The organism is Paraburkholderia sp. J10-1 (genome assembly GCF_905220165.1).
Taxonomy (GTDB): Bacteria; Pseudomonadota; Gammaproteobacteria; order Burkholderiales; family Burkholderiaceae; genus Paraburkholderia.
Genome location: NZ_CAJMYW010000006.1, coordinates 392,053 through 448,252, shown reverse-complemented (window position 1 = coordinate 448,252; position 56,200 = coordinate 392,053). Strand labels below are relative to the sequence as shown.

Annotated in this window: 46 protein-coding genes (1 of these 46 cut by a window edge); 38 read left to right on the top strand and 8 right to left on the bottom strand. The window is 62.9% G+C overall.

Translation table 11 applies throughout. The features are described from left to right. Positions 1–399 (bottom strand): pyridoxal-phosphate dependent enzyme (locus U5A65_RS21655; RefSeq protein WP_321947305.1); only part of this gene is annotated, 399 nt, incomplete at its 3' end. A 633-nt stretch (positions 400–1,032) separates the two neighbouring features. Here U5A65_RS21655 and U5A65_RS21650 point away from each other — a divergent pair. The 18 genes from U5A65_RS21650 to U5A65_RS21565 all read left to right on the top strand — a co-directional run bounded on the left by U5A65_RS21650 (position 1,033) and on the right by U5A65_RS21565 (position 23,635). After that, entirely contained in the window at positions 1,033–5,079 is a 4,047-nt protein-coding gene (locus U5A65_RS21650) for an FAD/FMN-binding oxidoreductase (protein WP_321935000.1), read from the top strand. 41 nt (positions 5,080–5,120) lie between these two features. Further along, entirely contained in the window at positions 5,121–5,546 is a 426-nt protein-coding gene (locus tag U5A65_RS21645) for an HIT family protein (protein WP_321913665.1), read from the top strand. A 51-nt stretch (positions 5,547–5,597) separates the two neighbouring features. Further along, positions 5,598–6,011: a DUF971 domain-containing protein gene (locus tag U5A65_RS21640; RefSeq protein WP_321913666.1), complete on the top strand. Its 414-nt coding sequence runs from the start codon at positions 5,598–5,600 to the stop codon at positions 6,009–6,011. Between the two features lie 90 nt (positions 6,012–6,101). Then, positions 6,102–6,833 (top strand): bifunctional demethylmenaquinone methyltransferase/2-methoxy-6-polyprenyl-1,4-benzoquinol methylase UbiE, encoded by a 732-nt coding sequence (ubiE, locus tag U5A65_RS21635; protein ID WP_158758634.1) that lies wholly within the window; start codon positions 6,102–6,104, stop codon positions 6,831–6,833. Between the two features lie 36 nt (positions 6,834–6,869). Further along, positions 6,870–7,895, top strand: a complete 1,026-nt coding sequence (locus tag U5A65_RS21630) for a Tim44 domain-containing protein (protein ID WP_321947303.1) — start codon at positions 6,870–6,872, stop codon at positions 7,893–7,895. A gap of 184 nt (positions 7,896–8,079) precedes the next feature. Next, on the top strand, positions 8,080–8,715 hold the full coding sequence (locus U5A65_RS21625; RefSeq protein WP_321913823.1) for an SCP2 domain-containing protein: 636 nt from the start codon (positions 8,080–8,082) through the stop codon (positions 8,713–8,715). A gap of 18 nt (positions 8,716–8,733) precedes the next feature. Continuing rightward, positions 8,734–10,311: a ubiquinone biosynthesis regulatory protein kinase UbiB gene (gene ubiB / locus U5A65_RS21620; protein ID WP_321913668.1), complete on the top strand. Its 1,578-nt coding sequence runs from the start codon at positions 8,734–8,736 to the stop codon at positions 10,309–10,311. 27 nt (positions 10,312–10,338) lie between these two features. After that, positions 10,339–10,989, top strand: coding sequence for a methyltransferase domain-containing protein (locus tag U5A65_RS21615; RefSeq protein ID WP_321947300.1), 651 nt, complete (start codon positions 10,339–10,341; stop codon positions 10,987–10,989). A gap of 219 nt (positions 10,990–11,208) precedes the next feature. Further along, entirely contained in the window at positions 11,209–11,580 is a 372-nt protein-coding gene (locus U5A65_RS21610) for an FmdB family zinc ribbon protein (protein WP_321913670.1), read from the top strand. 97 nt (positions 11,581–11,677) lie between these two features. Beyond that, positions 11,678–12,319 (top strand): DUF502 domain-containing protein, encoded by a 642-nt coding sequence (locus U5A65_RS21605; protein WP_110384393.1) that lies wholly within the window; start codon positions 11,678–11,680, stop codon positions 12,317–12,319. A gap of 64 nt (positions 12,320–12,383) precedes the next feature. Continuing rightward, positions 12,384–14,189: an aspartate--tRNA ligase gene (gene aspS, locus U5A65_RS21600; protein ID WP_321913671.1), complete on the top strand. Its 1,806-nt coding sequence runs from the start codon at positions 12,384–12,386 to the stop codon at positions 14,187–14,189. Positions 14,190–14,338: 149 nt separating this feature from the next. Beyond that, complete coding sequence (gene nudB, locus U5A65_RS21595) at positions 14,339–14,815, top strand: dihydroneopterin triphosphate diphosphatase (RefSeq protein ID WP_321913672.1); 477 nt, start codon at positions 14,339–14,341, stop codon at positions 14,813–14,815. A 7-nt stretch (positions 14,816–14,822) separates the two neighbouring features. After that, positions 14,823–16,211, top strand: coding sequence for a phospholipase D-like domain-containing protein (locus U5A65_RS21590; RefSeq protein WP_415765335.1), 1,389 nt, complete (start codon positions 14,823–14,825; stop codon positions 16,209–16,211). 246 nt (positions 16,212–16,457) lie between these two features. After that, positions 16,458–17,057 carry a TetR/AcrR family transcriptional regulator gene (locus tag U5A65_RS21585; protein WP_233882901.1) on the top strand — a complete coding sequence of 200 codons (600 nt, stop codon included), beginning with the start codon at positions 16,458–16,460 and terminating at the stop codon, positions 17,055–17,057. Between the two features lie 69 nt (positions 17,058–17,126). Beyond that, the gene (locus U5A65_RS21580) at positions 17,127–18,914 is read left to right on the top strand and encodes an acyl-CoA dehydrogenase C-terminal domain-containing protein (RefSeq protein WP_321947299.1); all 1,788 of its coding nucleotides are present in this window, start codon (positions 17,127–17,129) and stop codon (positions 18,912–18,914) included. Positions 18,915–19,055: 141 nt separating this feature from the next. Next, positions 19,056–21,497, top strand: coding sequence for a 3-hydroxyacyl-CoA dehydrogenase/enoyl-CoA hydratase family protein (locus U5A65_RS21575; protein ID WP_321947297.1), 2,442 nt, complete (start codon positions 19,056–19,058; stop codon positions 21,495–21,497). A 34-nt stretch (positions 21,498–21,531) separates the two neighbouring features. Beyond that, positions 21,532–22,731, top strand: coding sequence for an acetyl-CoA C-acyltransferase (locus tag U5A65_RS21570; RefSeq protein ID WP_321913675.1), 1,200 nt, complete (start codon positions 21,532–21,534; stop codon positions 22,729–22,731). 133 nt (positions 22,732–22,864) lie between these two features. Continuing rightward, positions 22,865–23,635, top strand: a complete 771-nt coding sequence (locus tag U5A65_RS21565; RefSeq protein WP_321947295.1) for an enoyl-CoA hydratase — start codon at positions 22,865–22,867, stop codon at positions 23,633–23,635. Between the two features lie 25 nt (positions 23,636–23,660). Here U5A65_RS21565 and fdhD read toward each other — a convergent pair whose 3' ends face one another. After that, positions 23,661–24,518, bottom strand: coding sequence for a formate dehydrogenase accessory sulfurtransferase FdhD (gene fdhD / locus U5A65_RS21560; RefSeq protein ID WP_321935008.1), 858 nt, complete (start codon positions 24,516–24,518; stop codon positions 23,661–23,663). Between the two features lie 149 nt (positions 24,519–24,667). Here fdhD and U5A65_RS21555 point away from each other — a divergent pair, with 149 nt between their 5' ends. Further along, complete coding sequence (locus U5A65_RS21555; RefSeq protein WP_321913678.1) at positions 24,668–25,150, top strand: nitrate reductase associated protein; 483 nt, start codon at positions 24,668–24,670, stop codon at positions 25,148–25,150. A gap of 287 nt (positions 25,151–25,437) precedes the next feature. Beyond that, complete coding sequence (locus U5A65_RS21550; RefSeq protein WP_321947293.1) at positions 25,438–29,004, top strand: EAL domain-containing protein; 3,567 nt, start codon at positions 25,438–25,440, stop codon at positions 29,002–29,004. Positions 29,005–29,031: 27 nt separating this feature from the next. Here U5A65_RS21550 and U5A65_RS21545 read toward each other — a convergent pair whose 3' ends face one another. Then, a complete protein-coding gene (locus U5A65_RS21545) occupies positions 29,032–29,427 on the bottom strand; it encodes an acyl-CoA thioesterase (RefSeq protein WP_158758619.1) in 396 nt (131 codons plus the stop codon). A 301-nt stretch (positions 29,428–29,728) separates the two neighbouring features. On the opposite strand from U5A65_RS21545, the gene U5A65_RS21540 reads away from it, so the two are divergent. Then, entirely contained in the window at positions 29,729–31,627 is a 1,899-nt protein-coding gene (locus U5A65_RS21540) for an ABC transporter ATP-binding protein/permease (RefSeq protein ID WP_321947292.1), read from the top strand. 30 nt (positions 31,628–31,657) lie between these two features. Here the strand turns inward: U5A65_RS21540 and murU are convergent, their stop codons facing one another. The 3 genes from murU to U5A65_RS21525 all read right to left on the bottom strand — a co-directional run bounded on the left by murU (position 31,658) and on the right by U5A65_RS21525 (position 33,821). Then, entirely contained in the window at positions 31,658–32,368 is a 711-nt protein-coding gene (gene murU / locus U5A65_RS21535; RefSeq protein ID WP_321947317.1) for an N-acetylmuramate alpha-1-phosphate uridylyltransferase MurU, read from the bottom strand. 62 nt (positions 32,369–32,430) lie between these two features. Next, positions 32,431–33,504, bottom strand: coding sequence for an aminoglycoside phosphotransferase family protein (locus tag U5A65_RS21530; protein ID WP_321947291.1), 1,074 nt, complete (start codon positions 33,502–33,504; stop codon positions 32,431–32,433). 17 nt (positions 33,505–33,521) lie between these two features. Further along, entirely contained in the window at positions 33,522–33,821 is a 300-nt protein-coding gene (locus U5A65_RS21525) for a hypothetical protein (protein WP_321947318.1), read from the bottom strand. On the opposite strand from U5A65_RS21525, the gene U5A65_RS21520 reads away from it, so the two are divergent. The 4 genes from U5A65_RS21520 to rsmA all read left to right on the top strand — a co-directional run bounded on the left by U5A65_RS21520 (position 33,751) and on the right by rsmA (position 39,492). Then, complete coding sequence (locus tag U5A65_RS21520; RefSeq protein ID WP_321935012.1) at positions 33,751–36,135, top strand: LPS-assembly protein LptD; 2,385 nt, start codon at positions 33,751–33,753, stop codon at positions 36,133–36,135. The genes U5A65_RS21525 and U5A65_RS21520 overlap by 71 nt on opposite strands. Positions 36,136–36,236: 101 nt before the next feature. Beyond that, positions 36,237–37,604, top strand: coding sequence for a peptidylprolyl isomerase (locus tag U5A65_RS21515; protein ID WP_321947289.1), 1,368 nt, complete (start codon positions 36,237–36,239; stop codon positions 37,602–37,604). A 22-nt stretch (positions 37,605–37,626) separates the two neighbouring features. Next, positions 37,627–38,649 (top strand): 4-hydroxythreonine-4-phosphate dehydrogenase PdxA, encoded by a 1,023-nt coding sequence (pdxA, locus tag U5A65_RS21510; RefSeq protein ID WP_321913684.1) that lies wholly within the window; start codon positions 37,627–37,629, stop codon positions 38,647–38,649. A gap of 15 nt (positions 38,650–38,664) precedes the next feature. Further along, the gene (rsmA, locus tag U5A65_RS21505) at positions 38,665–39,492 is read left to right on the top strand and encodes a 16S rRNA (adenine(1518)-N(6)/adenine(1519)-N(6))-dimethyltransferase RsmA (RefSeq protein ID WP_233882891.1); all 828 of its coding nucleotides are present in this window, start codon (positions 38,665–38,667) and stop codon (positions 39,490–39,492) included. 66 nt (positions 39,493–39,558) lie between these two features. On the opposite strand, the gene panE is transcribed toward rsmA, so the two are convergent. Beyond that, a complete protein-coding gene (gene panE, locus U5A65_RS21500) occupies positions 39,559–40,509 on the bottom strand; it encodes a 2-dehydropantoate 2-reductase (RefSeq protein WP_321947287.1) in 951 nt (316 codons plus the stop codon). A 155-nt stretch (positions 40,510–40,664) separates the two neighbouring features. On the opposite strand from panE, the gene gloA reads away from it, so the two are divergent. From gloA to U5A65_RS21435, 13 genes are all read left to right on the top strand, one after another. After that, on the top strand, positions 40,665–41,051 hold the full coding sequence (gene gloA / locus U5A65_RS21495; protein WP_321913686.1) for a lactoylglutathione lyase: 387 nt from the start codon (positions 40,665–40,667) through the stop codon (positions 41,049–41,051). Positions 41,052–41,831: 780 nt separating this feature from the next. Continuing rightward, positions 41,832–43,184: an undecaprenyl-phosphate glucose phosphotransferase gene (locus U5A65_RS21490; protein WP_321935014.1), complete on the top strand. Its 1,353-nt coding sequence runs from the start codon at positions 41,832–41,834 to the stop codon at positions 43,182–43,184. 98 nt (positions 43,185–43,282) lie between these two features. After that, positions 43,283–44,467, top strand: a complete 1,185-nt coding sequence (locus U5A65_RS21485) for a polysaccharide biosynthesis/export family protein (RefSeq protein ID WP_415765328.1) — start codon at positions 43,283–43,285, stop codon at positions 44,465–44,467. Further along, positions 44,464–44,907, top strand: coding sequence for a low molecular weight protein-tyrosine-phosphatase (locus U5A65_RS21480; protein ID WP_321935016.1), 444 nt, complete (start codon positions 44,464–44,466; stop codon positions 44,905–44,907). The genes U5A65_RS21485 and U5A65_RS21480 overlap by 4 nt, the downstream gene beginning before the upstream one ends. A 3-nt stretch (positions 44,908–44,910) precedes the next feature. Then, the gene (locus U5A65_RS21475; protein WP_321947284.1) at positions 44,911–47,121 is read left to right on the top strand and encodes a polysaccharide biosynthesis tyrosine autokinase; all 2,211 of its coding nucleotides are present in this window, start codon (positions 44,911–44,913) and stop codon (positions 47,119–47,121) included. A 50-nt stretch (positions 47,122–47,171) separates the two neighbouring features. Then, positions 47,172–48,320 carry a non-hydrolyzing UDP-N-acetylglucosamine 2-epimerase gene (wecB, locus tag U5A65_RS21470; protein WP_321947282.1) on the top strand — a complete coding sequence of 383 codons (1,149 nt, stop codon included), beginning with the start codon at positions 47,172–47,174 and terminating at the stop codon, positions 48,318–48,320. A gap of 28 nt (positions 48,321–48,348) precedes the next feature. Then, positions 48,349–49,593 (top strand): UDP-N-acetyl-D-mannosamine dehydrogenase, encoded by a 1,245-nt coding sequence (gene wecC / locus U5A65_RS21465; protein WP_321947280.1) that lies wholly within the window; start codon positions 48,349–48,351, stop codon positions 49,591–49,593. A gap of 31 nt (positions 49,594–49,624) precedes the next feature. After that, a complete protein-coding gene (locus U5A65_RS21460; protein WP_321947278.1) occupies positions 49,625–51,010 on the top strand; it encodes a lipopolysaccharide biosynthesis protein in 1,386 nt (461 codons plus the stop codon). Next, positions 50,914–52,131, top strand: coding sequence for a glycosyltransferase (locus U5A65_RS21455; RefSeq protein WP_321947276.1), 1,218 nt, complete (start codon positions 50,914–50,916; stop codon positions 52,129–52,131). The genes U5A65_RS21460 and U5A65_RS21455 overlap by 97 nt, the downstream gene beginning before the upstream one ends. Further along, positions 52,128–53,390: a VpsF family polysaccharide biosynthesis protein gene (locus U5A65_RS21450; RefSeq protein ID WP_321947274.1), complete on the top strand. Its 1,263-nt coding sequence runs from the start codon at positions 52,128–52,130 to the stop codon at positions 53,388–53,390. Before U5A65_RS21455 ends, U5A65_RS21450 begins: the two co-directional genes overlap by 4 nt. Beyond that, on the top strand, positions 53,387–54,496 hold the full coding sequence (locus U5A65_RS21445; RefSeq protein ID WP_321947272.1) for a glycosyltransferase family 4 protein: 1,110 nt from the start codon (positions 53,387–53,389) through the stop codon (positions 54,494–54,496). The genes U5A65_RS21450 and U5A65_RS21445 overlap by 4 nt, the downstream gene beginning before the upstream one ends. 70 nt (positions 54,497–54,566) lie before the next feature. Next, the gene (locus tag U5A65_RS21440) at positions 54,567–55,319 is read left to right on the top strand and encodes a WecB/TagA/CpsF family glycosyltransferase (protein WP_321947270.1); all 753 of its coding nucleotides are present in this window, start codon (positions 54,567–54,569) and stop codon (positions 55,317–55,319) included. Between the two features lie 7 nt (positions 55,320–55,326). Continuing rightward, complete coding sequence (locus tag U5A65_RS21435; protein ID WP_321947268.1) at positions 55,327–56,100, top strand: heparin lyase I family protein; 774 nt, start codon at positions 55,327–55,329, stop codon at positions 56,098–56,100. 48 nt (positions 56,101–56,148) lie between these two features. On the opposite strand, the gene U5A65_RS21430 is transcribed toward U5A65_RS21435, so the two are convergent. Beyond that, a protein-coding gene (locus U5A65_RS21430) for a serine O-acetyltransferase (protein ID WP_321947266.1) crosses the window boundary here: on the bottom strand, positions 56,149–56,200 show its final stretch. The gene runs 359 nt beyond the window's last position; 52 of the gene's 411 nt are visible here — the last part of the coding sequence; its start codon lies off the right edge, out of view; the stop codon is at positions 56,149–56,151.

The window sequence follows — 56,200 nt, the reverse complement described above, 5'->3', positions numbered from 1 at the left end:
ATAGGCGTCGCTGTAAGACTCGCCGGCCTGCACGACCTCGACGGTCGCGCCACCGTGGGCGCGCACGGCATCGACCTTCACCTGCGGCGTGGTCACCGGCACGCAGATCACGGCCTTCACACCCAGTTTCGCCGCCGAAAGCGCCACGCCCTGCGCGTGATTGCCCGCCGAGGCGGTAATCACGCCGCGCTCCAGTTGCGCGGGCGAGAGGTGCGCCATCTTGTTGTACGCGCCGCGCAGCTTGAAGGAGAACACTGGCTGGTTGTCCTCGCGCTTGAGGAACACGGCGTTGCGCAGGCGCGCCGAGAGGTTCGGGGCGCGCTCGAGTTCGGTCTCGCGGGCGACGTCGTAGACGCGGGCGGTGAGGATTGTCTTCAGGTAATCGTCGTGGGAGGCCATGCGAGGACGCGCCGGGCGCGGGTTTAGGGCGGGAAAGCGTAAATGATAGCGCCAACGGCTTCCGCTCTGGCGGCGGGGGCGTACCAGCGCGGGCATACCAGCGCGGGCATACCGGCGCGGGCATACCGGCGCGGGCATACCGGCGCGGGCATACCGGCGCGGGCTGGCGGCTGTCACTCGACGCGCCGGCGCGATTCGCCGACCGGCCGGAAGGCAAATCATCGTCAAAGCGCGTGCAATCCAGCGTGAACCACCCGTCAACGCAAGTGAATGTTATGTGTTCACCAAGTTCCCACGCGGCGTCAGCGCGGGCGCGGATCATGCGGTAAAATCTGTTTTCGAAACAAGGATCGGATGATGCACTGGCAACTTCGGACAGCCCATTTGATGCCCGCACGGCGCGTAACCCGCCCGGCGGCGCAGCGGCATGCCCGCCACGCACGATCGTGTCGCTAAATCCGAGCGCCGGGGAACCATCGGCGTGAGCGTTGCCGCCATGTGCCTCCCCACCCCTTTCGTCCGCAGCCAGCCACAGGCGGACACGATTTCAGAATAGCGCCCCACGCGCCCCGTCAGCATCCGTCGCAGCGGCCGCGAGCCGTGCGCGGGGCTGGCCCAAAGAGTCGTCCAACCATGAACGCACCTCAAGTTTTCGATCCTCACGGCGCTGCCACCGCCGTGGCCGCCGACATCGAACCGCGCCTGCGCGAGATTCCCTATAACTACACGTCCTTTTCGGACCGCGAAATCGTCATCCGCCTGCTCGGCGAAGACGCATGGAACGCGCTCGCCGAACTGCGCGCGGAGCGCCGCACCGGCCGCTCGGCGCGCATGCTCTACGAGGTGCTGGGCGATATCTGGGTCGTGCGCCGCAACCCGTATCTGCAGGACGACCTGCTCGACAACCCGAAGCGCCGCGCGCTCCTGATCGAGGCGCTGAACCACCGCCTCGCCGAAATCGAAAAGCGTCGCCGCGCCGATCTGCAGGAGCATGCGGACAAGGAAGGGGTGGAGCGCGCCGCGCGCGTGGAAAAGCTGGTCAGCGCCACGCGCCGCGCCATCGACGCCTTCGCGGGCGAGTTCGAGAAGATGGCCGACTTGCGCCGCCGCGCCGTCAAGGTGCTCGGCAAGCGCACGCAGAAGGACAACATCCGCTTCGACGGCCTCTCGCGCGTCTCGCACGTGACCGACGCGACCGACTGGCGCGTGGAATACCCATTCGTCGTCCTGACGCCCGATACCGAAGCGGAGATCGCCGGGCTCATCAAGGCCTGCTTCGAACTCGGCCTCACGGTGATTCCGCGCGGAGGCGGCACGGGCTACACGGGCGGCGCGGTGCCGCTCACGCCGTTCTCGGCCGTCATCAACACCGAGAAGCTCGAGCAGCTCGGGCCCGTCGAGATGACCGACCTGCCAGGCGTGGACCGCAAGGTCGCGACCATTTTCTCGGGCGCGGGCGTGGTCACGCGCCGTGTGACCGAGGCCGCCGACGCCGCGGGTTTCGTGTTTGCCGTGGACCCGACCTCGCTCGATGCGTCGTGCATCGGCGGCAACGTCGCGATGAACGCGGGCGGCAAGAAGGCCGTGCTGTGGGGCACGGCGCTCGACAATCTCGCCTGGTGGCGCATGGTCGACCCGGAAGGCAACTGGCTCGAAGTCACGCGTCTTGACCACAACATGGGCAAGATCCACGACATCGCCGTGGCGCGCTTCGAGCTGAAGTGGTTCGACGGCGAATACGCGCCGGGCGAAAAGCTCTTGCGCACCGAGTCGCTCGATATCGAGGGCAAGCGCTTCCGCAAGGAAGGCCTCGGCAAGGACGTCACCGATAAATTCCTGGCCGGCCTGCCGGGCGTGCAGAAGGAAGGCTGCGACGGGCTCATCACGTCGGCGCGCTGGGTGCTGCACAAGATGCCGGCGCATACGCGCACGGTGTGCCTCGAGTTCTTTGGTCAGGCGCGCGAGGCGATTCCGAGCATCGTCGAGATCAAGGACTACCTGTTCGAAACGTCGAAGCAGGGCGGTGCGATTCTCGCGGGCCTCGAGCACCTCGACGAGCGCTATCTGCGCGCCGTGGGCTACGCGACCAAGAGCAAGCGCAACGCGTTTCCGAAGATGGTGCTGATCGGCGATATCGTCGGCGACGACGCCGATGCCGTGGCCGCCGCGACCTCGGAAGTCATCCGCATGGCCAACGGCAAGAGCGGCGAAGGCTTCGTCGCGGTGTCCGCCGAGGCGCGCAAGCGCTTCTGGCTCGACCGCAGCCGCACGGCCGCAATTGCCAAGCACACCAACGCGTTCAAGATCAACGAAGACGTCGTGATTCCGCTCAACCGCATGGGCGAGTACACGGACGGCATCGAGCGCATCAACATCGAGCTGTCGATCAAGAACAAGCTGCAGCTGGTCGACGCGCTCGAAGCGTTCTTCAAGGCAGGCAAGCTGCCGCTCGGCAAGACGGACGACGCAAACGAGATTCCCTCCGCGGAACTGCTCGAAGACCGCGTGCAGCAGGCGCTCGACTTGCTCAAGCGCGTGCGCGAGCGCTGGACCTTTGTGGGCGAGAAGCTCGACCTGTCGCTGCGCGAGGCGCAGCACTACCTCGTGCAACTGGGCTATGAGGCGCTGGCGGAAAAGTTCGCCGACCGCGTGGATGCGCAGCCGGACGCCAACGTCTTCCACGTGACCCAGGACCGCACGGTGCGCATCTCGTGGAAGCAGGAGATCCGCGCGGAACTGCGCAAGATCTTCAACGGCGGCGAATTCAAGCCGATCCTCGACGAGACTCAGGCGATCCACAAGAAGGTGCTGCGCGGCCGCGTGTTCGTGGCGCTGCACATGCACGCCGGCGACGGCAACGTGCACACGAACCTGCCGGTCAACTCGGACAACTACGAGATGCTGCAGGACGCGCACCACGCGGTGGCGCGCATCATGAAGCTCGCGCGTTCGCTCGACGGCGTGATTTCGGGCGAGCACGGCATCGGCATCACGAAGCTCGAATTCCTGACCGATGACGAGATCGCCGAGTTCCGCGCCTACAAGCAGCGCGTCGACCCGCAAGGCCGCTTCAACGCGGGCAAGCTGCTCGAAGGCGCCGACCTGCGCAACGCCTACACGCCGTCGTTCGGCCTGATGGGCTATGAGTCGCTCATCATGAAGCAGTCCGACATTGGCGCGATTGCCGATTCGGTGAAGGACTGTCTGCGCTGCGGCAAGTGCAAGCCGGTGTGCGCGACGCACGTGCCGCGCGCGAACCTGCTCTACAGCCCGCGCAACAAGATTCTCGCGACCTCCTTGCTGGTCGAGGCGTTCCTGTACGAAGAGCAGACGCGCCGTGGCGTGTCGATCAAGCACTGGGACGAGTTCAATGACGTGGCCGACCACTGTACGGTCTGCCACAAGTGCGTGACGCCGTGCCCGGTCAAGATCGACTTCGGCGACGTGACGATGAACATGCGCAACCTGCTGCGCAAGATGGGCAAGAAGAAGTTCAACGCGGGCAACGCGGCGGGCATGTTCTTCCTGAACGCCACGAACCCGCAGACCATCAATCTCGCGCGCACTGCGATGATGGGCGTGGGCTACAAGGCGCAGCGCCTCGGCAACGACGTGCTGAAGAAGTTCGTGAAGAAGCAGACGGCACATCCGCCCGCATCCACGGGCAAGCCGGCCGTGGTCGAGCAGGTGATCCACTTCGTCAACAAGAAGATGCCGGGCAACCTGCCGAAGAAGACGGCGCGCGCGCTGCTCGACATCGAAGACAACAAGATCGTGCCGATCATCCGCAACCCGAAGACGACGAGCGTCGATTCGGAAGCGGTGTTCTACTTCCCCGGCTGCGGCTCGGAGCGTCTGTTCTCGCAAGTGGGGCTCGCCACACAAGCCATGCTCTGGGAAGCGGGCGTGCAGACGGTGCTGCCGCCGGGCTACCTGTGCTGCGGTTATCCGCAGCGCGGCTCGGGCCAGTACGACAAGGCCGAGAAGATCGTCACCGACAACCGCGTGCTGTTCCACCGCGTGGCGAATACGCTCAACTACCTCGACATCAAGACGGTGGTGGTGTCGTGCGGCACGTGCTACGACCAGCTGGCCGGTTATGAATTCGACAAGATTTTCCCGGGATGCCGCATCATCGACATCCACGAATTCCTGCTGGAGAAGGGCATCAAGCTCGATGGCGTGTCGGGTACGCGCTACATGTACCACGACCCGTGCCACACGCCGATCAAGACGATCGACCCGGTCAAGCTCGTCAATGAACTGATGGGTTCCGAAAAGGACGGCTACAAGATCGAGAAGAACGATCGCTGCTGCGGCGAATCGGGCACGCTGGCCGTCACGCGCCCGGACATTTCGACTCAGGTGCGTTTCCGCAAGGAAGAGGAAATCCGCAAGGGCGCGGCGAAGCTGCGCGGCATTCCGATCGTGGGCAACGGCGCGAACGGAGTGCAGCCGGCAACGCCGCAGGAAGCGGGCGGGCAGGGTACGACGCAGGACGTCAAGATTCTGACGAGCTGCCCGTCGTGCCTCCAGGGTCTGTCGCGGTACAACGAAGACGCCAACATCGAAGCCGACTACATCGTGGTGGAAATCGCCCGGCACATACTTGGCGAAAACTGGATGGCGGACTACGTTCAGAACGCGAACAATGGCGGAATCGAGCGCGTGCTGGTCTAATGGCAGCGCTCAATTTTCCGTGAACCGGTTCGGGGACGACGATGACATGCGTATTCTGCAGTGAGGAAGGCGGCGATGTGCTGTGGCAGGACGAGCGCATGCGCGTCGTGCTCGCGACTGCCGAGGCCGACTATCCCGGCTTTTGCCGGGTCATCTGGAATGCGCACGTCGCCGAATTCTCGGACCTGGGCGTGGCCGACCGGGAACATCTGATGCGCGCGGTGTACGCCGTCGAGCGTGCGCTGCGCCGCATCATGCAGCCTTCGAAGGTGAATCTGGCGAGCCTCGGCAACCAGGTGCCGCACGTGCACTGGCACGTGATTCCGCGCTTCACAAACGACGCCCATTTCCCCATGTCCGTCTGGTCGCCGCGCCAGCGCACGGTGTCCGAGGCGATGCTGGGCCAGCGCCGCGCACAGGCCACGCTGCTGCGCGACGCGGTGCGCCAGGAAATGGAGCAGGCTTAAGGCCAGACCAGGCCCGGGCCGGGCGGTGGGCGTCCAACAGCAGGAACGATCATGAGTGGACTGAAATCCGATACGCCGGTGCCAACCGGCGTCGTGGTGCACGCGCTCTCGCGCGTGCTGGAACTCCAGTACGCGAACGGCGAGAGCTACCGCGTGCCTTTCGAGCTGATGCGCGTGTTTTCGCCCTCGGCGGAAGTGCGCGGACATGGCCCCGGCCAGGAAACGCTGCAAACAGGCAAGCGCGAGGTGACGATCACGGCGCTCGAAGGGGTCGGCAACTATGCGCTGCAGCCCACGTTTTCCGACGGCCACAACACCGGCATCTATTCGTGGGACCAGCTCTACGAGCTTGCCACGCGCCAGGACGAACTCTGGGCGGAATATTTCGCCAAACTGAAGGCGGCGGGCGTCGAACGTGACGCACCCATGGCGGCGCCCCCTGCCGCGCATGGCCACTGCCACTGACGCTTCCTGTTACGATCCTGCCCCGCCGCTTCTCTGACAGACGCGGCGCAGCACCTCAATAGAACACCCTTCCGCGAAAGGACGAGCGCGATGAGCAAAACCCACTTCGGCTATCAGACAGTCGACGAACAGGACAAGGCGAAGAAGGTGGCCGGCGTGTTTCACTCGGTCGCCTCGAACTACGACCTGATGAACGACCTGATGTCGGGCGGGCTGCACCGCGCGTGGAAGGCGTTCACGATCGCCCAGGCGAACATCCGGCCGGGCGCAAAGGTGCTCGACATTGCGGGCGGCACCGGCGACCTCTCCATGGCGTTCGCGAAGAAAGCCGGCCCGACGGGCGAGGTCTGGCACACCGACATCAACGAGTCGATGCTGCGCGTGGGCCGCGACCGCCTGATCGACAACGGCGTGATCACGCCGGCGCTTTTGTGCGACGCCGAGAAAATTCCCTTTCCGGACAACTACTTCGACGTGGTGACCGTGGCTTTCGGGCTGCGCAACATGACGCACAAGGACGCCGCGCTGGCCGAGATGCGCCGCGTGCTCAAGCCGGGCGGCCGCGTGCTCGTGCTCGAGTTCTCAAAGGTCTGGGAGCCGCTCAAGAAGGCGTACGACGTGTATTCGTTCAAGGTGCTGCCGTGGCTTGGCCGCCGCTTTGCCCAGGACGCGGACAGCTACCAGTACCTCGCGGAATCGATCCGCATGCACCCCGATCAGGAAACACTCAAGACGATGATGGAACAAGTCGGCCTCGACGCCGTCAAATATTACAATTTGTCAGCTGGCGTGGTAGCCTTACACGTCGGCACAAAGTATTAGTGTTTCCAAATCACTGTCTTTAAAGGAATTTCCGTTATGTCTGAGCCCAGAATCGATGCTTCCAAAAAGCTTTCATCATCGTGGGCCAGACGAATCGGTGTTCTGGCCCTCGCCGGCGTGATGATTGCCGGCAGTCTCGCGTCGTTCGACGCCGAGGCTCGCCGCATGGGTGGCGGCCGCAGTTTCGGCAAGCAGTCGTCGGTGGCCTCGCAGCGCAGCACCACGCCGCCGCCCGCCCAGCCCAGCCCCACGAGCCCCACTAATTCCGCGCAGCAGGCCGGGGCCCAGCGCGCACCCGCCACGCCGGCTCCCACGCCCGCGGCCGCGCCGGCGCGCAACCGCTGGCTTGGGCCTATTGCGGGTCTCGCGGCCGGTCTCGGCATCGCCGCGCTGCTTTCGCACTTCGGCCTTGGCGAGGCGTTCGCGGGCATGATGGCCAACATGATCGTGATCGCGATCATCGCCTTTATCGCCGTCTGGCTGATCCGCAAGTTCATGAGCCGACGCCGTGCCGCGGAGCCCGCGTACCAGACCGGTGGCGGGTACGGTTCGTCGGCCAGCCTGAACCAGTCGGGCGGGTATCAGCCGCAGGAGCCGCGCTACAGCGCGCCGCCCACAGGGCAGTACCTCGCGTCTGAGGCCAATCCGGTCAGCACCCCGCACGCCGATACGGCGCCCACCGTCCCGGCTGGCTTCGATACCGAAGCCTTCGTGCGCAACGCGAAGGTTTACTTCGTGCGTCTGCAGGCCGCTTGGGACGCCGGCAACATGGACGACATCCGCGAATTCACGACGCCGGAGATGTTTGCCGAGATCCGCGTCGATCTCGCGGGCCGCGGCGCGCAGCCGAACCAGACCGACGTCGTGCAACTCAACGCGGACTTGCTCGGCGTGGATGAGCGCGACAACGAATACCTTGCGAGCGTGCGTTTCTCCGGCCTGATTCGCGAAACCATGGGGGCGCCCGCCGTGCCGTTTGCGGAGGTGTGGAATCTCTCGAAGTCGCGCACGTCGGGTGAAGGCTGGCTGCTCGCGGGTATCCAGCAGGTCGAAACTCACTGAGTTTGCAAGGACGTAGTGCGCTTCGTGTGCGCTTCGTGATTTGATAAAGATCACGCAGCGCTGCGCCAGCCAGCCGTTGTGCCTCGTTGGCGAGGGCAGGGTGGCGGCGCGATCCGACGGCTCGAACGTTACAATGGGAACCCGCCCGGGCTTGTGCCCGTGCGGGTTTTCTTATTCCATGCCGATGACTCTTGCCGCCAAGCCCTTCGCTGCTGCCGTCAATCACCTGCTCGCCCGTGAAACGTGGGCACGCGAGCGCCTCGCCCCGTATGCGGGCAAGACGGCGCGCCTCACCTGCCCGCCTGTCGTGCTCACGCTGCTCGTGCAGCCGGACGGCTATCTGGGCGCGGTCGAGGATCACGATGCCGGCGATGTCGACGTGACGCTTTCGCTGCCCGCGGGTGCGCTCTCGTCGTTCGTGCAGGGCGGCCAGGCGGCCGTCATGAAGCACGTCAAGATCGAGGGCGATGCCGAGTTCGCGCAGGTCATCGGCAAGCTCGCCGAGCATCTGCGCTGGGAGCCCGAAGAGGACCTCGCGAAGCTGATTGGTGACGCGCCGGCTTCACGCATCGCTACGCTCGCGCGCGCCGCGGGTGAGCAGGCACTGCGCACCGGCCGCAACGTGCTTGGCTCGGTCACGGAATATCTGCTCGACGAAAATCCGCAGCTCGTGCGGCGCGCCGAGCTCGACGGCTTCAACGAAGACCTGTCGCGCGCTCGCGATGCGCTGGCGCGCGTGGAAAAGCGCATCGAGCGAATCGAACAAAAATCACAGGCCGGCGGCGGGAGCGAGAGCGCTGCCCCGCACGGCTCGCGCTAGTCAACAGGCCCCCCAGACATGCGTTTTCTGCGTTTTCTCAAGATTTTCTTCACCGTCATCCGCTTCGGCCTGGACGAGATGATGTTGAGCCGGATTAACGACCGGCGCGTGGCGCTGCTCCTGCGCATCACCACGATCGGCCGTCGTTTCGACGATCCGCCCGGCTTGCGCCTGCGTCTCGCACTCGAAAGCCTCGGCCCGATCTTCGTGAAATTCGGCCAGGTGCTGTCCACGCGCCGCGACCTGCTGCCGCCCGATATCGCCAACGAGCTTGCAAAGCTGCAGGACCAGGTGCCCCCGTTCGATTCGAACGTGGCGATCGGCCTGATCGAGAAGTCGCTGGGTGCGCCCGTCGATGCGATTTTCGACGAGTTCGAACGCGTGCCGGTGGCGAGCGCGTCGATCGCGCAGGTGCACTTCGCCAAGGTGAAGTCCGGCCAGCACGCGGGCAAGCCGGTGGCGGTGAAGGTGCTGCGCCCGAACATGCGTCCGGTGATCGATTCGGACCTCGCGCTCCTGCGCGACATCGCCGTGTGGGCCGAGCGCCTGTGGGCCGACGGCAAGCGCCTGAAGCCGCGCGAAGTGGTGGCCGAATTCGACAAGTACCTGCACGACGAGCTCGACCTCATGCGCGAGGCCGCCAACGGCAGCCAGTTGCGCCGCAATTTCGCGGGCCTCGACTTGCTGCTCGTGCCGGAAATGTACTGGGAATTCAGCACGGCCAATGTGCTCGTGATGGAGCGCATGGTCGGCGTGCCGATCAGCCAGGTGGACAAGCTGCGCGCAGCCGGCGTGGACATTCCGAAGCTCGCGCGCGAGGGCGTGGAGATCTTCTTCACGCAGGTGTTCCGCGACGGCTTCTTTCACGCCGACATGCACCCCGGCAACATCCAGGTGAGCCTCGATCCCACGCATTTCGGCCGCTATATCGCGCTCGATTTCGGCATCGTCGGCGCGCTGTCGGACTTCGACAAGAACTACCTCGCGCAGAACTTTCTCGCGTTCTTCAAGCGCGACTATCACCGCGTGGCGACGCTGCATATCGAGTCGGGGTGGGTGCCGCCCAATACGCGCGTGGAAGAGCTGGAAAGCGCGATTCGCGCCGTGTGCGAACCGTATTTCGACCGGGCGTTGAAGGACATTTCGCTTGGCCAGGTGCTGCTGCGTCTGTTCCAGACCTCGCGGCGTTTCAACGTGGAAATCCAGCCGCAGCTCGTGCTGCTGCAAAAGACCATGCTCAACGTCGAAGGCCTTGGGCGTTCGCTCGATCCCGAACTCGATCTCTGGAAAACGGCGAAGCCTTATCTCGAGCGCTGGATGACCGAGCAGATCGGCTTGCGCGGCTGGTACGAGCGCTTCAAGATCGAAGCGCCGCAATGGAGCAAGACGCTGCCGCAATTGCCGCGTCTTGTGCACCAGGTGCTGCTGCACCGCCAGGAGCCGCACGGTTTCGCCAGCGACGAGACCATCCGCGCGATGCTCGCCGAGCAACGCCGCACGAACCGCCTGCTGCAGGGCCTGCTCGTGTTCGGCGTGGCCGTGGGCGTGGGCATGGTGGCGGCGCGCGTGTGGCTTGCGTTCGCGTACGGCGGCTGACGCACCACGAGAACCAGGAGTGAGACGATGAGCGACCCGACCCTGCCGCCGCAACCTGACGACGTGCCCGAATTCGAAACCCGCGACCCGGCGTCGCCCTCGTTCTGGGACGAGCGCTTCGAGCGCGGTTTCACGCCGTGGGACCAGGCGGGCGTGCAACGCCAGTTCGAAGCCTTCGCCACCGCGCATCCTGATGCCGCGGTGCTGATTCCGGGCTGCGGCAACGCCTGGGAGGCGCGCTGGCTCGCCGAGCGCGGGCGCACGGTGCGCGCCATCGACTTCGCCCCGGCCGCGGTCGCGAGCGCGCGCGCGGCGCTGGGGCAGTACGCCGGCGTCGTCGAGGAGGCGGACTTTTACGCTTATACGCCGCCGTTCACGCCGGCCTGGGTGTTCGAGCGCGCTTTCCTGTGCGCGCTGCCCAAGTCGCTGCGCGCGAGCTACGCCGTGCGCATGGCCCAGCTGTTGCAGCCCGGCGCATTGCTGGCGGGCTACTTCTTCATCGGCGAAACGCCCAAGGGGCCGCCGTTCGCCATCGCGCGCGATGAACTCGACGCCTTGCTCACGCCATACTTCACGCTCGCCGACGATCAGGCAGTGGCCGACTCGCTGCCCGTGTTCGCCGGGCGCGAGCGCTGGCTCGTGTGGCGCCGCAACGACGCCGCGCCGTCGCACGTTTGAGCGGTGTCAGGCGGGCGCGCGACGTGCTCGCCGCCTTGCATTGCCGCGTGCGCTCTTGATGTGCGCGCAAGCTGCCCTCATGTGAACTGAGGCGGCTGCAATCCTTTCGACCCTCCCCGCTGGACACCCAACCCCGGTAAATGCCAGGGGCGGTCCTGGTTTGCGGCTATAATTCAAGGCTTTGCAAGCAATTATCAGATTTTCATCAGGATAGAGATCATGCCGATCTACGCTTATCGCTGCGAGTCGTGCGGCTTCGACAAGGACGTGCTCCAAAAGATGAGCGATGCGCCCCTGACGCAGTGCCCGAGCTGCGGCGCGGACACATTTCGCAAGCAGGTCACCGCGGCGGGCTTCCAGCTGAAGGGTTCGGGCTGGTACGTCACCGATTTCCGCGGCGGTAACGGCGCCAAGAGCGCTGCGGCGACCGGCGCGAAGGAAAACGCGTCGTCGGAAGGCAGCAAGCCGGCCGGCGAGGGCGCCGCAAGTGGTTCCAGCGAAGCGAGCGCAGCCGCGCCCGCTGCGAGCACACAAGCGAGCACCCCGGCGAGCACCCCGGCGAGCACGCCCAGCCCGGCAGCCTCGACCTGAAAACCTGCGGCGCGATTCCTGCATTCCCGGGAATACGCGCCGCGCCGAAGCCGCGCTGGCAGCCCATTAGCCGTGCGCGGCGCGTTTGGCGGTGTACATGACGATCAAGAAAGCGACGTTCAAATCGGTATTCCTGACCGGCCTGCTGGTGCTGGTGCCGTTGGCCATCACGCTATGGGTGCTGAACCTCGTCATCGGCACGATGGATCAGACGCTGCTGCTGCTGCCCGAATCGTGGCGGCCGGAGCGCGTGTTCGGCGTGCGCCTGCCGGGTCTCGGCGCGGTGCTCACGCTCGCGTTCATCTTCGGAGTCGGTCTGCTCACGCACAACTTCATCGGCCAGAAGCTGGTGGAGTGGTGGAACGCGCTGGTGCGCCGCATTCCGATCATCGGACCGCTGTACGGCAGCATCCAGCAGGTTTCCGATACACTGCTTTCGAGCAACGGCAACGCATTTCGCAAGGCGCTCCTGATCGAGTACCCGCGCAAGGGTTCGTGGACGATCGCGTTTCTCACCGGCATTCCCGGCGGCGACGTGGTCAACCACCTGCAGGAAGATCATGTGAGCGTGTATGTCCCGACTACGCCGAATCCCACGTCGGGCTTCTTCCTGATGGTGCCAAAGAGCGAGGTGGTCGAGCTGGACATGACCGTCGACGCCGCGCTCAAGTATATTGTTTCGATGGGCGTGGTCGCGCCGGCAACCTCTCCACGCCGCCCCATCGATCCTCCGCTTTAAATACCGGACGACGCGCTTGCACGCGCCGCTCCCGTTCATTCATGCATAACGAAAGACGAACATCATGTCGATGAGATCTGAATACTGCGGTCTGGTGACCGAACAGCTGCTGGGCCAAACTGTTTCGCTGTGCGGATGGGTGCAGCGCCGCCGCGACCATGGCGGCGTCATCTTCATCGACCTGCGCGACCGCGAGGGCCTCGTTCAGGTCGTCTGCGACCCGGATCGCGCGGAAATGTTCAAGGCCGCCGAAGGCGTGCGCAACGAGTTCTGCGTCCAGATCAAGGGTCTCGTTCGCAATCGTCCGGAAGGCACGGTCAACGCCAACCTCACGAGCGGCAAGATCGAAGTGCTGTGCCATGAACTCGTCGTGCTCAACGCGTCGGTCACGCCGCCGTTCCAGCTCGACGACGACAACCTCTCGGAAACCACGCGCCTCACGCATCGCGTGCTCGACCTGCGCCGTCCGCAAATGCAGCACAACCTGCGTCTGCGCTATCGCGTGACGATGGCCGTGCGCAAGTATCTCGACGCGCTCGGCTTCATCGACATCGAAACGCCGATGCTCACGAAGAGCACGCCGGAAGGCGCACGCGACTACCTCGTGCCGTCGCGCGTGAACGCTGGCCAGTTCTTCGCGCTGCCGCAGTCGCCGCAGCTCTTCAAGCAGCTCCTGATGGTGGCGAACTTCGATCGCTACTACCAGATCGTCAAGTGCTTCCGCGACGAAGACCTGCGCGCTGACCGTCAGCCCGAATTCACGCAGATCGACTGCGAAACGTCGTTCCTCGGCGAGCAGGAAATCCGCGACCTGTTCGAAGACATGGCGCGTCACGTGTTCAAGGAAACGATTGGCGTCGAGCTCGACGCGAAGTTCCCGGTCATGCCGTACTCGGAAGCCATGCGCCGCTTCGGTTCGGACAAGCCGGACCTGCGCGTGAAACTCGAGTTCACCGATCTGACTGACGCCGTGAAGGACGTGGACTTCAAGGTGTTCAGCACGCCGGCCAACAGCAAGGACGGCCGCGTTGCGGCGCTGCGCGTGCCGAAGGGCGGCGAACTCTCGCGCGGCGACATCGACGGCTACACGGAATTCGTACGCATCTACGGCGCGAAGGGCCTCGCCTGGATCAAGGTCAACGAAGTCGCGAAGGGCCGTGACGGTCTGCAAAGCCCGATCGTCAAGAACCTGCACGACGCGTCGATCGCTGCGATCCTCGAGCGCACCGGTGCGCAAGACGGCGACATCATCTTCTTCGCGGCAGATCGCGCGAAGGTGGTGAACGACAGCCTGGGCGCGCTGCGCCTGAAGATCGGCCATTCGGAGTTCGGCAAGACCAACGGCCTGGTCGAGAAGGGCTGGAAGCCGCTGTGGGTGATCGACTTCCCGATGTTCGAGTACGACGAGGAAGAAAACCGCTACGTGGCCGCGCACCACCCGTTCACGAGCCCGAAGGACGAGCACCTGGAATACCTCGAAACGGATCCGGGCCGCTGCCTCGCGAAGGCTTACGACATGGTGCTGAACGGCTGGGAAATCGGCGGCGGCTCGGTGCGTATTTATCAGGAAGACGTGCAGAGCAAGGTGTTCCGCGCGCTCAAGATCAATGCGGAAGAAGCCCGTGCGAAGTTCGGCTTCCTGCTCGACGCGCTCCAGTACGGCGCGCCGCCGCACGGCGGTATCGCATTCGGTCTGGACCGCATCGTCACGATGATGGCCGGCGCCGACTCGATCCGCGACGTGATCGCGTTCCCGAAGACGCAGCGTGCGCAGGATCTGCTCACGCAGGCGCCGAGCCCGGTGGACGAGCGCCAGCTGCGCGAACTGCACATCCGTCTGCGTCAGCCCGAGCAGAAGGCAGCGCAGTAAGCGCTTGATCCCTGCTGCGAAGGCCCTTGGGGCTTTTGCATCGCAACAACAAAAAAGGCGCATCGTGCGCCTTTTTTGCTTTTTGCGTTAAATTACCTTTAGACGCGCCGCAAGCGCGCAGTGCGCGTTCCTCCCCACGCTCCATCGCCATGCAGAAGCCGCCGAAGATTCCGGAATCCGTACTCGTCGTCATCCATACGCCGCAACTGGAGGTCCTGATCATCGAACGCGCCGACCGGCCCGGTTTCTGGCAGTCGGTCACCGGTTCCAAGGACCGGCTCGACGAACCGTTCGCCGAAACCGCGGTGCGGGAGGTGGGCGAAGAGACGGGCATTGCTGTCGGCGCGGCGGGCGTTCCGCACTCGGCGCTGCTCGACTGGCGTCACGAGATCGAGTACGAGATCTATCCTGTCTGGCGCCATCGCTACGCGCCCGGCGTCACGCGCAACACGGAGCACTGGTTCAGCCTGGAAGTGCCCGCGGGCACAGTCGTCACGCTCGCGCCGCGCGAGCATACGGCTTATGTGTGGCTGCCTTACGAGCAGGCGGCGGCGAAGTGTTTCTCGTGGTCGAACCGCGAGGCCATTCTGCAACTGCCCGAGCGGCTAGGCGAAGGTCGCGGGTGAGCCCAACATGAGCGAGACCAGTACCGATCCCGGCATTGAATCGCAGCGCGTGGTGAGGCTGCGCGAGGCGCTGCTTGGCCGGCGCTATCGTTCACGCTATCGCTTCACGAGCGGCAACGACGTGCGCCTGTTTGGCTCGAGCGCCGAACTGTTCGGCGCGATGATCGAACGCATCGACGCCGCCGCGCGCGACGTTGCGCTCGAAACCTACATCTTCTGCGACGACGACATCGGTCGCGCGCTCTCCGACGCGCTCATACGCGCGGCGGCGCGCGGCGTGCGCGTGCGCGTCATCACCGACGGCATTGGCTCGCCGCGCATTGCGCTGTTCGAGACCTGGCCTGGCGCCGGCGTGGAGCATCGCGTCTACAACCCGCATATCTTCGGGCGCTTCGGTTTTTCGCGCACGCACCGCAAGCTTTGTGTGATCGACGACCAGTTCGCGTATTGCGGCGGCATCAACGTGATCGACGACTTCGAGCAGGACGGCCACAAGCTGCCGTATTCGCGCTGGGATTTCGCCGTCGAACTGCACGGCCCCGTGGTCGTGGACGTGCGCCTTGCGATCGAGCAGCAGTGGCGGCGGATCCGGCTCGGGTACCGGCCGCCGCTGCCCCAGCAGGTTTCGCCCGGCGTGCCCGCGAGCGCGGGCTTCATGTCGCCGCATCCCACGGGCCATACGATCGGGCGCCCCACGCAGATCGTCGACGACGCACTGCGCGCGCTCGCGCCCACGGTGGACTCGCCGCGCGCGAAGCGCTTCTTCACGCGGCTGCGCGAGCGTCTGCGCGCGAGCGTGCGCGATCCGCGCACGGCGCAAGTGCCCTGCGTGGCGTTCGTCGCGCGCGACAACGTGGTCAACCGGCGCGCCATCGAAAAGGCTTATCTCGACGCCATCGGCGAGGCGCGCAAGGAAGTGCTGCTCGCCAATCCGTATTTCATGCCGGGCCGGCGGTTGCGGCGCGCGCTGGTGAGCGCCGCGGAACGCGGCGTGGCCGTCAAGCTTTTGGTCGGACGAAAAGAATTCAAGGTGCTCGACTACGGGGTGCCGTTCCTCTATCACCAGTTGCTCAGCGCGGGCGTGCAGATTGCGGAGTACGAGAAAACGATGCTCCACGGCAAAGTGGCCGTCGTCGATTCGAGCTGGGGCACCGTGGGTTCCTCGAATCTCGATGCGCTGAGCCTCGTGCTCAACAACGAGGCCAACGTGCTGCTCGTGCAGCATCCGCAGATCGAACAGCTGCGCGGCGAGATACTCACGGCATTCGGCGATGCCGCGCAGATCGACCGCGCGCGCTACGAGGCGCGGCCGTGGCACGTGCGCGCCGTGAACTGGCTTGCGTGGGCGTTCTATCGTGCCCTCATGAAGCTCATTACGGTGGGCGGCTACGACTAGAACGAGAAAGCCGCCTGCCATACGAATCCGCGCACGTGCAATCGAGAGAATGTCGGCTTGCGCGCGGCGCACGAACCCCCAAAATTAGAGTACCGGTTAGAAATCGGTTTCTAATAAAGTCCTTGTTTCGCGGACGGCTGTCCTCAACAATAGTACGGCCGTTCGATTTAATTCAGGCCTTGATGTAAGCAGTTGACGAGCAATTGACGGCAACATCGCGGCCACATCGTTACGGTAAAGAAAGCTATGCGAAAAGGCGAACAGACACGAGCCGCCATTCTGGATGCAGCACTCGACCTCGCAGGACGCGATGGCCTGGAAGGCCTGACCATCGGCCTGCTCGCCGAGCGCATGCAGATGAGCAAGAGTGGCGTCTTCGCTCACTTCGGGTCTCGGGAAGACCTGCAGGTCGAGGTGGTGCGCGAGTACCACCGTCGATTCGAGGAAGAAGTCTTCTTTCCGAGTTTGCGCGAGCCGCGCGGTTTGCCGCGTCTGCGTGCGATGCTGTCGCGATGGTTCGAGAAGCGCATTCACGAAGTCACGACCGGCTGCATCTACATCAGCGGCGCCGTCGAGTACGACGACCGCGCCGACAGCCAGGTGCGCGAACAGCTCGTGGCGAGCGTGTCGATGTGGCGCGCGGCGCTCCTGAGGGCCATTTCGCAGGCAATTGAAGAAGGCCATTTGCGCAAGGAGACCGATCCCGCGCTGATGCTCTTCGAACTGTATAGCGTGACGCTCGGCCTGCACCATGACGGCCGCTTCCTGCATCTGCCGGACGCGGTCGAGCATACGTGGGCCGCGTTCGAGAAGCTGATTGTTTCGTATCAGAGCGAGACCCAGTAGCGCCCAGACCGCAACACGAAGTCGCGGCGGCGCGCGTGGGACCCGTAGCTCAAATTTTGGAGAGAAGACATGGGACAGTACACCGCGCCGCTGCGCGACATGCAGTTCGTGCTGCACGAACTGCTGAACGTGGAAGGCGAAGTGAAGCAGATGCCGAAGCACGCCGACCTCGACGCCGACACCATCAACCAGGTGCTCGAAGAAGCCGGCAAATTCTGCTCCGAGGTGCTGTTTCCGCTGAACCAGGTCGGCGACCGTGAAGGCTGCACCTACGCCGGCGACGGCGTGGTCACCACGCCCACTGGTTTCAAGGAAGCGTACAAGCAATATGTCGAGGCCGGCTGGCCGGCGCTCGGCTGCGATCCCGATTACGGCGGCCAGGGTCTGCCCGCGTTCGTGAACAACGCGCTCTACGAAATGCTGAACTCGGCGAACCAGGCGTGGACCATGTATCCGGGTCTCTCGCATGGCGCCTACGAGTGTCTGCATGCGCACGGCACGCCCGAACTGCAGAAGGCTTATCTGCCGAAGCTCGTCGAAGGCGTGTGGACCGGCACGATGTGCCTGACCGAGCCGCACTGCGGCACCGACCTCGGCATCCTGCGCACGAAGGCCGAGCCGAACGGCGACGGCTCGTTCGCGATCACCGGCACGAAGATCTTCATCTCGAGCGGTGAGCACGACATGGCCGAGAACATCATCCACCTCGTGCTCGCGCGCCTGCCGGACGCGCCGCCGGGAACCAAGGGCATCTCGCTCTTCGTCGTGCCGAAGTTCATCCCCACGGCCGCGGGCGAAGTCGGTGAGCGCAATGGCATCAAGTGCGGCTCGATCGAGCACAAGATGGGCATTCACGGCAACGCGACCTGCGTGATGAATCTCGACGGCGCGAAGGGCTGGCTCGTTGGCGAGCCGAACAAGGGCTTGAACGCCATGTTCGTGATGATGAACGCCGCGCGCCTGGGCGTGGGCATGCAAGGCCTTGGCCTGACCGAAGTCGCTTACCAGAACTCGCTCACGTACGCGAAAGAGCGCCTGCAGATGCGCGCGCTGACCGGCCCGAAGGCGCCCGAAAAGGCCGCCGACCCGATCATCGTGCATCCGGACGTGCGCCGCATGCTGCTCACGCAAAAGGCCTGGGCCGAAGGCGCGCGCGCGTTCACGTACTGGTCGGCGCTGCAGATCGACAAGGAACTTTCGCACGCTGACGAAACCGAGCGCAAGGAAGCCGCCGATCTCGTCGCGCTGCTCACGCCGATCATCAAGGCCTTCCTCACCGACAACGCGTTCGAGAGCACCAACCTCGGCATGCAAGTCTACGGCGGCCACGGCTTCATCTCGGAGTGGGGCATGGAGCAGTACGTGCGCGACGCGCGTATCAACCAGATCTACGAAGGCACGAACACGATCCAGTCGCTCGACCTGCTCGGCCGCAAGGTGCTCGGCGACATGGGCGCGAAGCTCAAGAAGTTCGGCAAGCTCGTGACGGAGTTCGTCGAGAGCGAAGGTATCAAGCCGGAAATGCAGGAGTTCGTGAACCCACTCGCCGACATCGGCGACAAGGTGCAGAAGCTCACGATGGAAATCGGCATGAAGGCGATGCAGAACCCCGACGAAGTCGGCGCCGCTGCGGTGCCGTACCTGCGTACGGCGGGCCACCTCGTGTTCGCGTACTTCTGGGCGCGCATGGCGCGCATCGCGCTCGACAAGGAAAGCTCGGGCGATCCGTTCTACAAGTCGAAGCTGGCCACGGCGCGTTTCTACTTCGCGAAGCTCCTGCCCGAAACGGCCACCGCGATCCGCCAGGCGCGCGCGGGTTCGAAGACGCTGATGGAAGTCGACGAAGCGTTGTTCTAAAAGCCAACGGGCGCGTGCTTTGCAAAGGCGCGCGCCCGCTCAACACGATGTCCAGAGGCGGCGCCCGCTCGGTTACCCGTTGAGGCACGCCGCCCTCACACCTCAATCCGCTCGACATTGCATACCCGCTGGAGGAACAACGTGAGCAACCTCAATATTCGCAAGGTGGCCGTGCTCGGCGCCGGCGTGATGGGCGCGCAGATCGCCGCGCACCTGATCAACGCCCGCGTGCCCGTGCTGCTGTTCGATTTGCCCGCGAAGGAAGGCCCGAAAAACGCCATCGCGCTCAAGGCAATCGAGACGCTCAAGAAGCTCTCGCCCGCGCCGTTCGGCGTGAAGGACGACGCGCAATACATCACGCCCGCGAACTACGAAGACGACATCGCCAAGCTCGCGGAATGCGACGTGGTGATCGAAGCGATCGCCGAGCGCATGGACTGGAAGCACGACCTCTACAAGAAGGTCGCGCCGCACATCGCTCCGAACGCGATCTTCGCGACCAACACCTCGGGCCTTTCCATCACCGAACTCTCGCATGGCTTCGACGATGCGTTGAAGGCGCGCTTCTGCGGCGTGCACTTCTTCAACCCGCCGCGCTACATGCACCTCGTCGAGCTGATCCCGACCGCGCAGACGAAGCCCGAAATTCTCGACCAGCTCGAATCGTTCCTGACGAGCGTGGTGGGCAAGGGCGTGGTGCGCGCGAAGGACACGCCGAACTTCATCGCGAACCGCGTGGGCGTGTTCTCGATCCTCGCGGTGATCGCCGAGGCGAAGAAGTTCGGACTGCGTTTCGACGAAGTCGATGACCTCACGGGCTCGCGCCTTGGCCGCGCGAAGTCGGCGACGTTCCGCACGGCGGACGTCGTGGGCCTCGACACGATGGCGCACGTCATCAAGACGATGCAGGACAACCTGAAGGACGATCCGTTCTTCCCGGTGTACGAAACGCCGGCGGTGCTCGCGGGGCTCGTAGCGAAGGGCGCGCTCGGCCAGAAAACGGGCGGTGGCTTCTATCGCAAGGAAGGCCGTGCGATCAAGGTGCTCGACGCGAATACGGGCGAGTACGTCGACGGCGGCGGCAAGGCCGACGAGCTGGTGGGCCGTATCCTCAAGCGCCCGCCCGCAGAACGTCTGAAGCTGCTGCGCGAAACGCAGCACCCGCAAGCGCAGTTCCTGTGGTCGATTTTCCGCGACGTGTTCCACTACATCGGCGTGCATCTGCAGTCGATCGCGGACAATGCGCGCGATATCGATCTCGCGATCCGCTGGGGCTTCGGCTGGAACGAAGGCCCGTTCGAGGGCTGGCAGGCCGCAGGCTGGAAGCAGGTGGCCGAATGGGTGAAGGAAGACATCGATGCAGGCAAGGCGCTTTCGAATGCGCCGCTGCCCGCCTGGGTGTTCGAAGGTCCGGTCGCCGCGAACGGCGGCGTGCATGGCGCGGACGGCTCGTGGTCGCCCGCCGAAGCGCGCTTCGTGCCGCGCTCGAATCTGCCGGTGTACGAGCGCCAGGTGTTCCGCGCGGCGCTGTTCGGTGAAACGAATGCACGCGACCCGAAGACCTACGGCAAGACGCTGTTCGAGAACGAAAACCTGCGCGCCTGGGTGGACGACCGCGCGGGCGAGGACGACGTCGTCATCGTCTCGTACAAGAGCAAGATGAACACGATGGGCCCGGGCCTGCTCGACTCGCTCGTGAAGGCCATCGACATTGCCGAAGACGGCTACAAGGGCCTCGTGATCTGGCAACCGACGTCGCTGAAGCTCGGCGCGCCGGGCGGCCCGTTCTCGGCTGGCGCGAACCTCGAAGAGGCGATGCCCGCGTTCATGATGGGCGGTGCGAAAGGCATCGAGCCGTTCGTGAAGAAGTTCCAGGACACGATGCTGCGCGTGAAGTACGCGAACGTGCCGGTCATCACGGCGGTGTCGGGCATCGCGCTCGGCGGCGGCTGCGAAATCATGCTGCAGAGCGCGAAGCGTGTGGCGCACATCGAGAGCTATGTCGGCCTCGTGGAAGTGGGCGTGGGCCTCGTGCCCGCCGGCGGCGGCCTGAAGGAAGCGGCGATTCGCGCCGCAGAAGGCGCGCAGGCGATCGGCGCGGTGCCGAGCGATCTGCTCCGCTTCCTGCAGAAGTCGTTCGAAAACGCCGCGATGGCGAAGGTCTCGGCCTCGGCGCACGAAGCACGCGCAATGGGCTATCTGAAGCCTTCGGACACGATCGTCTTCAACGTGTTCGAACTGCTCGACACGGCGAAGAAGGAAGCGCGCGCGCTGAGCGCGGCGGGCTACCGTGCGCCGCTGCGCGCCACGCAGATTCCGGTGGCGGGCCGCTCGGCGATCTCGACCATCAAGGCGTCGCTCGTGAACATGCGCGACGGCCGCTTCATCAGCGATCACGACTTCCTGATCGCGAGCCGCATCGCGGAAGCGGTGTGCGGCGGCGACGTCGAGGCAGGCAGCCTCGTCGACGAAGAATGGCTGCTCAAGCTCGAGCGCCGCGCCTTCGTCGAACTGCTCGGCACGCAGAAGACGCAGGAACGCATCATGGGCATGCTGCAAACCGGCAAGCCGGTGCGCAACTAAGCGGCACGACGCACACCAGATACTGGAGTAAGAGATGAGCAAACAGTTGCAGGACGCCTACATCGTCGCCGCGAGCCGCACTCCCATTGGCAAGGCGCCGCGCGGCGTGTTCAAGAACACCCGCCCGGACGAGCTGCTCGTTCACGCAATCAAGTCGGCCGTGGCGCAGGTGCCCGGGCTCGACACGAGCGTGATCGAAGACGCGATCGTCGGCTGCGCGATTCCGGAGGCCGAGCAAGGCCTGAACGTGGCGCGTATCGGCGCGCTGCTCGCGGGGCTGCCGCAGAGCGTGGGCGGCGTGACCGTCAACCGCTTCTGCGCGTCGGGTCTCACGGCGCTCGCCATGGCCGCCGACCGCATCCGCGTGGGCGAATCCGACGCGATGATCGCGGGCGGCTGCGAGTCGATGAGCATGGTGCCGATGATGGGCAACAAGCCGTCGCTCTCGCCGCATATCTTCGATCGCAATGAAGACATCGGCATTGCTTACGGCATGGGCCTGACCGCCGAGAAGGTCGCGGAGCGCTGGAAGGTGAGCCGCGAGGCGCAGGACGCGTTCTCGGTCGAATCGCATCGCCGCGCGCTCGCCGCGCAGCAAGCGGGCGAGTTCAAGGACGAGATCGCGCCGTACACGATCGTCGAGCGCTTCCCGGATCTCGCTTCGGGCGAAGTGAAGGTGAAGGAACGTTTGATCGAGCTGGACGAAGGCCCGCGTGGCGACACCACGCTCGAAGGCCTCGCGAAGCTGCGCGCGGTGTTCGCGAACAAGGGCTCGGTCACGGCCGGCAACAGCTCGCAGACGTCGGACGGCGCGGGCGCGCTGATCGTCGTCTCCGAGAAGATCCTCAAGCAGTTCAACCTCACGCCGCTTGCGCGCTTCGTGAGCTTCGCGGTGCGCGGCGTGCCGCCGGAGATCATGGGCATCGGTCCGAAGGAAGCGATTCCGGCGGCGCTGAAGGCCGCGGGCCTGAAGCAGGACGATCTCGACTGGATCGAGCTGAACGAAGCGTTTGCCGCGCAGTCGCTGGCGGTGATCCAGGACCTCGGCCTCGATCCTTCGAAGATCAATCCGCTCGGTGGCGCGATTGCGCTCGGCCACCCGCTCGGCGCGACGGGCGCGATTCGCGCCTCGACGGTCGTGCACGGCCTGCGCCGCCGCAACTACAAGTACGGCATGGTCACGATGTGCGTTGGCACCGGCATGGGCGCGGCGGGCATCATCGAGCGGCTGTAAGCACGACTAGCGCTCAGGCGTTATCGACACGGTTCGCAGACTTCACGGTTTGCGGACCGTTTTTCGTATCAGAGCAGGTGGGACTGGAGTCAGCGTTGAAGCGCCAACTCCGGTCGACAGAGGAGACATTCGTATGAGCAACGAAATTCTCGTAGCACGCGAAAACGGCGTGCTCACGATCACCATCGACCGGCCCGCGCGCAAGAATGCGCTCACGCCCGCGATGTATCAGGCGATGGCCGACGCGCTAACCGGCGCGAACGAGGACGCCTCGGTGCGCGCGGTGCTGATTGGCGGCCACGCCGAGATCTTCACGGCCGGCAACGATATCGAAGACTTCCTGAAGAGCCCGCCCGCCGGCGCCGATTCCCCCGTGATCCGCTTTCTCGACGCCATCTCGACGTTCGAGAAGCCGATCGTCGCGGCGGTGAAAGGGCCGGCGATCGGAGTCGGCACGACGCTGCTGCTGCATTGCGACGTCGTCTACGCGGCCGACAATGCGCGCTTCGCCGTGCCGTTCGCGCAACTGGGGCTGTGCCCCGAGGCGGCTTCGTCGCTCTTGCTGCCGCGTATTGCGGGCTATCAGGGCGCGGCGGAAAAGCTGCTGCTCGGCGAGACCTTCGACGCGGTGGAAGCGCATCGCATGGGGTTCGTGAACCGCGTGCTGCCGGCCGCCGAACTGGATCCGTTCGTCGCCGGGCAACTGGCGAAGCTCGTGGCGCTGCCCGCGTCGTCGCTGCGCGTGACGAAGTCGCTCATGAAGCGCGCGAGCGACCACGAGATCAAGACGCGCATGAGCGAAGAGTTCGTGCACTTCGGCAAGATGCTGCTCGCGCCCGAAGCGCGCGAGGCGTTCACGGCGTTCCTCGAAAAGCGCAAGCCGGATTTCCGGCAGTTCGATTGAGCCGCGAGCGCAAGCTCAGGTTGAATCAGGCCGTTTCGTAATCGACATAGCCGGACTCGCGGCAAAAACTCACGAGCCGCAGTCCGGCACGCTTCGCAATGGCGATCGCAAGCGAAGAAGGCGCCGAGATCGTCGCGACCATCGGAATGCCCACGCGCGCGGCTTTGCGCACCAGTTCGTAGCTTGCACGGCTGGAGAGGAAGACGAAGCCCTGCTGCGTGTCGGCGCGCTCCATCACGAGCTGGCCGATGAGTTTGTCGAGTGCGTTGTGGCGCCCCACGTCCTCGAAGGCGCGCAGGATCGCGCCGTTCTCGTCGCACCACGCGGCCGCGTGCAAGCCGCCGGTGAGCTTCGTGAGCGCCTGGTGCTGCGGCAGTTCGCGTGCGGCGCGCGCGATGGCGTCCGGCGCCAGGCGCGCGGCGAAGCCGGTGTCGGGCACCTGCTCGGGCTCGAGATCGAGCAAGTCGATGCTCTCGATGCCGCACACGCCGCAGCCGCTGCGCCCGGCGAGCGCGCGGCGCTTTTCCTTGAGTTCGACGAATGCCTGCTGCACGACCGTGAGATGAACCTCGGCATGCGGCAAATCCGCCTCGTCGTGCCAGTACACCTCGATGTCCTGAATGTCGGCGTTGCGCCCGACAATGCCTTCTGAGATCGCGAAGCCCACGGCGAACGCTTCGAGGTCGCGCGGCGTGCACATCATGACCGCGTGCGAAATGCCATTGAAGACGAGCGCGACGGGCCATTCCTGGCCAACGTGGTCCTCACGCGTTTCTACCGTGCCGCCACGGTGCCGGTGCACGCGCAACTCGATGGCGCCGGGCTGGCCATCGGATTCCAGGGGATTCGTCGCCGCGATCTGCGAGCGGGTTGGGGTATTCAAGCGCAAAACTCCATCAGTCCTTGTGCGGCGCGGCACCGCAGCGCCGCCAGGGGACAGCGCAGCCGCGCCGCGCGCGGAAGGTTCTAAAATACCTCAAGCGGGCCGCGCGCGCTTGCCTGCGCCTTTGCCCGCCTCGCGAGGATACCGTCATGGCATTGAACGAAGCTCCGCTGCTTTTCCGGTTCGAGGTCGAGTCGTCCGAAAACCTCACCTATATCCCGATGTGCGTGCGCTTCAACCTGGATCGCTTTGGTCTGCGCATCTCTCTCGCGCAATGGCAGTTGCTGCCCTACGAGGACCGCCGGCTGCTGGCATGTTTCCCCGTCGATGAAGACACGCAGATCGAGCCCAATTTCGACCACGCGCTCTTCGAGATGATGCGCACGCATGCGAACGTCGAGCCCGAATGGTTCGCGCCCGAAGAAGCGCCGGCCTGGCGCGACGTGAACACAGTGCCGGGCGGCATTGCGCTTCAGTCCGAGCTTGCCAGCCTGCAAGCACCCGGCCTCGAAGACTGGGCGCAGCTCGACCCGTTCCAGCGCTATGTGCTTGCGAAGCTCGCGCGCAAGCCCGAGAGCAATCACGACTTCGCGCCGGCGATGCGCGAGTTCGGGCTGGCGGTGCCGCGGTGATTTTCCGGCGCTGATTTCCCGCCAATCCTGCCCACCAGCGGGTCAGTGCCGCTTCTTGTTCGCTTCCAGGCGGACAAATAGCCGATCCATACCCGATTCCTGTTAGCCGCGGCCGCCTCGCGCGCGCCGTCGCGCGTCTTTTTCCGCCTCTTTCTCCCCGTTTGCCCTCAAGACAAGGCCGGCCCTGCCGTTATTTCGGGTTGGCGCGTCAGGCGCCGACCGGTCGCGCGCAGTCGTGACCCATCATCCCGCGCTCACGGCGCGGGTGCGAACGACGCTCGGCATTCATGAACCTTCTTTTTTCGAAGCGCCAACTTATCAATCTGGCCGTCGTTGCGGCGGCCGTGGGCGCGAACGCTTTTGTCGCGTGGACGCAGATCGACGGTCAGCGCCAGATCGACCTGCGCGCGAGCCAGGCGGCGACGATCCGTCACGACCTCGACCGCTATCGCGATGCCCTTGGCAGCGGTGTGAGCGCGCTGGGCCGCTTCGCGGTGCAGGGCGAGCCGGAGTCGGCGGCCGCGCACGATGCGCGCGCCGTCATGCTCGACGAAACCGGCCGCGCACTGCGCGCGGAGCTGGCCGGCAATGCCGACCTCGCCGCCCGTTTCGATGCGTTGGCGGCGCAGGCCACTGCCATTGCGGGCGAGATCGACGTGACGCTCGCGCGCGCCGAGCAGCGCGTTGCCGACGAGCGCGGACAGGCTGCGGCGAACGGGACCGCGCCAGCGGCGGCGGCTCCGGCTGACGGCGCGGCCAACCAGGAATTCGGCACGGCAATGCCAGCCGATGCCGCACGTTCGCCCGCAGCGCCATGGGAATCGCGCGAGGCGCCCGCACGCAATGGCGCCGCCGCGAAAGCGGTTCAACCCGCGAACGCCGCAGACGCGCGCATGGCCGGCCATGTCGTGACCGGCACCATCTTGCCGCTGCACGCCGCGGCGGATGTGGCGGCGCGCGCCGTGACGCTCGATACGCTCACCGCGGCGCCGCTCGGCGCGAGCGTCGCGGCAAGCAGCACCCAAAATCCCGTCACAGCGACCGCCGCGCCGCCTGCTGCGGCAACACCTCCAACCGCCGCTGTGCCCACAGCAGTACTCACGGCCAGTGTCGAAGCGCCGTCGCCTGCCACTGCCGCGTGGCTCGCCGGCGAATACATCCGCGTCGACAACCTCGTGGACCAGCTCGACGCCCGGCTCGCGGCGCTGCAACGCGCAGAGGATCTGGCGCTCGCCGCCGCGCTCGCCGACTCGGCGCGCTCGGGCGGCCGCGCCCTGTTGCTGCTGATCGTGACGATGCTCGCGGGTGGGACGCTGCTCATCTACACGTTCGGCGCGCGCGAAAGCGCCGCCCGCGAGAAGCTGCGCGCCGTGAGCGGCATGCGCCTGCGCAGCGAGCGCTTTCAGGGGCTGTTCGACGCGCACCCGGTGCCGATGTACGTGTTCGACCGCGAGACGCTGCGCTTTCTCGCCGTGAATAGCGCCGCGATCCAGCAATACGGCTACAGCGAGGAGGAGTTCCTCGCGATGACGATCCGCGACATCCGTCCCGCCGAGGACGTCTCGCGGCTCGAGCAACATCTCACGCGCTCGGACATGCTCACGCAGAACGTGCGCATGATGGCCGGCATCTGGCACCATCGCCGCCGCGACGGCTCGATCATCAGCGCCGACATCTCGCATCACTCGCTCACCTTCCTCGGCCGCGACGCCGTGTTCGTGCTCGCCGACGACGTCACCGAGCAGATCAAGGCCGAGGCGGAGGCGCAGCGCTCGAACCAGATGCTCGAGTCGGTGATCGACAACATCCCGCAGCGCATCTTCTGGAAGGACGCGCAATCGCGCTATCTCGGCTGCAACATGACGTTCGCGCGCGACGCGGGCCTCGCTTACCCCGAGCAGATCATCGGCAAGTCCGATGAAGACCTGCCGTGGCGCGCCTACGCCGACGACATGCGCGAACAGGATCGCGAGGTGATCGAGTCGGGCCTGCCGCGCATCAACTTCGAGGACGACCACACGATCGACGGCCTGCACCGCACGACGCTCACGAGCAAGCTGCCGCTGCTCGATGGCGACGGCCGCGTGATCGGCGTGCTCGGCTCGTACTCGGACACCACGGAAAGCAAGCGCGCCGACCTCGCGCTGCGCCTGCAAAGCCGTGCGCTCGACGCGTGCGTGAACGCCATTCTCATCACCGCGCCGGGTCCGGGCGGCAGCAATCTGATCGAGTACGCGAATCCTGCGTTTCGCCGCATCACGGGCTTCGATCCGGCCGAGGTGGTTGGCCAGGACTGCCGTTTCCTGCAACGCGACGACCGCGATCAGGACGGCCTCATCGCGGTGCGCAAGGCGCTGCTGTCCAATCGCGAAGTGAGCGCCGTGCTGCGCAACTACCGCAAGGACGGCGCGCTCTTCTGGAACCAGCTGCTGATCGCGCCGGTGCCCGATCTCGATGGCCGCATCACGCATCACATCGGCATCATCAACGACGTGACCGAGCTGATCCGCTATCAGGAGCAGCTCGAATACCAGGCGAACTACGACAGCCTCACGCTGCTGCCCAACCGCAACCTGCTGCGCGACCGGCTTCAGCATGCGCTGCTCGCGGCGCAGCGGCACGACACGGGCGTGGCCGTGGTGTTCATCGACCTCGACGGTTTCAAGAACGTCAACGACAGTCTCGGGCACAGCGTGGGCGACCGTCTGCTCGGGGTGGTGGCCGAGCGGCTTCAGCGTTGCACGCGCACGACCGACACGGTCGCGCGCCACGGCGGCGACGAGTTCGTGATCGTGCTCACCGACACCATCGACGAAAAGTCGCTGATCGGCTGGATGGAGCGCGCGCGCGCGCTGATCTCGGAGCCGGTGTGGATCGACGGCACCGAACTGTACGTAGGCTGCAGCATGGGCGCGAGCGTGTTCCCGCAGGACGGCAACGACGCCGAAACGCTCATGAAGAAGGCCGACGTCGCGATGTACCGCGCGAAGGACATGGGCCGCAACACGTTCCAGTTCTTCCAGCCGGAGATGAACGCGAATGTGGGTGCGCGCCTGAATCTCGAGCGGCGCCTGCGCCGCGCGCTGCGCGACAGCGAATTCCTGCTGCACTACCAGCCGCAGGTGGAGATCGAGGGCGGCCGCGTCGTCGGCATGGAGGCGCTCGTGCGCTGGCGCGACCCGGAGGTTGGACTCGTGTCGCCTGCGCAGTTCATTCCCGTGGCGGAAGAAAGCGGCCTGATCGGCCCGCTCTCCGACTGGGTGCTACGTGAGGCGTGCCGCCAGAACCGGGCGTGGCAACTCGCGGGGTTGCCGCCCGTGCGCGTTTCCGTGAACTTCTCGGCGAAGACGTTCCACCAGCGCGACATTGCGCAGCTCGTGAAGGACGTGCTGCAGGAAACCGGGCTGGAAGCCTGCTGGCTCGAAATCGAGCTGACCGAGAGCACGCTCATGCGCAACGCGGAAGAAGCCGTGTCGATGTTGAACGAGCTGCACGCGCTCGGCATCGGCATTGCCATCGACGACTTCGGCACCGGCTATTCGAGTCTGAGCTACCTGAAGCGGCTGCCGGTGGACCGGCTCAAGATCGACCGCTCGTTCGTGGCCGACATCGGCACGAGCAGCGACGATGAAACGATCACGGCGGCCATCATCGCGCTTGCGCACGAGCTGCAGTTGCAGGTGATCGCGGAAGGGGTGGAGACGTCGGCGCAATTCGCCTTCTTGCGTGATCGCGCGTGCGACGAGCTGCAGGGTTACTTCTTCGCGCCGCCGCTACCCGGCGACGAGGCCGCGGCGCTGTTGCGCGCGAGCGCAACGTACGAGGAAGCGCCGGGGCTGGCGTGGACGGGCTAAGCCCGGCGCAGCGGCCGGGCGCGAGCGTTATTCAATCGGCGGCAGCTGGCGCGGGCGGCGGTCCGTGCCGGTCGCAACATAGGTGAGCGTGGCTTCCGTCACCTTCACGACCTCCTCCTGGAGGCGCATACGCTGCGCGTACACCTCGACCTCGACGGTCACCGAGGTGTTGCCGGTCTTGACGATGTCGGCGTAGAAACTCAGCAGGTCGCCCACGAACACCGGTTGCTTGAACACGAACGAGTTCACCGCGACGGTCGCAACGCGTCCATTGGCGCGGCGGCTCGCCGGAATCGAACCGGCAATGTCGACCTGCGCCATGATCCAGCCGCCGAAGACATCGCCGTGAACGTTGGCGTCCGAGGGTTGCGGCACGACGCGCAGCGCGGGCGATTTTTGGGGGAGCGGGAAGGAGTCGGTCATCGGGCTTCCATGAAAAGGGATCGAACGGCGGACAGCATTGCGGCGCAGGCTGGAGGCAAGCGGGGCGCGCCCGGCGTGGCGTGCTCAGCGGCGCGCGCCGCCTTCTGCGACAATACGTTGATCAGGAATTGTACGGGAAAGCATAAGGTGCGGCGGGCGGGTCGATTAGAGCCTTCCACCTTCGCGAAACCCGTCGCCGATTACCCCACAAGATTCGCCGTGCCGCTTGCGCCGCGCCAGGCTCCGGTTGCTGAACCGGCTTTCGCGCGCCGCATTGCGCACGTTTCTCGCTGCTCGCCCCATGCGCCGCTTTCCCGCTTCCAACGAACCCGCACTGCCCGCCACCGGGCCGCGCAACGACTGGCAGACGATCGTTTCGCTGCTGCCTTACCTCACCGCCTACAAATGGCGCGTGGCGTTCGCGCTCACCTGCCTGATCGGCGCGAAGGTGGCCAACCTCGGCGTGCCGATCGTGATGAAACACATCGTCGACGGTCTCGCTTCCGTGCACCAGCTCACCGCGCTCGGTCGCGCGGAGCACGCGCCAGGCATCGTGCTCGCGGGCGGCGTCGGGTTGCTCGTGGTGGCTTACGCCATCGTGCGCCTCTCGACATCGCTCTTCACCGAGCTGCGCGAAATCCTGTTTTCGAAAGTGACCGAGAGCGCCGTGCGCCAGCTCGCGCTCAAGGTGTTCCGCCATCTGCATGCGCTCTCGCTGCGCTTTCATCTCGAGCGGCAAACCGGCGGCATGTCGCGCGACATCGAGCGCGGCACGCGTGGCATCACGCAGCTCATTTCCTACTCGCTCTACAGCATCCTGCCGACGCTCGTGGAAGTGGGTCTCGTGCTCGGCTTCTTCGTCGTGAAGTACGAGGCTTATTACGCGATCGTCACGCTCATCGCGCTCGTTGCGTACATCGTGTTCACGGTGAAGGTGACTGAGTGGCGCACGCACTATCGCCGCACGATGAACGAGCTCGATTCGCGCGCCAACGCGCGTGCGATCGACTCGCTTATCAACTACGAGACGGTGAAGTACTTCGGCAACGAAGAGTGGGAGACGAAGCGCTACGACGAGAACCTGCATCGCTACCGCAAGGCCGCGATCAAGTCGCAGCACTCGCTTTCCGCGCTCAACTTCGGGCAGCAGGCGATCATCGGCACGGGGCTCGTATTCATTCTCTGGCGCGCCACACAAGGCGTGATGGCGGGGCGGCTCACGCTCGGCGACCTCGTGCTCATCAACACGTTCATGCTGCAGCTCTACATTCCGCTGAATTTTCTCGGCGTGGTGTATCGCGAGCTCAAGCAGAGCCTCACCGACATGGACCGCATGTTCACGCTGCTCACCGTCGAGCGCGAAGTGGCCGACGTGCCCGGCGCACAGGCGCTTGCGGTGCGCGGTGGCGAGGTGCGCTTTTCGCACGTGAACTTCGCGTATGAGGCGTCGCGTCAGATTCTGCACGACCTGAGCTTCACGATTGCGGCGGGCACGACCACGGCCGTGGTTGGGCATAGCGGATCGGGCAAGTCCACGCTCGCGCGGCTCCTGTTCCGCTTCTACGATCTCGACCGCATGAGCAGTGGCGCGATCACCATCGACGGCCAGGATATCCGCGACGTCACGCAGGATTCGCTGCGTGCTTCGATCGGCATCGTGCCGCAGGACACGGTGCTGTTCAACGACTCGATCTACTACAACATCGCCTATGGCCGCCCGACGGCGAGCCGCGAGGAAGTGATCGCAGCGGCGCGCGCGGCGCATATTCACGCGTTCATCGAAAGTCTGCCCAAGGGCTACGACACGCCTGTGGGCGAGCGCGGCCTCAAGCTTTCGGGCGGCGAGAAGCAGCGCGTGGCGATCGCGCGCACGCTGCTCAAGAATCCGCCCATTTTGCTGTTCGACGAGGCGACGTCAGCGCTCGACTCGCGCTCGGAACGGGCCATCCAGCACGAGCTCGACCAGATCGCGCGCGAGCGCACGACGCTCGTCATTGCGCACCGGCTCTCGACCGTCGTGCACGCGCAGCAGATCATCGTGATGGATCACGGGCGCATCGTCGAGCGCGGCACGCATGCGGAACTGCTGCGCGCGGGCGGACACTATGCGCAGATGTGGGCGCTCCAGCAGCAGAAGGCGGGCGATGTGCCGCAGTCAGAAGCTGGGCAAGTGGAGTTGCCGGCGGCGGGCGGAAACTGAAGCGCTCCGCGCGCCGGCGTTTGCAGGTTTTTAGCCGGGTTGCGCGTGAGTCGACGTGCGCAGCGCGGCGTCGAGCGCTTCGAGCTGCGCGGGCGTGCCGACGTTTTCCCAAACGCCTTCGTACAGTTCGCCGCTCACGCGTCCTTGCGCGATGGACTCGCGATAGTACGGCGTAAGCGCGCGCTTCGTGCCCGGCGCGAGATCGCGGAACATACGCGTGTCGTAGAGGCCGATATTGCCGAACGTGTAGCGCGGCGCGCCTTCGAGCACGAGCCGGCCGTCAGCGTTCAGTGCGAAGTCGCCCTTCGGGTGGAACGGCGGGTTCGGCACCATCACGAGATGCATGCCCGGCTGCGCTTGCGCCGCGAGCGCTTGCGCGTGCGGGTTCAGGCGCGAGAAATCGTAGGCGCTGTAGACGTCGCCGCTCACCGCGAGAAACACCTCGGGCGTGCCGTTCGACTCGATCAGCGGCAGCGCCTGTGCAATGCCGCCCGCCGTTTCGAGCGCGTCGTGCTCGGGCGAATAGTGGAGCATCACGCCAAAGCGCGCGCCGTCGCCGAGCGCGGCTTCGATCTGCGCGCCGAGCCAGGCGTGGTTGATGACGATGCGCGTGTAGCCCGCCGCGGCGAGCCGCTCGATCTGCCACACGACCAGCGGTTTGCCGCCCACGGCCAGCAGCGGCTTCGGGCAGGTGTCGGTGAGCGGACGCATGCGCTCGCCGCGTCCGGCGGCGAAGATCATGGCGGTTCGGCCGTGGCGCGCCTTGTCCCGCGTGTGATTCGTTTGGGTCATGACGGCCCGTTTCAGAAGGTGTAGGCGACTTCGACGGCGCTGCCCTGCAGTTCGTCGATGAGCCGTGCGAACGGCACGAGCGGGCGGTAGCGGTGCGCGACCTTGCTCGCGTAGTTGAGAAAGCGCGGCAGGTCTGCCATGTAATGCGGTTTGCTGTCGCGATAGTTGATGCGGCAGAAGAGGCCCAGCACCTTGATGTGGCGCTGCAGCCCCATCCACTCGAGCTGGCGGTAGAACTCGCCGAAGTCGGCGTCGACCGGCAGTCCCGCCTTCTTGGCGCGCTCCCAGTAGTGCGCGAAGCAGTCGAGCTCGAACTCTTCGTCCCAGCTCAGGAACGCGTCGCGCAACAGCGAGACGACGTCGTAGGTGATCGGGCCATACACCGCGTCCTGGAAGTCGAGCACGCCGGGGTTGGGCGTGGCGATCATCAGGTTGCGGGGCATGAAGTCGCGCAGCATGTAGCTTTGCGGCTGTGCGCGGGCGCTTGCCACGAGCAGCGCGAAGGTGCGATCGAGCACGCCGCGCGTGGCTTCGTCCACCTTGCGGCCCAGATGGCGCTCCAGATACCACTCGGGCATCAGCTCCATCTCGCGGCGCATGAAGGATTCGTCGAAGTCCGGCAGTACACCCGGCCGCGAGCTCGACTGCCAGCGGATCAACGCTTCGATGGCGTCGCGCATCAACTCGCGCGAGCGCGTGCCGGGGCCGGCTTCCTGCAGCGCTTTCAGGTAGGGCGCGGTGCCGAGATCGGTCACGAGCATGAAGCCCGCGTCGAAATCGACTTCGAGCACGCGCGGCACGTGCACGCCGGCGGCCTCGAGCATCTGCGCGATCTGGGCGAATTCGCGGCTTTTTTCGGGCGGCGGGGCGTCGACGGCGATCAGCGTCGCACCGTGCGCGCCCGCGCTAGCGAGCCGGAAATAGCGCCGAAAGCTCGCGTCCGCCGAGGCGGGGGCGAGCGTTGCGAGGTCGAGGGCGTACTGCCCGGCGTGGCTGTCGAGCCAGGCGGCGAGCAGGTCGCGGCGAGTGTCGGTCGCGGATGCGGCAGGTGAGTCGGCGGGAGAATGCGCGGCGGAAAAGGTCATGAAAGCCAGAGGCAAAATCAGTGGATCAACGTCTTGCCATATAATACCCCACGACTTTTTTGACGCGACTCGCGCCAAAGCCCGCATGACGGTTCGCTCGCCGCATTCATCGTCGCTCCAGGGTTCGATGAATTGTAATTAATTGTTTGCAGCCCGGCCTCGATCCGGTTTATCGGGAGGCGGGTGCCCAGGCGGGCCACCATCAAGCAGAGGGCAGGCGGCCGGGCCGATTCGCCAAAACCATACATGCCGCCCAGACAGTTTTTCCAGACGATCTCCCCTAGTGACGACGGCGTGCCGGGCAAGCGGCGGCTCATCGCGGCACTCCTGGCCGTACCGGGTCTGGTGCCTGCGCTCGCGCACGCCCAGCTCGCGGGCGCGGCCGCGCAGCCCCAGCAGCTGGACGGCCCGTGGAGCCTGCGGCTCGCGCCGCAACTCGAGGATCACCCCAACGCGACGGGCCAGCACCCGGCAACGTTCGTGCTCGGCGATTCGACGACCGGCACGATCGACACCGACCTCGCAGTGAAGGGCGCCGCAGAACTGCGCCAGGGTACAAACGTGGTGAAGGGCGACGCCCTGCACTACGACCAGGACACCGACATGGCCAATGCGTACGGCAATGTCGTGGTCGTGCAGAACGGCACGACGTTCACGGGGCCCGAGGCGCATTTGAAGGTCGAGGCGAACGAGGGCTTCATGCCCGCGCCGAAGTACCACTTCACGCTCACGGGCGGCTCGGGCAGCGCCGCGCGCGCCGACCTGCTGGACAGTGAGCGCTCGGTGCTCACGACCGGCACCTACACCGCGTGCCACTGCTCGACCAATCCGGCCTGGTACATCAAGGGCAGCGAGTTCGATTTCGACACCGGCAGCGACGAGGGCGTCGCGCACAACGCCGTGCTGTTCTTCCAGGACGTGCCGATCTTCGCGAGCCCGTGGCTGTCGTTCCCGCTTACGGGTGACCGCCGCAGCGGCCTGTTGCCGCCCACGTTCTCGGTCAGCTCGACGAACGGCTACGAAATCTCGCTGCCGTATTATTTCAACATCGCGCCGAACCGCGACTTCACGTTCACGCCGGAAATCATCTCGAAGCGTGGCGTGTTCCTGCAGGGCAACTACCGGTATCTCTCGACGAATTACTCGGGATCGATCACCGGCACCTTCCTGCCGGACGACGCGATCACGAAGACGAACCGCTACGCGCTGTTCATCCAGCACAACCAGAACTTCGGCAACGGGTTCGGCGGGTACGTCTACTACAACAAGGTCTCGGACAACACCTATCCGTCGGACCTGTCGTCGCCGGCCAACCAGTTCCTGAACGGTACGCAGACGCTGTACCAGCAGGAAGCCGGCCTCACGTACAACAACGGACCGTGGTCCGTGCTCGGCCGCTACCAGCACTGGCAGGTGGTCGAGTCGTCGACGCCGCCGTACGGCCGCGAGCCGCAGTTGAACGTGAAGTACGCGAAGTACAACGTTGGCGGCTTCGACTACGGCATGGAAGCCGACTATTCGCGCTTCCGCATCACGGAAGACAACGCGACCGAAGGCGACCGCGTCGTCTTCAATCCGTACCTGTCGTATTCCTTGATGGGGCCGGGTTACTTCGTCACGCCGAAGGTTCAGTGGCACTTCGCGTCGTACAACCTGAGCAACATCGGCCCGGCGGGCACGACCTTCGGTTCGCCCGTCGGCACGCCGAAGAGCTTCACCGAATCGATCCCGACCTTCAGCTTCGACACGGGCCTCGTGTTCGACCGCTCGGTCCACCTGTTCGGCCAGGACTACATCCAGACGCTGGAACCGCGCCTGTACTACGTGTACACGCCGTACCACAACCAGCAGTTCGCGCCCCTTTTCGATACCGCAGAGTCGGACTTCGGCCTCGCGGAAATCTTCACGCCGAACACCTTCGTCGGCAACGACCGGATTGCCGACGCGAACCGCATTACGGCCGCGCTCACCACGCGCTTCATCGACCCGGCTTCGGGCGACGAGCGCGCGCGCTTCGTGATTGCGCAGCAGTACTACTTCCAGGATCAGCGCGTCACGCTCAACTCCGGCGAAAGCACGAGTCAGGCGACGCATTCGGACCTGATTGCGGGTGCTGCGCTGAAAATCGGGGCTGGTTTCGCTTCGGAAACGGCGTTCCAATATAATGCCGACAACAACCAGCTCACGAAGGCGAGCATCGGTTTCGGGTACAGCCCGGGAACGAGCCGCGTGCTGAACGTGGCCTACCGCTACACGCGGGCGAACACCACGCTGGACTTCCAGCCGATCAATCAGGTTCTGATCTCGGCTCAATGGCCGTTCTCGCACCGGGTGTACGCCGTGGGCCGCTTCAACTACGATCTGAACGGCCATCGGATCGTCGACGGCCTGGTCGGCATGCAGTACGACGCCGACTGCTGGGTGCTCGGGATCGGCCTGCAGCGATACGCGAACGGGCTCAATACGTCGGGTACGCCGAATTCGTCAACGCGGTTTCTCGCGCAGCTCACGCTCAAGGGACTCTCGAACGTCGACAACGGACTGGTGGCGGCGTTCAGGACGGCAGTGCCGGGGTACACGCAGCTGCCGGCCCAGTCGCCGCCGGATTCGCGCTTCACTGATTATCAATAACGCGTGATCCGGAGCGCATTGTTTGCACAAGGCGCCTCGGGGCAACGCGGTGTCGGTTGCATAGAGACGGGCGAAGCGTGCCCGCCAACATTGGAGTATCTGTGGGAATCATGAAAAAGCTTCGCCTGGCAGCGTACGCTGCGAGTCTCTTCGCCGTCGCAGGCGTGTTGCCGGCCGCGCCGGCGCAAGCTCAAGGTCTCCCGGCCGGCAACGGCCAGACGGTCGACACGATCGCCGCAGTCGTCAATGACGGCGTGATCACGCAGCGCGAGCTAGACAGCCGCGCCGAACTCATTTCGCATCGCCTTCAGCAGCAAAACGCGCCGGTTCCGCCCGCGGACCAGTTGCGCGCGCAGGTGCTCAACCAGATGGTGCTCGAGCGCATCCAGCTCCAGAAGGCCAAGGAAGACGGCATCACTGTCGACGACGCCTCCGTGCAACGCACGCTCGAGCGCCTCGCTCAGGCCAACGGCATGGATCTCGCCACCTATCGCGCGCGCATCGAGGCGGCCGGCGTGCCCTGGACCACGTTCATGAAGGACGCGCGCACCGAACTCACGCTCTCGAAGCTGCGCGAGAAGGAAGTGGACAGCAAGGTCACGGTGTCCGACGCCGAAGTCGCGAACTACATCGCGAGCCAGCGCGGACCGAACGCAGGCCAGTCGAGCGATCTGCACTTCCAGCACATTTTCATCAAGGCGCCGCTGAACGCCTCGGAAACCGACATCGAAGCCGCGCAGGCGAAGGCCAACGCGCTGCTCAAGGAAGCCCAGTCGGGTAGCAAGTTCGAGAGCCTCGCGAAGTCGAATTCGCAGGCGAGCGACGCAAGCAAGGGCGGCGACATGGGCTTTCTGCAGCAGTCGAAGCTGCCGCCCGAGTTCGTGACGGCCGCTTCCACCCTGCGTCCGGGCGAAGTGAACCCCACGGTGATCCGCACCAACGACGGCTTTGAAATCGTCCGCCTCGTCGAGCGCCGCCAGGGCCAGGGCACCGCCGCCGACGCGCCCAAGCTCGTGCAAACGCAAGTGCGCCACATCCTGCTGCGTGTGGGCGACGGCATGTCCGAACCCCAGGCGCGCCAGAAGCTGCTTGAAATCCGCCAGGAAATCGCGGCGGGCGGCGACTTCGCCAAGTTCGCGCGCACTTACTCGCAGGACGGCTCGGCCTCGCAGGGCGGCGACCTCGGCTGGATCAGCCCTGGCGAAACCGTGCCTGAATTCGAGCGCGCCATGAATACGCTGCAGGACGGCCAGTTGAGCGAGCCGATTCGCACCGAGTACGGCTACCACTTGATCCAGGTGCTGGGCCGCCGCGACGCCGAAGGCTCGATCGCGCAGCAAATGGAACTCGCGCGCCAGGCCATCGGCCAGCGCAAGGCGGAGCAGGCTTACGCCGACTGGCTGCGGCAGCTGCGCGACAGCGCCTACGTCAGCTACAAGATCGCGGGCATGACGCCGCCGCACAACTAAGCAGTCACCCAGGGATCGAGCCATGAACGCCTCCGCATCGTCGTCGCCGGCTCCGCGGAGGGCGGGGCCGATCCGCATCGCCATCACCACGGGTGAACCGGCCGGCGTCGGCCCCGAACTGACCGCCGCCGCGCTGGCGGGCGCCTCGGCCCACTGGCCCGACGCGCAGTTCGTCGTCCTCGGCGACAGCGCGCTGCTCGAAGCACGCGCGAAAGCCGCGAGCGTCGACTGGGCCGCCGTGCTGGCGCACCAGCCTGTGCAGGTCGAGCATATCGCGCTCGCGACGCCAGCCAAGCCCGGCAAGCTCGACGCCGCCAACGGCCGCTATGTTCTCGCGCTGCTCGACCGCGCGATCGACGGCGCACTGGCGGGCGAATTCGACGCGATCGTCACCGCGCCGCTGCAAAAGAGCACCATCAACGACGCCGGTGTGCCCTTTACCGGCCACACCGAATATCTCGCCGAACGCACGCATACGCCGCGCGTGGTCATGATGCTGGCGGGCACCGGCGCGCGCCCGTTGCGCGTGGCGCTCGCCACGACGCATTTGCCGCTCAAGGACGTGTCGGCTGCGCTCACGGTCGAGGGGCTCGTTGAAACACTTGGCATCATCGATCATGACCTGCGTCATCATTTCGGCGTGCCGCTGCCGCGGATTCTGGTGACCGGCCTCAACCCGCATGCGGGCGAGAACGGCTACCTGGGGCGCGAGGAAATTGACACGATCTCGCCGGCGCTGGCCGCCGCCGCTGCGCAAGGTATTGACGCGCGCGGCCCTTACCCCGCCGACACGCTGTTCCAGCCGCGCTACCTGAAGGATGCGGACTGCGTGCTGGCGATGTTCCACGACCAGGGCCTGCCGGTCCTGAAATACGCGACGTTCGGCGAAGGCATCAACGTCACGCTCGGCCTGCCGATCGTGCGCACCTCGGTCGATCATGGCACTGCGCTCGACCTCGCCGGCACTGGCCGCGCGGACGCTGGCAGCCTGATCGCCGCCCTCGACACCGCCGTTTCGATGGCGCGCCACCGGCGCGCTATCTGATTGAATCCAGAGAAGATGTCCAACAGCAGCAGACAGCACCAGGGCCACTTCGCGCGCAAGCGCTTCGGCCAAAACTTCCTCGTCGACACGGGCGTGATCGACTCGATCGTCGACGTCATTCGCCCGCAGCGCGGCGAGCGCATGGTCGAGATCGGGCCCGGTTTGGGTGCGCTCACCGAGCCGCTCATCGAGCGCCTCGCCACGCCTGAATCGCCGCTGCACGCGGTCGAGCTGGACCGCGACCTGATCGCGCGCCTCACGAAGAAGTTCGGCCCGCTGCTCGAACTGCACGCGGGAGACGCGCTCGCGTTCGACTTCGGCTCGCTCGCGGCGCCGGGCGAGAAGCCCTCGCTGCGCATTGTCGGCAATCTGCCGTACAACATTTCGAGCCCACTGCTGTTTCACCTGACCACGTTTGCCGAGCGCGTGATCGACCAGCACTTCATGCTGCAGAACGAAGTGGTCGAGCGCATGGTGGCGGAGCCCGGCAGCAAGGCGTTCGGCCGTCTCACGGTGATGCTCCAGTACCGCTACGTGATCGACAAGCTCATCGACGTGCCGCCCGAATCGTTCCAGCCGCCGCCCAAGGTGGATTCAGCGATCGTGCGCATGATTCCCTACGCCCCGCACGAACTGCCGAAGGTGAACGATGCGCTGCTCGGCGAACTCGTGACGGCCGCCTTCTCGCAGCGCCGCAAGATGCTGCGCAATACGCTCAGCGATTACCGCGAACGCCTCGACTTCGACGCGCTCGGCTTCGATCTGGCGCGCCGCGCCGAGGAAGTGCCCGTTGAGGAGTATGTGAGTCTCGCGCAGGCGCTGGAAGGGGCAGGCGGCGCTTGATGAGCGCGCGATGCGCCGCCTTGCCGGTGCGTTAGCCGTTTTTCAGGCCGCTTCTCAGACCGCTTTTCAGGCCGCTTCGCTGCGCTGCGACTCGTAGGCCTTGAGTTGGCTATAGACGACACGCAGCACCGATAGCTCGTTCGATGCGTGCTGCACCGCGCCGCCGCGCCGGATCAGGTCGCCGAGCACGTGATCGGCCTCGATGCGCGAACCGTTCTGCACGTCGCGCAACATCGAGGCGGTGAGCGCCGAACCCTTGGCGAACAGCATCGAGCGTGAACGTTCGAGGAAGCTGTCGCGTACGGCGTGGCCATGTTCGGCTGCGATCGCGCGGCATTCGGCAAAGAGACGCTCGATGGTCGCGGCGCCGTCGGGCGTGGCGAGAATCACGCCAACGGGCGCACGGAAAAGACACGTGCTGCCCGCGAGCGACGCGAGAAACACCCACTTTTCCCACATTTCCTGAAGGATGTGATCGCTCGCCTTCACGTGGAAGCCGGCATTGCCGAACTGATCCGCTACGGCTTGCACGCGCGGCGAGACGCCGCCGCCGAGCTCGCCGAACGTGATGGCGTGCACATCGTTCAGATGCACGATCTCGCGTTTGTCGTTGAGCGTGGACGCGATCAGGCACACGCCGCCCAACACCCCCTGCGTGCCGAAGCGCGCCTGCAGGACTTCCAGATGGCGCATACCGTTGAGCAGCGGCAGGATCAGCGTGTTCGGCCCGACGGCAGCGGCGAACGAATCGATGGCGTTGTCGAGGTCGTAGGCCTTGCAGCTCAGCAATACGAGATCGAACGATTGGCCACCTTGCGACTCGAGCGCTTCGCGCGTGACGGTCTTGACGTCGCGCAGCGTGAGATCGCCCGCCGGACTGCGGATGACGAGGCCCGCTTCGCGCAGTTGCGCGGCGCGCGCCTCGCGTACCAGAAACGTCACGTCACGCCCCGCAGCCGCGAGCCGGCCGCCAAAATAGCCGCCCGTCGCACCCGCACCCACTACCAGAATTCGCATGTCTACTCCTAGTTGCTTGCGTATAGCGAAATTGCCGGGGGCAATTTCAGGATGGCGTTCATGCTAGAGCAAATCGGCGCATCTTGCCGGGCCCGGCAGGGCTGGCGCGTTTTTGGTACAGTCCGGTTTTTGACGACGGCAAAACGGAGTACACAATGCGCCTGCTGCACACGATGATCCGGGTCGGCGACCTCGATCGCTCGATCAAGTTCTATACCGAACTGCTCGGCATGAAACTGCTGCGCCGCGAAGACTACCCCGATGGCAAGTTCACGCTGGCCTTCGTTGGGTACACGGACGAGCGCGATGGCACGGTGATCGAGCTTACGCATAACTGGGATACGGCTTCCTATGATCTTGGGGCCGGATTTGGCCACCTGGCGGTTGAGGTGGATGATGCCTACGCCGCCTGCGCGAAGATCAAGGAGCAGGGCGGGACGGTGGTGCGTGAAGCGGGTCCGATGAAGCATGGGACCACGGTGATCGCGTTTGTGACCGATCCCGATGGTTACAAGATCGAGTTTATTCAGAGGAAGAAGTAAGGTAGTTTGTAGGGCGGCGTCGGAATTCTCTGGCGTCGCTGCTTAAAGCTCGTTGAGTTTTAAATCGAATTAACAGATGTCCGGCAATTAAAAAGAAAATATCGGATGATTTGTGAGAATTAAATATTTTTCATCTTTATCTCACGTGGGATACACGTGCGACCATTTGTCGATTGCACGAGTCATCATCTTTTTTTGATCGATCTCGCCTGTCGTCGCTGGGATGAAATATATCGATACAAATAATTTGCACTGCAAATTATGCGATATCAAGAACCCTCGTATCGCGCATCCAGTTGCTTTTCTCTAGTGGATTTGAGATTACTGGAATCCACGGTTGTGATCTCTTACGAGTCCATTTCGGACTCATCCTATATACGCAAAAGTAACGACGGTCGAAACTTTCTCCTCTGTCATTAAACAAGAAACGGACTCGACAAGGCGCTCCCATGCGAAAGCTGGTGCATGGGGAATCCCCCTTTAGGCTGGCAGCGCTGGGTGTGTTTATCCGCGCGAGCGTCTTCGAATTCATTGAGCGAGGGAGTGCAGCGTGCAGGGAAGCAACCAATTTTCGCGTCGTCCGTCTCTTATCTCCGGTGGATCCACGACGTGGCTGGACAGTTCACGAATAAACCTGCAGTAGCTGGCGGCGATCGGTGCACGCCAGCGTTGACAAACCACGTCCGAAGTGACGCGGCAATCAATTCATTCGTGGATACCTCAATGCATCTGCCCGCTCAAGGCCATCGCGCCACATCAGGGCGCCGCTCTGGCGCACTCATGCGCTTGCTTGACGTTATTGTGATCACAGTGTGCGCGTCTGCCGCCCTGCGGCTAGAGGCGACACCAGCTCAACCCGGCTATGACAACGCGCTAGTCGCGTTCGCGCTATTGGCGTCGGTATTCCTCTTCCCGCTCTTCGGTCTGTATCAGACCGTTCGCGGCCACATCTTCTGGCGCTGCGTTTGCGCGCCGGTTGCCGCGTTGGTGCTTGCGCTCGTAGTTGCGTTGCTGGTCGCGATCATTCTGCTAGAGCCGTATCGTCCGGCGGGCGACTGGTTCACGCGGTGGATGTGCCTCTCCGGTCTGGGCCTCGTGACTTGCCGGATCATCGGACGCTTCGTAGATCGGCGGCGGGAGGAGCAGGGCGCGCGCACACGCGCTGTCGCGATCGTTGGCAGCGGGGCGCACTGCCGCCACCTGCTGCGCAAGGTCGAAACCACGCCGAACTCAATCTACGCCGTCTCGACCATCTTCGACACCGGCCCGGAAATTGCCGCGGCACCGGGCGTCGTGCCTGCTTTTCGCGACCGGGAAGGTTTTGCCGATTTCGTGCGCCGTTATCACGTCGTTGAGGTCTGGCTTGCGTTGCCGCTCTCGGAAGAGCGCACGATTCTTCAATTCATCGATCTGTTTCGCAACGACCTCGTGAACATCCGGTTTGTTCCAGACGTCAGTGGCCTGGCGCTCTTCGAAGGCGAAATGGTCAACCTCGACGGCACGTCTGCGATCAATCTCGTGGGCTCACCGCTTTCGTCGGACGCCCTCGTTTCGAAGGACATTTTCGATCGCGTGTTTGCGTTGCTGGCCGTAATCGGGCTGGCTCCGATACTCGCGACCATCGCGCTTGCCGTGAAGCTTTCCTCGCCCGGGCCCGTGCTCTTCACGCAACGGCGCAAAGGGGCGAACGGCAAGATCTTCAACATATACAAGTTCCGCAGCATGCGGGCGCATGAAACGGCGCACGGCGTCGTCAAGCAGGCAACGCGTAACGATCCCCGCATTACGCGAGTTGGCGCTTTTCTGCGCCGCACGAGTCTCGACGAGCTGCCGCAATTCTTCAACGTACTGCGCGGCGAAATGTCGGTAGTCGGGCCGCGCCCACACGCCATCGAGCATGACGCGCTCTATCAAAACATCGTGGACGACTACGTTCACCGCTATCGCATCAAGCCGGGAATTACGGGCTGGGCGCAGGTGAACGGCTTTCGTGGCGAGACGGATTCAGTCGAGAAGATGCGGGGCCGCGTCGAACACGATCTCTATTACCTCAGCAACTGGTCCTTCGGGCTCGACATGCGCATCGTGGTCGCAACGATGTTCAAGGGACTGGTACATCGCAACGCGTATTGAATAGCTGGAATGTAGAAGTGGTGAAATCATTGACGAAACCGTTTGAGCGCACCCTGAGCGGGGCGCGGCGCACCGCTCCGCGCCTTGCGAGTGCGACTATGGCTGTTGCACTCTGCGCTGCGCTTGGCGCGTGCGCGGTTGCGCCTGGCATGCGCATGTCCCTGTCGAAGGGAAGCACCCAGACGCAGGCGCCCGCCGGGAACAGTTCCAACGCTGAGAGGTCGACGGCTGGGGGTGCAGCCGCTCCGACGACCGGCACGGCAGCACAGGTCGCCGATGCGACTTCCGCTACGCCTGAAGTGCCTGTTACCGAACTCAGCGTCGAGACAGTGAAGGGCCTTCAGGAAGCGCGCTTGAAGCAGCAGCAACAACAGGTCGAACTGCTATCGGCGGTGCCTCAGCCGTACACGATCGGCGCCGGCGACGTTCTGCAGATTGTTGTATGGGACCACCCGGAACTCGCAGCGGCCGTGGGCGGCACGCAGTCCCAGGCGTCCACGCGGCCGGGCGATCCGTTCTCCGGTTTCGTTGTCGACCAGGCGGGCGACCTGACGTTCCCCTACGCGGGAACGATGCACGTAGCAGGACTACGCACAGAGGAAGTGCAACGACGTCTTTCGGCATCGCTCGCTCGGTATTTTGTCAAGCCGCAGGTCACGGTGCGCATGGCTTCTTACCGCGCGCACGAAGTCTATGTGGACGGCGAAGTGCGCAACCCTGGCGTCGTCGCCGTGAACGATGTGCCCATGTCGCTCTATGAAGCCGTATCGCGAGCGGGCGGCTTTGCCGACACAGCCGATCAAAGTGACCTCGTGCTCGTGCGCGGCGGGCAATCTCACCGCATCAATCTGACGCAAATGGTGGCAAGCGGTCTAAGCCCATCCCGGCTGTATCTGAAACCCGGCGACATGCTGCGCGTTGTCGCACGCGACGAAAACGACGTCTACGTGATGGGCGAAGTCAACAAGCCGATCTCCGCCATCCCGCGCCGTACCGGCCGCATCACATTGGCCGACGCGATCGCGCAGGCGGGCAGCGTCAACTCGTCGACGGCCGATGCCGCTCAAATGTTCGTGATTCGCGGCGCGCTGAATGGTACGCCGGAAGTGTTCCACCTCGACGGACGTTCCCCGGTCGCCATGGTCGTAGCGAAAGAGTTTGATTTGCAACCGAAGGATGTCGTGTATGTCGACGGCAATGGCCTTGTCCGCTTCAACCGCGTACTGACGTTGCTGATTCCCGCCATCAATGCGGGCCTGACTGCGGGGTTGGTGGCGAAATGATCGAGCGTGTTCTGGTTGTCTGCGAAGGCAACATTTGCCGTAGTCCCTTGGCATGCGCCATGTTGGCGCACGCGCTCCCGGGCATCGGCTTTAGTTCGGCCGGGACGCATGCGCTCGTTGGCGAGGGCGCGGATCCGACCATTGCGCAACTGGCACTCGAACGTGGTGTACCGCTCGAGGGACACGTGGCTTCGCCATTGACGGACGAGCGCGTTCGCGGTGCAGACCTGATTCTCACCATGACGAAGTCACAGCGCGAGCAGATCGAGAACGCGTGGCCGTTTGCACGGGGAAAAGTCTTCAGGCTGATAGAGGGCGAGGGCATCGATATCGTCGATCCTTATCGCCGACATCGCGCGACATTCGACCTTGCGGTCGCACAGATCGAACACGGCGTTGCACATTGGCGCGACGTCCTTGCAGCACAGCAGCTTCATTGAATCATGACTCTTCTTAAGAAAAACGCGTCATCTGAAGCCGCAGACGACGAAATCGACCTTTCCGAATTGCTTGCCGTGCTTCGAGAGAACATCTCGTTGATCGGTATTGTTACCGCGATCGTCTTCGTGATCGGTGCGCTTTATGCTTTTCTCGGGACGCCTGTCTATCGCGCAGACGCGATGATTCAGGTGGACGACGATTCGGGCATGGGTTCCATCAACGAGAAGCTGGGCGACCTAGCCTCGCTGTTTCAGTCGAAGGCGACCGCCGACGCCGAGATCGAGTTGATTCGGTCGCGCATGGTCGTTGGGGAGACAGTTGAAAGGCTGCATCTGGATATCCGTGCGGTTCCTCATTACTTTCCCTTGATCGGCGCAGCCATTGCGCGTAGCCGCAACGTGACAGACGGGGGTATCCCCACTGCGGTGCTCGGCCTCGACAGTTTTGCCTGGGGTGGAGAACGAATCGGCGTCACGAAATTCGACGTACCGCAAGCGCTTCACGAGAAAAAATTCAAGCTGACGGCATTGGCCAACGAACGCTACGAATTGCGGGACTCAGATAACAACGTTGTGCTGACGGCGCATGTCGGTGAACTCGCTCATGGCGAGACGCCATATGGCCCAGTCGATTTGAACGTAACCTCGCTGCTCGCGCGCAGTGGAACACGTTTCGATTTGACGCGTTTCTCCACTCAGCTTACCGTCGCCGATCTGCAGAAAGCCCTCGACGTTGCCGAAAAGACGAAACAATCCGGCATTATCGGCGTGAAGCTGGACGGCGACGACGCGCCTCGCATCGTGGCTACGATCAACATGATCGCGAGCCTCTACGTGCAGCGCAACGTAGACCGCAAATCGGCTCAAGCACAACAGATGCTCGATTTCCTTGGCCAGCAGTTGCCTGAACTGCGCGCTGCACTCGATCAGTCTGAGGCTCGCTACAACGCGTTTCGAGAGAAGTCTGGTGCGATTGACCTCGACACACAGGGCAAGTTGCTATTGCAGTCGATCGTCGATTCAAAGACGCGCTTGACTGATCTACAGCAACAGCGCGCCGATCTCATCCAGCACTTTACGGCGTCACACCCTTCAATTGCGGCGGTGGATGCGCGGATTGCAGAACTCGAAAATCAGCAAGATCAGTATGAAAAGCAGGTAACGGCAATGCCAGAGACGCAGCAGCAAATGCTTCGCCTCCTGCGTGACGTGAAGGTCAACACAGACCTGTATATGAAACTGCTGGATAGCACGCAACAGTTACGCGTGTTGAAGGCTGGCCAACTTGGCAACGTGCGGACTGTCGACTACGCCGTTGTCCCCGAAAAACCGGTTCGCCCGTTGAAAATTCTGGTATTGCCGCTTGCGATCGTAGTCGGCTTGCTGCTGGGCTGCGCGATCGCGCTGGGTCGCCGCATGTTCAACCGTGGCCTGGAAAGCCCCGCTGAAATCGAGCACGCGGTAGATATTCCCGTCTACGCGATCATCTCGCACAGCGACAAGGAGCTGGCGCTGCGCCAATCGGTACGCCGCAATCCCACGAGACCCGGTGTTCTTGCCGCTGTATACCCGGATGACGTCGCAGTGGAAGGGCTGCGTAGTTTGCGCACCGCAATGCAATTCGGCGTGCTCAAGCCTGAGAACAACGTCGTCATGATTACCGGTCCGCGACCGGGTGTCGGCAAATCGTTTGTTTCCGTGAACCTCGCCACTGTCCTTGCAGCAGCAGGAAAGCGGATCTTGCTGATCGACGCGGACATGCGGCGTGGTGATGTGCACTCCTATTTTTCGATCAATAGCAAGCCTGGCTTCTCGGAAGTTCTTGTCGGACGTGACCCTAAGGATGTCATTCATCGCGAAGTATTGCCAAATCTCGACGTGATGATGTCCGGTTCGACCCCCGACCGGCCGGCTGAACTACTGGTCCGCGACAGGCTGGCGGTTGTGCTCAAGGCGCTCGCTTCGACCTATGACATGGTGATCGTCGATTCGCCACCCGTGCTGGCAGTCACGGATGCCGTTGTTATTGGCAAACATGCCGGAGCCACGCTGATGGTCGTGCGGCATGGCCGTCACTCTGCCGCGGAACTGCGCGAATGCACACGACAACTCTCGAGCGCGAACGTTGACGTGAACGGTCTGTTGCTCACGGATGTTCCCGGGCGCGGCGCATCTTACGGCGCTTACTCGAACTACAGCAAGAAACCGGACTGAGGCTATCGGCCATTGCGTGCGGCGCGCCATTTGATCAGGACACGGCATCGATGAAAAAAAATGTACTACTAACGTTTGGAACGCGACCGGAGGCGATCAAGATGGCGCCGTTGGTCAAGCGCCTTCAACGCGAGCCCGGCTTTCGATGCCAGGTTTGCGTGACGGGACAGCATCGCGAAATGCTGGATCAGGTACTTACGCTGTTCTCCATTCAGTCTGACTTCGATTTGAACATCATGAAGCGTGGCCAGGATCTGTACGACGTCACGACGGCCATTGTGACGGGCATGCGCGACGTGCTGGCGCAGGCACGACCGGATCTTGTGCTGGTACATGGCGACACGACTACAACAATGGCTGCAACGCTCGCCGCGTTCTACAACCGAACGCCGGTAGCGCACGTCGAAGCGGGATTGCGCACGGGAAATCTGCTCTCGCCGTGGCCGGAAGAGGCTAACCGCAAGTTGACCGGTGCGCTCGCTTCGCTCCATTTCGCGCCTACTGAAAAGGCGCGCGACAACCTCATACGTGAAGGCGTGCAGGCGCAAACAATCGTGGTGACGGGGAATACGGTGATCGACGCTTTGTTGCACGTGCGCGAGCGCCTGGCAACAGATGCGAGATTGCGTGCGGATGCTCAGCGCATGTTGCCGCAGCTTGATTCCTCGCGGCGCCTCGTCCTGGTCACGGGTCACCGCCGTGAAAGTTTCGGCGACGGGTTCGAGCGCATTTGTGCCGCGCTCGCGCAAATTGCGCGTACACGGCCGGACGTTGACGTCGTCTACCCCGTTCATCTGAATCCGAGTGTGCGCGAACCGGTTAATCGCCTGCTTACCGGCATTGCGAACGTGCATCTGATCGAGCCCCTCGACTACCTTCCGTTCGTCAGCCTCATGGACCGCGCGCATCTGATCCTGACCGATTCAGGCGGAATTCAAGAGGAAGCGCCGTCGTTGCGTAAGCCCGTTCTGGTGATGCGCGAAACAACCGAGCGCCAGGAAGCGGTCGATGCAGGTGTGGTCCGGCTCGTCGGTACTGACGTCCGCGCGATTGTAGAGGGCGTGACACACCTACTCGCAGACCACGCTGCGTACGCAGCGATGAGCCGGGGCGATAACCCCTATGGCGACGGGCGAGCGTGCGAGCGCATTGCAGTCACGTTGAACGATGGGTGGGCTGCTGCGGCGCGCGCAGCGTGAAGTTCCTTAGAACCAAATGATGGCTACTATGAATTTTGAAACGATTTCGGTTGTTGGTCTGGGTTATATCGGACTGCCCACGGCTGCGGCGTTCGCCGCTCGCCGCAAGAAGGTCATTGGCGTGGACGTCAACCAGCATGCGGTCGACACGATCAATCGCGGCGCCATTCACATTGTGGAGCCGGAACTCGACATGCTGGTGCACGCGGCGGTGTCGCAGGGCTATCTGCGGGCGACAACGAGTCCGGAACCGGCAGACGCCTTCCTTATTGCCGTGCCAACGCCGTTCTCTGATGGGCACAAGCCGGACCTTTCGTATATCGAAGCGGCCAGCCGTGCAGTTGCGCCGGTATTGAAGAAGGGCGACCTCGTTGTGCTCGAATCGACCTCACCAGTTGGCGCGACCGCAAAGATGGCGGATTGGATGGCCGAGATGCGGCCGGACTTGACCTTCCCGCAACAGATGGGAGATGCGTCTGATGTTCGCATTGCGCATTGCCCTGAGCGCGTGCTCCCGGGACACGTGATTCGGGAACTGGTTGAGAACGACCGGGTAATCGGTGGCATGACGCCGCGCTGCAGCGAGGCGGCGCAGGAACTCTACGAGGTGTTTGTGCGCGGACAATGCATTGTGACCGATGCGCGGACTGCGGAAATGTGCAAGCTCACGGAAAACTCGTTCCGGGACGTGAATATCGCGTTTGCGAACGAACTCTCGCTGATTTGCGATCGGCTGGATATCAATGTGTGGGAGCTTATCAAGCTGGCGAACCGACATCCGCGCGTGAATATTCTGCAACCGGGTCCGGGGGTGGGTGGGCATTGCATTGCTGTTGATCCGTGGTTCATTGTCGACTCTGCTCCCGAGCAGGCGCGACTCATTCGCGCCGCGCGCATAGTGAACGATGACAAACCGCATTGGGTGGTTGAGCGCGTGGAGCGTGCTGCAAAGCGCTTTCGGGAGCCGGTGATCGCGTGTCTGGGGCTCGCGTTCAAGGCGAATATCGACGACCTGCGCGAAAGCCCTTCAGTTGAGATCGCGAAAGAACTTGCCGAGCGGTTCCCTGGGCAAGTCGTCGCCGTGGAGCCGAATATTCGCGCTCTCCCAGCTGAACTCGAAGGTCGCCTTGGGCTTTGCGATTTGCGAAGCGCGATGGCTGAAGCGGACGTGATCGTCATTCTCGTAGATCATGCGCAGTTCAAGCAGTTCGATCCGGTTCGATTGCAGGCGAAGGTGGTGATTGATACACGTGGGGTGCTGGCGCGTGGCTAGGAAGGGTCTTGGGCTGACAGCGGGCTATGCGATGTCGCTTGTTGGTGGCGTGCTTTCGTTGACGATTTACGCGCGGATCCTTGGCCCGCAGACCTATGGCCGCCTCGCGGTCTACCTTGCACTTATTGAGGCATTTCAGGGCGTCTGTTTTCAGTGGCACAGGCTTGCTCTGGTCCGGTACTGGGATGCATCTGGGGAAAGCGAGGCGGATTCGTATCTCGTTACCAGTCACGTGACATGGATAGTTATCGCATTGGTCGGAACGGTCGGTTGGCTCGTTGCATTACTGCTGCTCGATGGATCCCGTGTGGAATGGGCGATGGTCGCCATCGTCGCACTCGCCAAGAGTGCTGCGCTGTATGCGCAGGAGATTGCTCGCGTGTCAGGAGCGGTACTGCGCTACGCCCTGGCCTCATTGCTGCTCACTGTCGGTGCAACGTTAGCGGGGATAGCCGCATGGTCGACCACCCATTCCATGTCCCTGACATTGTGCGCAACCGCCGCGATTTTCGTCCTCCAGACCGCGCTGTGTGCGTATGACCGTATTGCTGCATTCCAGCGTGCCCACTTCGAGATGGCGAAGCTACGAACGATGCTGCGGTATGGCTTGCCGCTCGTACCGGTGTTTCTCGCGACGACAGCGCTTACGCGCATCGACAGGCCGATCCTTTCCGCGTTCAACAATGCGGAGGTTGTTGGCATCTACGCGGCAGCGAGCGGCTTGGTGACCAACGCAATCTCTGCGGCGTGTCTGCTTGTTGTGACACCCGCTTATCCGTGGTTGTTAAGGGAAAGGATGAGCCGCTCCGAATCGGGTCACCGTACATTGCATTCCCAGATAGGTTCGCTGACCCTGGCCGGCATGCTTGCGATCTGCATCACGTTCTTTCTAGCGCGGGACATTGCGCTTCCTCTCCTGCTTGGTCACGCAATAGGAGTCGCAGCTGAGCCTCTGGTTTTCCCGCTTCTTACGATTGCCGTCATCAGTGCATTTCGCATGCATTTCTTCGATCAGGCGTATCACCTGCACGCTCAGACAAGAATATTAATGATGATAAATATATCGACACTCTTCGTGGCGGTGTGCGCGGTTTATATTGGTGCCCGTTTCGGCGGTCTACGCGGGCTGCTAACGGGACTGTTGATTGCCAACGTATTTTCGCTTGGTGTGAGCGCGATGTTTGCTCGGGCATTGGTTGATATGAAGCGAATAATGACCAGCGGGATACTTCTCGTGGGTATCGCAGGCGTCGCTGCATGGTGTGGGAGTGTTTCGAGGTTTGCGTTGACTCATCTACCTCATTCGAACGTCTGGGGCACGTGTATTTCAACTGTTGTTGGCATCGTGCTGTTTGCTGGAATGTATTTTGGTGGAAACATCGGTTCGATTCGTTGCGCTTTGAAGGGGCGGCTGTGATACAGAATAGTGAAGTAATCTTTCATATTCCGCACCTGTCGGGGGGCGGAGCAGAGCGTGTCGCCGTAGAGGTTGCCCGGCATTTTCTGTCGAGAGGCGTCACGGTAGTTTTCTTCATTCACAGTGAGCAACGTGCGTACGCGCTGCCTGATGGAATCAAGACTTTTGTGGCGCGCCACACTGGCCATGTTGGCCGACTTCGGGAATTCAGGGCAATGATCAGCGATAGGAAGCCTGTTGCTGTATTGTCCTTTATGCCTTACGCAAATCTGATCTCGTTGTGTGCGAATGTTGGTCGACGGAGAAAGACGCGCCTGGTTATCAGCGAGCATCTGACCGTAGTGGGCGAGGGCAATACCGGTCTGATGGGTAGATGCAAGCAGGTATTAAGACGTTACCTGTATCAAATGAGTGACGTTATCGTGGCGGTATCCGGTGGCGTCGCCGACGATCTCCGATCCATGCTCGTCGGTCGGGTTAATGAAAAGATCACCGTCATATACAACCCGTGCTTTATTCCCAATGAAATCAGGAATGTGCCCGGAACTTCCGGGACAGGCAAGACGGTTCTGGCTGTCGGCCGTCTATGCCGAGACAAAGGTTTCGACGTCCTGATTCGGGCATTCGCTCAGGTTCGACTGAGCATTGCCGATGTCAGACTGACTATTGCAGGGGAGGGACCGAACAGGCAGGAACTGGAGAGTTTGATTGACGAACTAGGGTTATCGAATTGCGTGAGCCTGCCGGGCTTTACGGATAATATTCACAGCCTCTATCGCGGTGCAGATCTGTTCGTATGCTCTTCCCGACGTGAAGGGTTCGGAAATGTCATTGTCGAGGCAATGTCATTTGGATTACCTGTTGTTGCGACAAGGTGTCCGCACGGTCCAGAAGAGATTCTCACGAATGGTCAGTACGGTCTTCTCGTCGGCGTAGACGATGTGCGAAGCCTTGCGAACGCAATGGTTGAATCGTTGACCTCGGCAGGTGATCCGCAGATGCAAATTGCCCGTGCGCGGGAGTTTTCTTTAGAAGAGATTGGGAACCGTTACCTGGAACAGGTCGGCCTCTCAGTACTGGCCGACGAAAGTAAGCGTGCAAGAGCGGGTAATTTGACATGAAGTTCTCCAGGTCGAGGTGCCTCTCGGGTTTATTCACCTTGGCGGTGACGCTCGCTCTGTTCGTCGGTGGAGCTGCTCTTAACTATCTTGGGCTGAACTATTCTGGTGACGAAAGCGCTTCGGGTATGAAGATTCACCCATACGTAATAGTTACCTTGATCAGCTTGCTTATGCTCAGCGTCTCCATTGAGCAGTCTCATTCGAAGATCTCAGATAGGCGATTTCGCGTTCCGGCCATTTGCTCGATCGTCGTGATTGGTATTCTCATTTTCAGGTCAATGGGAAGCGGGCGACAATCGTTAGGATTTGCTGTCGACACGCTGGTATCAGCTCTCTGGGCCGCAGCGATTGTTCCATTCCTGAAAGAGAAGACGGCAAGGCGAGTCTGGACGTTGGGATTCGTGTTTGTATTCGTGGAATGCACGATGGCAATCATCGAAGTCGTGACTGGAACCGAATTCATTCCGATTGACACATGGTATGGGGGTTACTTCCGCGCGACCGCACTCCATGGGCATCCATTGAATAACGCACTGGTTCTGGTAACGGTGGCAGTTTCGCTTCAGTTGAGCGCGACGAGAAGGACGTCGGTCGCCATTTTTCTTCTGACAATCGGCGCCCTATCGGCGTTTGGCGCAAGAGGCGCACTGGCCGTTTACCTGCTGACAAATGCAATCTGGTTTGCCCGTTTTGGATTGAAATCTGCTGGACGGATGTCGATCGTCCTGCTGGGTATTCCGGTAGTCCTGACAATACTCGGCTGGGTATTGCTCTCCGGGGCACTTGGCGATCGCATCGCGAATGTGGGTGCCTATGACGATAGCTCCGGTGTTCGTCTCCAATCGATCCAGATGCTCCAAGGCCTGAACTGGGGCAATCTGATTGCGGGCACGGACCCCGACCAGGTCCTCAGGATTATGGAGAATGCCAACGTCAGTGTTATCGAGAATTTTCTGGTGGCGTACATCTTCATGTTTGGCCTCGCATGCACGCTACTGCTATTCCTGTGCTTCTGGGTCAGCGCAAAGGGACTGTCACGTCTTTGGGGCCATGGATCGGCCGGGACAGTTTGGGCGATCTTCACAATATTCGCGGCGACTGCCTTGACGAACAACTCCCTGGTGACAAAGACGCCGGCACTATACCTGTGCGTCGTATTTGCGTGGGCAGCAGCATACATCCGAGAGGCACACAAATGTCCAGCGTCAGAGATGAAATCGCCGGTGGAGAGCAGGTATGTCGGCGGATGGCAAAGATGACGAACGAACCTTCGAAGAAGCGCTTAAGAGTGCTCCAGATTGGACCAGACAGGCTGGCACGCGGCGGAATTGCATCATTGCTTCACGCAATGGGTGAGAACGCGGCGTCGTTCGAAAACATGGGTGTTGAGCTCCAGTTCGTAGGTACGACGCGGCCTGGTAGCAGTGGAGTATTTCACAAAGCGACCGCATTCGTGCATGCGGTCTGCCACGTAGTACGGGTGCTTGCGAAATCGGAAGTCGATGTAGTGCATATTCATGCCGCACTCAAGGGATCACTGATCAGAAAAACTATGTTTGCGTGGATCTGCATTCTGTTCAGAGCGCGATACGTTTTTCAGATACACAACGGAGGATTCTTCGATCGCTATCCAGAGATAGCAAGTCCAGGCCGCTTCTTTGTACGCATTGCTTTGCATCGCGCAGAATACGTGATCGTGCTTTCACGTTACATGCGGGAGCTCGCCCTGAAGGTGGGCACAGTATCTGCGGATCGATGTGTAATTATATACAACGGAATCGCGGACCCGGTTCATGGACAGTTGCCGTTAGTGGAAAAGCACGCCGGCGCCACGAAGATTGTTTTTCTCGGTTTGATATCGGAGGCAAAGGGAGTTCCAACGTTGTTAGAGGCCGTTGAAATTCTCGGAGATAGGGTTGGGGAGTTCTCCCTCACCGTCTATGGTACCGGCGACATTCTCGCTTTCGAGAAGGAACTGACGTCGCGTGGATTGAATAAGACCGTCACATACGGCGGCTGGATTGGCGGAAAAGAAAAAATATCGGTGCTTTCGAGTGCTGATATTTTTGTACTGCCGTCAAGAAGTGAAGGATTTTCCGTTGCTGTGCTAGAGGCTATGGCACATGGTCTGCCGATTATATCCACGTCGATACCTGGCGTCGTCGATGCGGTGCGAAATCATATTGAAGCCGTGCTTGTGGCACCCGGCGACGCTGCGGCATTGGCCGTTGCAATAAGAAAACTGCTCAAAGATCCGGATGCTCGAATACGAATGGGTGTTGCTGCGCGTCGCCGCTACCTTGAGTATTTCACCATGGAAAAGATGGCTGCTGAGCTAAGCGAAATTTACGCATTGTGCGTATAGCATAGCTCGGGAGTTCATTTAAGGATTTGATTTCGCCAGCATTGTCCATCTAATTATTGAGAGTAGATGAATGATTAAGAGAATCACCCTGTTTTCGTGCCCGATGGACGCCGCATCAATGGATGACACGGTAGATTGGATTGCAGATCGGACAAATCGTAGGCAGTTCACTCAGCACGTTGTGGTAAATGTCGCGAAACTGGTGAATATGAGAAGTGACGCCAGTCTTTCGGAGTCCGTTCGAAGCTGCGATTTAATAAACATCGACGGCATGGGGGTGGTTTGGGCAGCGCGTCTGTTGGGACACGTTGTCCCGGAGCGGGTGGCTGGCGTTGATCTTTTTGAGCGGCTGGTCGCAATGTCGGCTGAGCGGAGCTTTCCGGTGTTCTTCCTTGGCGGGACGGAGGAAGTGGTTGCGAGGGTATGTGCAAAATTGAAGGCACAGTTTCCAGCGTTGAAGGTAGCGGGTTATCACCATGGCTATTTCTGGGACGACGAACAAAAAATGGTCGAAAGTATTCGCGAGTCGGGCGCGAGGCTGCTCTTCGTCGCAATATCGTCACCCAAGAAGGAAACGTTTATTGAGCGCTGGAAGGAGCAACTTGGTGTCGATTTTGTGATGGGTGTTGGCGGCACGTTTGATGTTATTGCGGGAAAGGTTCGCCGGGCTCCGAAATGGATGCAGATGGCCGGCATGGAATGGCTGTTCAGAGTAATTCAGGAGCCGCGCAGGATGTGGAGACGATATCTGATTACGAACAGTAAATTCGTGTTAATGCTCATCAAAGCACGGATTGCAGCCACACTCGGGTCCACTGTCTAACACAACCATGAGAAAGATACTGACGCGCGTGGGGATGTTTGTTGCTGTCTGCATGAGTACGGCTTGCTCTTCGCAGATCACTGGTGCTGACGGTTACGAAAGCCTGTACGGCAGCACATGGGCGCAAGGCATTGACCCACGCTTAGTTATTCAGGCTCCGCGTGACGCGATTTCGACTGTTGAAAGCCCGGTGTTTCATGAGCGGGTGATGAGGGTCACCATCCATCGATCAGACGATTTTCACAGTGTTGCGAACGGGACGCCGCGTGGAGAACTCGCATTCAACCGGATTTTCCACTTTGAGCCCGATCAGTTGTACCAAATCACCTGGTCAACCGCGCTCCCTCAGAACTACCAATTCGATTCCCAGCAGCCTGAGTTATTCACGCAGATATTGCAAGGACCGGAGGGTGGCATTGGTCCTCCGCCATTTTCTATTCGCTTTGTGAATGGGCGTTACCAGGTGGAAATTCGAAATGCAGCCAAGGCCGCCCCGCGGATATTTGTATTCGGTAATCCGTCGACAGACCGGGGTAAGGCGATACATTGGGTCCTGAACTATCGGCCGGATCATGCAGGCAAGAATGCTCTAACAGATTTGTCGATGAACGGTGTTAGTGTCGTTCACTGCGAAGGGTGTGGGAATGCTTATGCCAACGACCAGGCAGCCTACCTGAAAATGGGAGTTTATAAATGGTGGTGGCAGTCCAGGCCGTCTGACGTTAGCGAACGGACAATTTTTTTTGGAAATGTTGAGGTCAAACGTTTCCTGGCGAGATAGCGCAATTTAGAGAGAAGTGGGATGCTTCTCTCTACGTAGTTTTTACTTCTACATGATCGGTCGCGCCGGTATGCCAACAACCGTTGTTTGCTGTGCAACA

What these genes read in the sequence shown, in the direction of transcription:
- U5A65_RS21650 (WP_321935000.1), top strand. Translation starts at nt 1,033, where the DNA reads ATGAACGCACCTCAAGTTTTCGATCCTCACGGCGCTGCCACCGCCGTG.
- U5A65_RS21645 (WP_321913665.1), top strand. Translation starts at nt 5,121, where the DNA reads ATGACATGCGTATTCTGCAGTGAGGAAGGCGGCGATGTGCTGTGGCAG.
- U5A65_RS21640 (WP_321913666.1), top strand. Translation starts at nt 5,598, where the DNA reads ATGAGTGGACTGAAATCCGATACGCCGGTGCCAACCGGCGTCGTGGTG.
- ubiE (WP_158758634.1), top strand. Translation starts at nt 6,102, where the DNA reads ATGAGCAAAACCCACTTCGGCTATCAGACAGTCGACGAACAGGACAAG.
- U5A65_RS21630 (WP_321947303.1), top strand. Translation starts at nt 6,870, where the DNA reads ATGTCTGAGCCCAGAATCGATGCTTCCAAAAAGCTTTCATCATCGTGG.
- U5A65_RS21625 (WP_321913823.1), top strand. Translation starts at nt 8,080, where the DNA reads ATGACTCTTGCCGCCAAGCCCTTCGCTGCTGCCGTCAATCACCTGCTC.
- ubiB (WP_321913668.1), top strand. Translation starts at nt 8,734, where the DNA reads ATGCGTTTTCTGCGTTTTCTCAAGATTTTCTTCACCGTCATCCGCTTC.
- U5A65_RS21615 (WP_321947300.1), top strand. Translation starts at nt 10,339, where the DNA reads ATGAGCGACCCGACCCTGCCGCCGCAACCTGACGACGTGCCCGAATTC.
- U5A65_RS21610 (WP_321913670.1), top strand. Translation starts at nt 11,209, where the DNA reads ATGCCGATCTACGCTTATCGCTGCGAGTCGTGCGGCTTCGACAAGGAC.
- U5A65_RS21605 (WP_110384393.1), top strand. Translation starts at nt 11,678, where the DNA reads ATGACGATCAAGAAAGCGACGTTCAAATCGGTATTCCTGACCGGCCTG.
- aspS (WP_321913671.1), top strand. Translation starts at nt 12,384, where the DNA reads ATGTCGATGAGATCTGAATACTGCGGTCTGGTGACCGAACAGCTGCTG.
- nudB (WP_321913672.1), top strand. Translation starts at nt 14,339, where the DNA reads ATGCAGAAGCCGCCGAAGATTCCGGAATCCGTACTCGTCGTCATCCAT.
- U5A65_RS21590 (WP_415765335.1), top strand. Translation starts at nt 14,823, where the DNA reads ATGAGCGAGACCAGTACCGATCCCGGCATTGAATCGCAGCGCGTGGTG.
- U5A65_RS21585 (WP_233882901.1), top strand. Translation starts at nt 16,458, where the DNA reads ATGCGAAAAGGCGAACAGACACGAGCCGCCATTCTGGATGCAGCACTC.
- U5A65_RS21580 (WP_321947299.1), top strand. Translation starts at nt 17,127, where the DNA reads ATGGGACAGTACACCGCGCCGCTGCGCGACATGCAGTTCGTGCTGCAC.
- U5A65_RS21570 (WP_321913675.1), top strand. Translation starts at nt 21,532, where the DNA reads ATGAGCAAACAGTTGCAGGACGCCTACATCGTCGCCGCGAGCCGCACT.
- U5A65_RS21565 (WP_321947295.1), top strand. Translation starts at nt 22,865, where the DNA reads ATGAGCAACGAAATTCTCGTAGCACGCGAAAACGGCGTGCTCACGATC.
- U5A65_RS21555 (WP_321913678.1), top strand. Translation starts at nt 24,668, where the DNA reads ATGGCATTGAACGAAGCTCCGCTGCTTTTCCGGTTCGAGGTCGAGTCG.
- U5A65_RS21550 (WP_321947293.1), top strand. Translation starts at nt 25,438, where the DNA reads ATGAACCTTCTTTTTTCGAAGCGCCAACTTATCAATCTGGCCGTCGTT.
- U5A65_RS21545 (WP_158758619.1), bottom strand. Translation starts at nt 29,427, where the DNA reads ATGACCGACTCCTTCCCGCTCCCCCAAAAATCGCCCGCGCTGCGCGTC.
- U5A65_RS21540 (WP_321947292.1), top strand. Translation starts at nt 29,729, where the DNA reads ATGCGCCGCTTTCCCGCTTCCAACGAACCCGCACTGCCCGCCACCGGG.
- murU (WP_321947317.1), bottom strand. Translation starts at nt 32,368, where the DNA reads ATGATCTTCGCCGCCGGACGCGGCGAGCGCATGCGTCCGCTCACCGAC.
- U5A65_RS21530 (WP_321947291.1), bottom strand. Translation starts at nt 33,504, where the DNA reads ATGACCTTTTCCGCCGCGCATTCTCCCGCCGACTCACCTGCCGCATCC.
- U5A65_RS21520 (WP_321935012.1), top strand. Translation starts at nt 33,751, where the DNA reads ATGCCGCCCAGACAGTTTTTCCAGACGATCTCCCCTAGTGACGACGGC.
- U5A65_RS21525 (WP_321947318.1), bottom strand. Translation starts at nt 33,821, where the DNA reads ATGAGCCGCCGCTTGCCCGGCACGCCGTCGTCACTAGGGGAGATCGTC.
- pdxA (WP_321913684.1), top strand. Translation starts at nt 37,627, where the DNA reads ATGAACGCCTCCGCATCGTCGTCGCCGGCTCCGCGGAGGGCGGGGCCG.
- rsmA (WP_233882891.1), top strand. Translation starts at nt 38,665, where the DNA reads ATGTCCAACAGCAGCAGACAGCACCAGGGCCACTTCGCGCGCAAGCGC.
- panE (WP_321947287.1), bottom strand. Translation starts at nt 40,509, where the DNA reads ATGCGAATTCTGGTAGTGGGTGCGGGTGCGACGGGCGGCTATTTTGGC.
- gloA (WP_321913686.1), top strand. Translation starts at nt 40,665, where the DNA reads ATGCGCCTGCTGCACACGATGATCCGGGTCGGCGACCTCGATCGCTCG.
- U5A65_RS21490 (WP_321935014.1), top strand. Translation starts at nt 41,832, where the DNA reads ATGCGCTTGCTTGACGTTATTGTGATCACAGTGTGCGCGTCTGCCGCC.
- U5A65_RS21485 (WP_415765328.1), top strand. Translation starts at nt 43,283, where the DNA reads ATGGCTGTTGCACTCTGCGCTGCGCTTGGCGCGTGCGCGGTTGCGCCT.
- U5A65_RS21480 (WP_321935016.1), top strand. Translation starts at nt 44,464, where the DNA reads ATGATCGAGCGTGTTCTGGTTGTCTGCGAAGGCAACATTTGCCGTAGT.
- U5A65_RS21475 (WP_321947284.1), top strand. Translation starts at nt 44,911, where the DNA reads ATGACTCTTCTTAAGAAAAACGCGTCATCTGAAGCCGCAGACGACGAA.
- wecB (WP_321947282.1), top strand. Translation starts at nt 47,172, where the DNA reads ATGAAAAAAAATGTACTACTAACGTTTGGAACGCGACCGGAGGCGATC.
- wecC (WP_321947280.1), top strand. Translation starts at nt 48,349, where the DNA reads ATGAATTTTGAAACGATTTCGGTTGTTGGTCTGGGTTATATCGGACTG.
- U5A65_RS21460 (WP_321947278.1), top strand. Translation starts at nt 49,625, where the DNA reads ATGTCGCTTGTTGGTGGCGTGCTTTCGTTGACGATTTACGCGCGGATC.
- U5A65_RS21450 (WP_321947274.1), top strand. Translation starts at nt 52,128, where the DNA reads ATGAAGTTCTCCAGGTCGAGGTGCCTCTCGGGTTTATTCACCTTGGCG.
- U5A65_RS21445 (WP_321947272.1), top strand. Translation starts at nt 53,387, where the DNA reads ATGACGAACGAACCTTCGAAGAAGCGCTTAAGAGTGCTCCAGATTGGA.
- U5A65_RS21440 (WP_321947270.1), top strand. Translation starts at nt 54,567, where the DNA reads ATGATTAAGAGAATCACCCTGTTTTCGTGCCCGATGGACGCCGCATCA.
- U5A65_RS21435 (WP_321947268.1), top strand. Translation starts at nt 55,327, where the DNA reads ATGAGAAAGATACTGACGCGCGTGGGGATGTTTGTTGCTGTCTGCATG.